The sequence below is a fragment of the Amycolatopsis sp. cmx-11-51 genome (assembly GCF_047608665.1).
Lineage (GTDB): Bacteria > Actinomycetota > Actinomycetes > Mycobacteriales > Pseudonocardiaceae > Amycolatopsis.
Genome location: NZ_JADNQO010000022.1, coordinates 1 through 57,671, shown reverse-complemented (window position 1 = coordinate 57,671; position 57,671 = coordinate 1). Strand labels below are relative to the sequence as shown.

The window sequence follows — 57,671 nt, the reverse complement described above, 5'->3', positions numbered from 1 at the left end:
CGCCAGGTGACGAGTTTCGACGCGCATCGGCTGCTGAAGCTGGCGGCCGACCACGGCCGGATGGACGCGGTGATGGACGCGATGTACCGCGCGCATTTCACCGAGCACCGGGTCATTTCCGATCCGGCCGTGCTGGCCGAACTGGGCGCCGACACCGGGTTGGACCGCGCGGAGGTCGCGCGGGTTCTGAACAGTATGGAGTACACCGACGAGGTGCTCGCGGACTTCCACCGCGCGGCGGAAGCGGGAGTGCGGATGGTGCCGTCCATCATCGCCGGTTCCGGCGGCCCGCAGCCACTGCTGCGGCCCGTGGAGGTGCTCGCCGGGGCAGCGAAGAACTGAACCGGCCCCGGGTACCGGAAGCACGCGGTTGCGGTACCCGGGGTCTTCGTCATCCCGCGGTCGGCTGCCTGGCTTCCCGTAGCAACGTCACCAGCCGGTCGACGTCCAGCGCGCCGGACACCGCCCGCCGATCGCCGAGCCGGTAGGACGGCACGGCCGTCACCCCTACCTCCCTGGCCGTCCGCTCGTCGGCGCGGACCTCGGCTGCGTATCGCGTGCTGCCGAGGACGTCGTCGACGTCCTCGGCGGGCAGGCCCACCCCGGCGGCGAGCTCTCGGAGCACGGCGTGGTCGGACAAGTCGGCGGCTTCGGCGTGATAGGCGGCGAAAAGCCGGTCCAGCAGCGCCTCTTACAACGCCTCGTTCGGCGGCCGAGTGCAGCAGCCGGTGCGCGTCGAAGCTGTTGACCGGGCTGATCTTCTCCGGCGCCATGCGCACGCTCGCCGCCGTGGCCTTGGCGCGGATATCGGTGAACACGGACTCGATCTCGGTCTCGCTCATCTGCCAGTCCCGCCGCATGATCACGGCCAGCCGGTCGCCCTTGCCCGGCGGCAGGTGCGGGCGGAGTTCGAACGACCGCCACACCGTGCGCACATCATCCGCGAAACCACACCGCGCCAGCGCCGCACGCCAATTGAGTTTGCCGAGGTAGCACCACGGGCACATCACGTCCGACCAGATTTCCACGGTCAGCATGGGGTCTCCTCCTCAGATCCCGCCTTGCCCTTGACGGAGAGGGCGAGGATCACGGACAGTGCCAGGAAGGCGCCAACGACGATGAACACCAGGTTCAGTGAGGACGCCAGCCCCTCCAGGATCGGCTGGGCGAGCCTGCCGTCGACCTGCGCCAGGAACGAGGTGTCGTCGAGGCCGACCGTCCCCGTGGCCTGGATTTCCCCGACCAGCTTGGCGTTGGCGGGGACGGCGAGTACCTGTGGGTCTCGTAGCGCGGTGCTCAGCGGGTCCTGCTCCGACGCCGCGCGGAAGCTGTCCCCGACTCGATCATCGGCGACGCCGAAGAGCAGCGAGACGAACACCGCGGTACCGGCCACCCCGCCGATCTGCCGGGTGAAGCTGTACAGACCGCTGGCCAGCCCGATGTCCGAGGCAGGCACGCTGTCCTGGATGGCGATCAGGATGACTTGGAAGAACACGCCCATGCCGTAGCCGAGCACGGTCACCAGTACGCCGAGCACGAACACCGGTGTGGCCACGCCGACCCAGCCGAGCAGCAGGTACACCAGGGTCATCAGCGTCATGCCGCCTGCCAGCACCGTCTTGTACCCGAAGCGGTTCATCAGCGGGCTGGAATTGCGTGCGCCGAGCGTGGTGGCCAGCGACTGTGGGAGCAGCAGCAACCCGGCCGCGACCGGCGAAAGCCCCTTGACGATTTGCAAGTACAGCGGGAATAAGGCGAGTCCGGCGAAGACCCCTAGACCACCGAGGAAATTCACCATGTTGACCAAGGTGAACGACAGGTTGCGGAAGAGCTTTGCCGGCAGCAGCGCGCTGTCGCCGACCCGGCGCTCCACCAGGAGAAAGGCCACCAGCCCGACGCCGCCGAGCGCGTAGAGCGCGATCGAGAGCGGCGCCCCCCAGCCCCAATGCCTGCCGTTCTCGGCCACGACCAGCAGCGGCAGCACCGTGATGGCCAGGGTGATCGCGCCGCCGTAGTCCACGCGCTGCCGCGCGCCCTTGGCAGACACTTTCAGCAACAGCACCACGAGTAGGCCGGCCACCAGTCCGATCGGGACATTGATGAAGAAGATCCAGCGCCAGCCCGCGATGCCCAGTATTTCCGGAGAACCGGCGAACAGGCCACCCAGCACCGGTCCGGCCACACTGGCCACGGCGAAGACAGCACCGAGGTTCGCCTGATACCGCGCGCGTTTGTCCGGCGGCGCGATGTCGGCGACCACCGCGAGGGCGAGCGAGGTGAGCCCGCCGGCGCCCAGACCCTGCACCGCCCGCGCGCCGGCCAGCTGATAGATCGACTGCGAGAGCCCGCACAGCACCGAACCGGCGAGGAACAGCACGATCGCGATGATGTAGAGCCGCTTGCGGCCGTAGATGTCGGACAGTTTTCCGTACAGTGGCGCGGAGATCGTCAGCGTGACCAGATAAGCCGTGCTCACCCATGCCTGCAGAGTCAGGCCCTGCAGCTGGTCGGCCACCGTACGCAGCGCGGATGCCATGATCATGGTGTCCAGCGCGCCGAGGAACATGCCGAGCATCAGCCCGGTCAGGATGGTGACCACGGCGCGTCCGCCGGTGTCCGGCTGGGCGGCGCGCACGGTGCCGGTCATCGCGGTCTCGCAGTGATAGCCGCAGACGTCATAAACCCCCTTGGAGAACGAAAGAAGCCAGGCGAGGACGACTCTGCAACCTCAAGCATGATTGAGGTCAAGTGGACTTCGCCGGGAGTCTTGGCCGCGTCGAGTGATGCTGGACCGGCGCCCCGCAGGGTGAAGGCATGCGAGTTCTCTTTGTGGCAGGCGGCAGCGGGGGCGTCATCTTCGCGGTGACCCCGTTGGCCTTGGCGATGCGCTATGCGGGGCACGAAGTATTGGTGGCCACTCCACAGAACACGGTCCCGACCGTGACGAGCACCGGTTTGCCGGCTGTGGCGTCGTCACAGAAGAACATGATGGATTTCATGTTCGCCGATCGGCGGGGAACACCCTTAACCCTGCCGAAGGGCCCGCACGAGCGCCTGATCTTCAACGGCAGGGGATTCGGCCGGTTCGCCGCGGAGAGCATGCCGGCCCTCACCGACCTGTCCGCGCACTGGCGGCCGGACGTGGTGGTGGGTGGCGCGCTGTCCTTCGCGGCCCCGATGCTGGCGGCGGAAACTCGGCGTGCCCCATGTCAGACACGCCATCGGCAGGGGAGAGCCGCGGATCATCGACCTGGCGGCGGCCGCCGAACTGGGTCCGGAGCTGGAGGCACTCAGCCTGGACGAGCTTCCCCCGCCCGATCTTTTCGTCGATATCTGCCCGCCGAGCCTGCAGCGTTCCGACGCCGCCGAGGGGCAGTTCATGCGCTACATCCCGGTGAGCAGCCCGCGTCAGGTCAAGCCTTGGATGTACCGCCGCGGCGAACGGCCGCGGGTACTGGTCACCGCGGGCAGCCGGGTCACCCGCGACTATGACTTCGACGTGCTCACCGGCTAGGTGGAGAAGGTGTCCCAGCTCGACGTCGGCCTGCTGGTCGCGGCCCCGGACGACATCGCCGAAGAACTGCGGCCATTGCCGGACAACGTGCACGCCGGGTGGCTGCCGCTCGACGTCGTCGTGCACAGCCTCGACCTTCTGGTCCATCACACCGTTGGCAACACGATGCTCACCGCGCTGGCCAACGGCGTGCCACAGGTGCTCATCCCGTACTTGCCGAACGTCACCGACTACGCGCAGCGCCTCAGTACGTTCGGCGCGGCAGTGACCGTACAGCCGGGTGAGGACACCGCGGACGCGATCCTCGCCGCCGCCGTGCGAGTTCTGGACGATCCCTCATTCTGGGAGCGAGCCACGGAAATCGCCGAGGAGAACGCCGGTCAGCCGCCCCCGCCGACATGGTTGGGGCGATCAGAATCCCGAGGTCCGCCGCACCTCTCGATGTGCGGATCCGGCGCCGACAAGGCCGGACGGCCGACTGACTGACCCTACCCGCGCCCGTTGGGGGGGCATGTTCTTGAGGCCGATGGAAGTTGGCGTCCTCGCAGCACGCGCTTCGATCCGCGGAGGAGGACACCTAGTACGGGAACGTGGGGTGCCACGTCTGGGCTCGCTGGGGGCGGAGCTTGGTGAAGGTGGGCTGCAGCGGCGTTGCCGCTCGGTCTCTCGCGGGTTTCAGGCGGTTGGTGGGTGTTCCCGGTTCATGACTTTCGCGGCTTGGAGTCGGCGTCCGGTGCTGGGGCTGACCAGTGCGGCCAAGTTGCTTTGAGGGGCGATGGTGTTCGGGTTGTAGCCGTTGAAGGTGGTGACGCGAGGCGGCTTCGCGGATGTCCATGATGTCCATTGGCCGCTCGGTTGGGTGATCAGGTCCGGTTGGTCGCGGCGTTTGCGCCAGAGTTCTGAGCAGGCGAGGAAGGTCCCGACCACTGCGTAGTTCACCGATTCGACGACGCCGGTGAGGGTGGACAGGGAGTCCTCGTGAGCAGCAGTGTGTCGATGCCGATCACGACCCCGGCAAGGGTGTCGAGGATCGACCCGGTGGCGTGGAGAACGCCGGCTTCGTGTGCGTGGATCCGGGCATCTCGCCGAGCTTCGAGGTCGGTGCGCTGGAGGAGGTTGGGGAGCCGCCCGGTCTCCTTCAGGCACTTGATCAACGCGTGATCGTCGCCGTGGCGGTTCTCGCGAAGGTCGGCCAGGTGGACTGCCGCGGAACGGAGGTTCTCTTCGACCGCAGTGACCAGACCGTAGAGGTAGTCCATGATCCCGGTGATCGTGACGTCGTCCAGCCCGTAGTCGTGCCACCAGGTGAACCCGCCGCGGTCGGTGTCGAAGTCGGCTTCAATCAGGCTGGCCAGTTCCTCCGTCGCCTGGAGAGCCTTCAGCACGGGGTGGTCATAGCCCATGACATCATCCCTCCGGCCGTTCGCAGATCTGTGGGCAAGCACTGTAAGCCCGGGGAACACGCACCTCGTAACGGATTTCCGTGGGGCGAGTCGCTCTTCGAGAAGGCGAGCACCTGGCCAGGGCCAATTTTCACCCGGTCGGGTAACGCCAGTGCGCGGGTGCCGGTCCTGGGCAGCGTCGGCTTCGGACAATCGGTCGAGGCTGGACCAGGGGTGGCCGGAACCGGAGCCGGTCGCGGGCGGCAGCCGCGCTGGGTTGGTGGCGCGGCGCGGCCTGCCCTGTCCGGAGCGAGCAGTTCGGCGATCGCCCGGTGTGGCCGCGTTGGGGGCTGGCTCGACACGATCGCGAGCAGTTCTCCGTCGAAGCGGCGGCCGCCTCTCGCTGATACGCGGCCCCGGGCCTTCGTCCCTCACCTCTCTGCGCTCGTCACGGCTCAGAGAGGTGAGGGACGAGGACCAGGCGCGCGCCGTGGCGTGACGATGGCTGTCGGGTTCGGGAGGCTTTCGGTGGTGGGGTGGGTTCGCTGGCGATGACGCGCAGTGTTGGCGGGCCGTTCTGTGTTTGGTGCCGTTCGGGTCTCGGCTCCCAGCGGGGGTCGAGTTCGTGCCACAGTTGGGGCCAGTCGATTTCTGAAAAGTGGCAGGCGAGTGCACCGCCAGTGTTCGCGTAGGGCTGGGGCACGATGTCGGGTTTGCCGAGGGCGTGTTCTGCTGTGAAGGTTGTCCACCAGTCGAGGTGGCGTGTGCAGGCCTCGCACCAGCGGCGTTGTCCGGTTGTCCAGTCGGTGAGCATGGTGCTTCGGCTTGAGCTGCGACCGCAGCGTCCTTTCCGGGGCATCGGCGCCTGGCAGGCGCGTGTAGCGGGCCTCGGTTGTTCAGCTGGGCGCTGCCCGCGGGGAGCTGGGCCCTCTGGGGGCCGTGAGACGTCCCGTCGCAACCGGTCCTGGCCGGGTCTGACCAGGTCGAACGCGCGTCGGCCTACGGGCGGCCGCGGCGGGGCCCCGCCACGAAGGCTTTCCTCCGGCGTCCGCGCGGCGGCCCCGGGTGGAGGAAGAGTTTACGGCTCGTCATCCGGTCGACACCGGTCTGCTGTAGCTGGGCGAACAGTGGTGCGATTTGTCCGTTTCGAGTCAGTGCTGTCGTGCGAGGTCTAGCTCCCTGGGGTCTCGGCCTCCAGGGTCCTGGTCGCGCACTGACGGAGGTGCTCGAGCGCGGGTCGCCGACTGAGCTGCCCGCCTGCGGTGGTGCGGCCGGGAGTGGGTCTTCACACGTGTCCACGCGGCGGTCGTGCCGGGTCGGCACGCTCCACCAATGGTAGGAATGCCTGGTGACCGAACCGAATTTGATCGAAGCAGCCGCCGAAGAGGCAGTCACGCTCACCAGTGAACTGATCCGCATCGACACGACCAACACGGGGGATCCCGACACGCTCGTCGGTGAATGCGCCGCGGCGGAGTACGTCGCCGAGAAGCTCACCGACGCGGGCTACGAGATCACCTATGTCGAGTCCGGCGGCAAGAACCGACACAACGTGATCGTCCGGTTGCCGGGTGCCGACCCGTCGCGGGGCGCGCTCCTGATCCACGGTCACCTTGACGCCGTCCCCGCCGACGCCTCGGAGTGGTCGGTCCACCCGTTCTCCGGCGCGATCCAGGACGACTACGTCTGGGGCCGCGGCGCGGTCGATATGAAGGACATGTGCGGGATGGCGCTCGCGCTCGCCCGTCACTACAAGATCAACAACGTCGTGCCTCCGCGTGACCTCGTCTTCGCGTTCCTCGCCGACGAAGAAGCGGGCGGCAAGTACGGCGCTCAGTGGCTGGTCGAGAACCGCCCCGAGCTGTTCGAGGGCGTCACCGAGGCGATCAGCGAGGTCGGCGGCTTCTCGATCACGCTGAAGGACAATGTCCGCGCGTACCTCATCGAGACGGCGGAAAAGGGCATCCGCTGGATGAAGTTGCGCGTGCGCGGAACCGCGGGGCACGGCTCGATGATCCACCGGGACAACGCCGTCACCAAGTTGTCCGAGGCCGTCGCCAGGCTCGGCAACCACCGCTTCCCGCTGGTCATGACCGACTCGGTCCGTGAGTTCCTCGACGGCGTCACCGAGATCACCGGCTGGGACTTCCCCGAGGACGACATCGAGGGTTCCGTCGCCAAGCTCGGCAACATCTCCCGGATGATCGGCGCGACCCTGCGCGACACGGCGAACCCAACGATGCTCCTGGCGGGCTACAAGTCCAACGTCATCCCCTCGGTCGCGGAAGCTTCGGTCGATTGCCGGATCCTCCCCGGCCGTCTCGAAGCCTTCAACGCCGAGCTGGAGGAGATCCTCGGCCCGGACATCGAGAAGGAATGGATGGAGCTGCCGCCGGTCGAGACGACTTTCGACGGCGCCCTCGTCGACGCGATGACCAACGCGGTCCTCGCCGAGGACCCCGGTGCCCGCACGCTCCCGTACATGCTCTCCGGTGGCACGGACGCGAAGTCGTTCCAGTCCCTCGGGATCCGCAACTTCGGGTTCGCCCCGTTGCGGCTGCCCGTGGACCTCGACTTTTCGGCGCTGTTCCACGGGGTCGACGAACGTGTCCCGGTCGACGCGTTGAAGTTCGGCGTGCGGGTGCTCGACCGATTCCTTCGCTCAGCCTGATGCCCGGTCTGCTGGTCGCCGACGGGACACCCCTGCACTTCGAGCGCTGGGGTGCGTCGTCGGCGCCGGTGACCGTGGTTCTCCTTCACGGGTACGCCCTCGACAGACGGAGCTGGCGCGCCATCGCGCCGGTGCTGGCGGAAGCCGGGGAGGAGCCTGTCGCGGTACTGGCCTACGACCAGCGCGGGCACGGCGAATCCGGCGACGTCCGGCCGTCGTCGGCGACCATGGGGCACCTCGCCGACGACCTGGCCGAGGTGCTCGACAAGGTGGTTCCCGATGGCCGGGTCGTCCTGGTCGGCCACGACATGGGCGGACTCGCGATCCTGTCGCTCGCCCAGCGTCACCCGGACGTCTTCGCGGCAAGGGTGGCGGGAATCGGGCTGCTCGCCATGTCGGCGGGCGGCGTCACGCCGGACGCGATCTGGCCGAACGCGCTCGGAAAGCTCGGCCGTGACCTGGAAATGGTCTTCGGGACGAAGCTGATCGGCCTGGTGCGCGAGCATACGAGCAAAGCGGTGACCGCCGGGCTGCGTTGGTGGCTCTTCGGGGACGACCCGGTGCCCGGCGACGTCGAGCTGACCGTGCGGATGATCCGCGGCAACTGGCCGCAGACGGTGTCCGCGTTCCGGCCCGCACTGGACGCCTACACCCGGGAATCGGCGTTGTCACAGGTCGGCGCGGTGCCGGTGACCGCGATCGTGGGGGAGCGAGACAAGCTCGTGCCCACCGCGGATGTGGAGGAACTGGCGGGCGCGGTGGCGAACGGGACGTCCGTGGTGCTGCCCGGTGTCGGGCACGTCGTCCCGCTGGAGGCCGCGCCACAGGTGGTGCCGCGCCTCCTCGCCCTGGCGAATCAGGCCCGCCGACAAACCTAGCTTCCTTGACAACTTCTCTTTTCGGTGGCACCTTCGTGCCATGTTCTCCGTAGCGGTGATCGAGGACGCGGAAGCGGCCGAAGTTTCGCTGGACCCGGTCCGGGCCCGGCTGCTCGCCGAACTCGCCGAACCGGCGTCGGCCACGATGTTGGCCGGGCGAGTGGACCTGCCGAGACAGAAGGTGAACTACCACCTGCGCGCGCTCGAGAAGCACGGGCTGGTCGAACTCGTAGAGGAGCGGCGCAAGGGCAACGTCACCGAGCGCATGATGCGCGCGACGGCGTCGTCCTACGTGATCTCGCCGACCGCGCTGTCCGCGGTGCAGCCCGACCCGGCCCAGTCGCCGGACCGGCTGTCTGCGCGCTGGCTGCTCGCGGTCGCGGGCAGGCTGGTGCGCGACGTCGGTGTGCTGATCACCGGTTCGACCAAGGCACGCAAGCGAGTCGCGACCTTCGCGATCGACGGCGAGATACGGTTCTCCTCCGCCGAGGACAGGGCGGCGTTCGCCGAGGAACTCACCGTCGCGATCACGAACCTCGTGAGCAGATACCACGACGAAGGCGCCGAGCAAGGCCGCGACCACCGGATCGTCGTCGCCGTCCACCCGAGCGTCAAAACCGAGGCCGAGGAGCACTGAATGGGCCACGAATTCGAGGTCACCGAACGCGCCGAGGTCGACGCGACCCCGGAACAGGTCTGGGACGCCATCGCCACCGGACCCGGCATCACGTCGTGGTTCATGGGCCGCAACGAGGTCGACGGCGGTGTAGGCGGAACCGTCAAGACCGCGTTCGGCGCCTATGAACCCGCGTCCGCGATCACCGCGTGGGATCCGCTGGAGCGGCTCGTCTACGGCGAGGAGCCCGGTCCGGACGGGCGGTTCGTGGCCTACGAGTTCCTCATCGAGGGCCGTGACGGCGGCAGCACCGTGCTGCGGACGGTGACGAGCGGCTTCCTTCCCGGGGACGACTGGGAAGAAGAGTTCGAAGCGATGACCGCGGGCGGCGAGCTGTTCTTCCGCACGCTGATCGAGTACCTGAACACGTTCCCAGGGCGGCGGGCCGCGCCGCTGACGGTGTTCGGCCCGATGGTCGAAGACTGGGATCGCGCGTGGCTCACGCTTGGCCGGGAACTCGGCCTGGCGGGGAGGCCGGAAACGGGGGACCGGGTCCGGCTGTCGACCGGCTCGATGTCCACTGTGGAGGGAGAGGTCTACCTCGCGAACGAGCAGACGATCGGGATCCGGACTCCGGACGCGTTCCTCCGGTTCGTCCGCGGGTTTCGGGGGCCGGTGGTCGCGATGCATCACCTTTTCGGCGACGTCGACCCCGAAAAGCAGGAGAAGATCTGGGCGGACTGGCTCGCCCGCGTGTTCAGGGGCTGAAGGGGACTTTTCCCCTCATCTCACGCGGTGAAGGGCGCTTTCCCCGCATCGCATGCGGGGAAAGCGCCCTTCAGCCCCCGCGTGTTCAGGTGATCAGGCCGGGAAGGGGGGTGGCGGTGCGCTTGCGGCGCAACCACACCCTTCGCGTGCCATCCGAGTAGAGCCGGACGGTCGAAAGTTCCCAGCCGGCGAATTCGGCGTGGATCGACAGTTGCGTCGCCGCCGCCCGCCGCGAAACACCTGGAGGCAGCTGCAGCCGCCGGTACTCCCAATCCCCTTCGACCACCGCCTCGTCCACCACTGTCATGGCGTGATCACCTGGATCCCTTCTCCGATGGCCGAGCCGACGACCACGCGGCCGCCCTGCTCGTCGACGGTGACCGAATCTGGCTGCCGCAGGGTGGGGAACCGGTGCTTCTCGATCGGCTCCCCGCCGCGGACGTCGAAGCCGACGACCTCGTTGCGTTCGGTGAGGGTGACCCAGGCGAGGCCACGGGTGCGGTCGTAGGCGATGCCGTACGCCCCGCCGGGCACGGGGTAGCGCTGGCGCAGCAACAGAGGTGTCGTGGAGAAGGCCAGCAGCGCGCCGGCTCGCGCGTCGGTGACGAAGACGCGCCCGAGGTCGTCGGTGACCGCGTTGGCCGCGCCGTCGCCCGCGCGCAGGCCTTCGCCGATCTTGCCCTCGGCGAGGTCGACTGAGAACAGAGCCGTGCGCAGCTTGTCGAGGACGACCACGCCGTCACCGGTGTTCAGGACGTCGTCGGCGCTGTAGAGCTGGCCCGTGATGGTCTTCGGGCCCGCGTTTTCGGAAAGCACCTCGACGGTCTTGCGGTCGCGGACCGAGACCAGTGTCGCGTCGCCGTCGGCGAGCCCGGCCGATGGCTGCCCCGCGACCGGAACCGTCTCCAGCGCGCCACCCGGCAGGGAGACCTTCGCCAGGACGCTCTTGCCGGGAACGCTGGCGAGCACCTGCGAACCGGAGACCGTGAGCCGCTCCGCCGGACCGGGCAGGGCCACGGTCGTCTTGGGGGTGTCGAGGGACGCGAGATCGTAGATGCGCAGGGAAGGCGGCTCCGTGACGGCGACGACGAGCGTCTTGGTCGCCTCGTCGGTGGCCAGCGCCTTCACACCCGGCCCGGCGAACACCGAGCCCGCGGGTTTGACCGACACGGCGGGCGAGACCGCCGCTGTCACCGCGACGGGGTTCTGCACGACCTGCAAGGTGTCGTTCGGAGTGTCGTCCCCACTGCAGGACGAGAGCACCAGGGCACCGGCGAGCGGGATCGCGATCCGGGAAACGGCGGACAGCCGACCCACCTTGGTGCCTCCACCTGCTACTCGTCGAACGGACCTGTCCAGCATCCCCCAGGAACCCGACCGCGTCACGTCTGCGTCACCCAACAGTCACCTGAACCAGTTCTCGGGACGGCTCAAAGGCCGCGTTCGGGATATCCGACCTCGATCGCGCTGACGTCGTCGAGCGCCGAGCGGATGGCGGGCGGGAGCGTGATCTCCTCGGCCGTGAGCGACCCGGTCAGCTGACCGGTGTCACGGGCTCCGACCACGGGCGCGACCACTCCCGGCCGGTCGCGGACCCACGCCAGCGCGACGGCCAGCGGTGAGGTCCCGAGGCCGTCGGCGGCGGTCGCGACCGCCTGCACGATCCTGGCCGCGCGATCGGTCCGGTGATGTTCGACATAGCCTGCGAAAACACTCGAAGCGCCGCGCGAATCGGCGGGCGTCCCGGTGCGGTACTTGCCGGTGAGCACGCCACGGCCGAGCGGCGCCCACGGCAGGATCCCGATGCCGTGGTGCTCGGCCGCCGGCACCACCTCGCGGTCGATCCCGCGCTCCAGCAGCGAGTACTCGACCTGCGTCGAGACCAGCGGAGCGACGGCGGAACTGCGGGCCGCGGCGGTCGCCAGCTGCCAGCCTGAGTAGTTGGAGACGCCGACGTAGCGCGCCTTGCCGGTGGTCACGGCGTAGTCGAGGGCGGCGAGCGTCTCGTCGACCGGCACGGTGGTGTCCCACGCGTGCAACTGCCAGAGGTCGATGTGGTCGGTGCCGAGGCGGCGCAGCGAACCGTCGAGCGCGGTGAGCAGGGCACCGCGCGAGGCGCCGCCGCCGAACGGGCCGTCGGCGCGGCGGGCGACGGCCTTGGTGGCGAGCACGATGTCGTCGCGGGGGACGAGGTCCCCGAGCAGGGCGCCGAGAACGCGTTCGCTCTCGCCCTCGCCGTAGATGTCGGCGGTGTCGACCAGGGTGCCCCCGGCGTCGACGAACGCGACCAGCTGGCTGGCCGCCTCCTCCGAGTCGGTGTCGGCACCCCACGTCATGGTCCCGAGGGCCATCCGCGAGACCCGCAGTCCCGACCGGCCGAGCTGTCGCTTTTCCACGACGGGCGAGCCTAGCCGGAAGGCTAGTGCGGGACACGGAGCAGGTGAGCGTGTCGTGATCGAGTACCACCGGCCGGGTCAAGGCGGTGTCAACACCCTGAACGGAGGAGTGACACTCCGATGGATACATTCACGCCGTGCGACTCGGACTGAATTTGGGCTATTGGGGCGCGGGCAACGACGCGGCCAACCTGGCATTGGCGAAGAAGGCGGACGAACTGGACTACGCGGTCGTCTGGGCCGCGGAGGCGTACGGTTCGGACGCGCCGACGGTGCTGGCGTGGGTGGCGGCGCAGACCTCGCGGATCGACGTGGGCAGCGCGGTGCTGCAGATCCCGGCGCGGACCCCGGCGATGACCGCGATGACCGCCGCGACACTGGACACGCTCTCTGGCGGGCGCTTCCGCCTCGGCCTCGGCGTTTCCGGCCCGCAGGTCTCCGAAGGCTGGCACGGCGTGAAGTTCGCGTCGCCGCTCGGCCGCACGCGCGAATACGTCGAGATCGTCCGCACGGCGCTGGCCCGCCAGCGGGTCGAGTACGACGGCGACCACTTCCAGCTGCCCCTGCCCGATGGACCCGGCAAGGCGTTGACGCTGACCGTGCACCCCGTGCGCGAAGAAATCCCCGTATACCTGGCCGCCATCGGCCCGAAGAACCTCGAACTGACCGGCGAGATCGCGAACGGCTGGCTTCCGGTGTTCTTCTCACCCGAGCACGCCGGGGAGCAGCTGAAGCTGATCCAGGCGGGGGCGGAGAAGGCCGAGCGCTCGTTGGAGGGCTTCGACGTCGTTCCCACCGTCCCGCTCGTGGCCGGTGACGACTGGAAGGCCTGCGCCGACGCCGTCCGCGGGTACGCGGCGCTGTACCTCGGCGGGATGGGCAGCCGGGAGAAGAACTTCTACAACCAGCTCGCCTGCCGGATGGGCTTCGAGCGCGAAGCGGCGGACGTCCAGCAGAAGTACCTTGACCGGGACTACGAGGGCGCAATGTCGGCCGTACCGTTGGAGTTCATCGACGCGACGTCGCTGCTGGGCCCCAAGGAACGGATCGCCGACCGGATCCAGGCCTTCGCCGGGGCGGGCGTCACGACGCTGACCGTCGCGCCGTCCATGCCGGACCCCGACAGCTCCGCACGCGCTCTCGAGGTCGCCGCCGAAGCGATTGAACTGGCCGGTGTCGCCTGATGGGATGGTTCGAAGCACTGGTCCTGGGACTCATCCAGGGCCTTACCGAGTTCCTGCCGATCTCTTCCAGCGCGCATCTGCGGGTCTTCCCCGCTCTCTTCGGCTGGGACGACCCGGGCGCCGCGTTCACCGCGGTCACCCAGATCGGCACCGAACTCGCGGTCATCCTGTACTTCTCGACCAAGATCGGGCAGATCCTCCGCGCCTGGTTCTTCTCGATCTACAAGAAGGACTGGCGGCAGGACCCGGACGCCCGGCTCGGCTGGCTGATCATCATCGGCTCGCTGCCGATCGGGATCTTGGGCCTGCTGCTGCAGGACGCCATCGACGAAACCTTCCGTGACCTGCGGATCACCGCGACCATGCTGATCGTGTTCGGCCTGATCCTCTTGGTGGCCGACCGGATCGGCAAGCAGGAACGCACGCTCGACCACCTGACCGTGCCACACGGTCTCACCTTCGGGTTCGCTCAGGCGCTGGCGCTGATCCCGGGTGTCTCTCGTTCCGGTGGCACCACCAGTGCCGGACTGCTGCTCGGGTACACCCGCGCGGAGGCGGCCGAATACTCGTTCCTGCTGGCACTGCCCGCCGTGTTCAGTTCCGGGTTGTACAAGCTGACCGACATCGGCAAGGACGGCGCCCCGGCACAGTGGGGCCCGACGATCCTGGCGACGCTGGTCGCGTTCGGCGTCGGCTACGCCGTCATCGCCTGGCTGATGTCCTACATCAAGACCAAGAGCTTCGTGCCGTTCGTGATCTACCGGCTCGTGCTCGGCGTCCTGCTGTTCGTGCTGATCTTCACCGGCGTCCTCGACCCCAGCGCGGGCCCGCACGGGTAACCCCGCGTTTCGTCCTCTGGTTGCGATTGGTGCCCCTGGCAAAACACGGCACGTAGGGTGGGCCACGTGAGTACTGTGATCCTTCTGCGCCATGGCAAGTCCACGGCGAACGGTTCGGGCGTCCTCGCCGGGCGCACGCCCAAGGTCGGCCTGGACGACACCGGCCGCGCGCAGGCGGCCGCGCTCGTCGAGCGCCTGGCGCCGGTCCCGCTCGCCGAAATCGTGGTCTCGCCGATGCTCCGTTGCCGCCAGACGGTCGCGAAGCTGGCCGAGGCACGCGGTCTCGACAAGGTCAAAGAGCCCGGTTTGTCCGAAGTGGACTACGGCGAGTGGACCGGTCGCGCACTCAAGGATCTGTTCAAGGAACCGCTGTGGCGGGTCGTGCAGGCGCATCCCTCGGCCGCGGTCTTCCCCGGTGGGGAAGGACTGGCCGAGATGCAGGCGCGTTCGGTCGCGGCCGTTCGCGCGCACGACGCGCGGATCACCGCGAAGTACGGCGAGAACGCGGTCTGGCTCCTGTGCAGCCACGGCGACGTGATCAAGTCGATCCTCGCCGACGCGCTCGGCCAGCATCTCGACGCCTTCCAGCGGATCGTGGTCGACCCGGCGTCGGTTTCGGTCGTCCGCTACACCGAGACTCGTCCGTTCGTGCTGCGCGTCAACGACAACGGCGGAGACCTGGCCGGTATCGCCCCGCCGGAACCCAAGGCCAAAGCGAAGCGCGGCAAGAGGAAGCAGAGCTCCGACGCGGTGGTGGGCGGTACCACCGGAGCGTGACCATCGCCGTCGGTGGTGTCACCGCCACGGACGGCATCCACCGGCCCTCGCTGCCCGTAAGGTGGCGAGACCAGCAGATTCGACGACCCGGGAGCAACACCGATGATTCCGCAGGACAACCCGTTCGCCGCGCCGAGTGAGCTGCCCTACGCCCTTCCGCCGTTCGACCGAATCGCCGACGAGCACTTCCTCCCCGCCTTCGAAGCGGGCCTGGCCGAGCACGTCGCGGAGATCGACGAAATCGCCGGTTCCGCCGAGCCGCCGACGTTCGAGAACACCATCGTCGCGCTCGAAAAGTCGGGCAGGTTGCTGTCCCGCGTCTCCAGCGTGTTCTTCAACCTGGCCGGATCGAACGCGAACGACGAAATCCAGCGAGTGCAGGCCGAGATGGCGCCGCGGCTGGCCGCGCACGCCGACGCCATCAACCTGAACCCGGCGTTGTTCGCCCGGATCAACTCGCTGTTCGAGCGCAAGGACGAACTCGGCCTCGACACCGAGTCCCTGCGGCTGCTGGAGCGGCACCACACCGACGTCCGTCGCGCCGGCGCCGGTCTTCCCGAAGCCGACCAGAAGCGCCTGCGCGAGCTGAACGAGCAGCTCTCGACGCTGTCGACCCGCTTCCAGCAGAACCTCCTGAAGGACACCAACGAACTCGCGGTGGTCGTCGACGACGTCGCGGAACTCGCCGGACTGAGCGAGGACGAGATCGCCACGGCCGCCGAGACCGCCGGCGAAGCAAGCAAGTACGTCCTCAAGCTGACCCTGCCGACAGCGCAGGCGGCGCTGGCATCGCTGGAGGACCGCGCGCTGCGTGAGCGGATCTTCACCGCATCGGTGTCCCGTGGCAACCGGGGCAATGGGTTCGACAACAACGACATCGTGGCCCAGCTTGTTCGGCTGCGAGCCGAGCGGGCCGCCGTGCTCGGCTTCCCCGACCACGCCTCGTACGTCATCGAAGACGAGACCGCGAAGACCGCCGAAGCCGCGGTCGGGCTGCTCGAACGCCTCGCGCCGGTCGCGGTCGCCAACGCCAAGGCGGAGGCCGAAGAACTGCGGCGCTACCTGGAAGCCGATATTCCCGGCGCGATCTTGCGACCGTGGGACTGGGCGTTCTACGCCGAGCGCGTCCGTAAGGACCGGTTCGAGGTCGACACCGCGGCGCTGCGCCCGTATTTCGAGCTGAACCGCGTCCTGACCGACGGTGTCTTCTTCGCCGCGACCAACCTCTACGGGCTGACCTTCACCGAGCGGGAAGACCTGCCGAAGTATCACCCCGAAGTCCGGATCTTCGAGGTCTTCGACGCCGACGGCGCCGAACTCGGCCTGTTCCTGCTCGACTACTACGCCCGCGACTCGAAGCGCGGCGGCGCCTGGATGAACAACTTCGTCGACCAGACCAAGCTGCTGGGCACCAAGACGGTGGTGGTGAACGTGCTCAACGTCGCCAAGCCGCCGTCGGGGGAGCCGACCCTGCTGACCTTCGACGAGGTCATCACCGCGTTCCACGAGTTCGGGCACGCGCTGCACTCGCTGCTTTCGGACGTCCAGTACCCGATGTTCTCCGGCACCAACGTCCCGCGTGACTTCGTCGAGTACCCCTCGCAGGTCAACGAGATGTGGATGCTCTGGCCCGAGGTGCTGACCAACTACGCCAAGCACCACGTGACCGGCGAACCGCTGCCGCAGGAGCAGATCGACAAGCTCCTGGCCGCGCAGCAGTACGGCGAAGGGTTCTCCACCACCGAGTACCTCGCGGCGACCCTCCTCGACCAGGCGTGGCACGCGCTCGGCACCGAGGACGTGATCGACGACGTCCAGCGGTTCGAGACTGAGGCGCTGACCAAGGCCGGTGTCGCGCTGGAAGCCGTTCCGCCGCGCTACCGCACCACCTACTTCGCGCACATCTTCAGCGGTGGCTACAGCGCCGGGTACTACTCCTACATCTGGAGTGAGGTCCTCGACGCCGACACCGTTCAGTGGTTCCGCGAGAACGGTGGGCTCACCAGGGAGAACGGTGACCACTTCCGCCGCGAACTGCTCGGGCGGGGCGGCAGCGTCGACCCGATGGCCGCGTTCCGCGCGTTCCGCGGCCGCGACCCGGAGATCGAGCCGTTGCTGAAGCGCCGTGGTCTCGCCGGGGCCTGACGTACGTTGGTGAAGGCCCCTTCGTTGCTGTAGGGGCCTTCTCTTACTGGGGAAGGTGTGAAGGTCGAGTTTCCTACTCTCAGGGCAGGGTCTCGGCAAAGTCGCGGTCTTGCAGGTCAGGCGGTTGTTCGTCGCTGCGTAAGGCTGACGATGTAGGAATTGGGACGTTGAGCCTGGATCCACCGGTGTGTTTGGGTGTTGATCTTGCTGGTTGTTGTTGATCTTGTTTTTTGTTGGTGGTCAGGGTGGTGTGCCGGTCGTCTCATCCGGTGTGTCCACTGTGGTCTGGTTGTGGGGGTGGGGGGTCAGGGTGTTCGGGTTCTGGTGGCGGTGAACAGTCCGTGCCAGCTGTCGGCCCAGGGCCAGTTCGCGGGTAGTCGCAGGGTGATGGTGCGGGCGGTGCGGGTGATGCGGGCGGGGATGGTGATGAGGTGCCGGCGGAGGGTTCCGGTGCGGGCTTTGGCGTGGAAGACGCTGGTCAGGGTGCCGGCGGCGCGGAGCAGGTTGTGGGTGAGGCAGGCCAGGACGAGCCAGGCTTGGTTGGCGGCGAAGCGGCCGGAGGGGAAGTGGGCGAGGGCGGAGTCGTTGAGGTCGGCGAAGACTTGTTCGATGATCGCGTGTTTGCGGTGATATTCGTCGGCGGTGTGCAGGTCGAAGCCGGTGTCGGTGAAGACGGCGTGGTAGTTCCAGATCCGGAACAGTTCGCCTTGGTCGTTGGTTGTGAAACGGGGTGTGCGGCGCACCAGCAGCCGGGCGGTGGTCATCTGGCCCGGGTTGGTGGTCGGGTTGGTGAACGCGGTGTGGACTGTTTCGGTGATCTCGGCATGCGTGATCCACTCGCCGGTCTCGGGGTCGGGGATCGGATGCCGGTATTCGATCTCGCTCCAGGCGTCCTCGCCGATGGTGTCGATCGTGGTCATCACCGCCGCGTTTTTCTGGGCGACGATGGAGAAGGACACGCCTTGCTCGCGCAGCGCGGTGATGACCGGGCCGGTGTAGAACGCCGAGTCCGCGCGCACCACGATCATCCCGGTCGCGCCAGCGCGGCGCGCGAGGCCAATCGCCTCCCTCAGCATCGCGACCGCCCCGTGCCGGGAATCGGTGTTCCCGGCCCGTAGCTGCGCGGTCAGGATCACCGGCGCGCAGATCGGGGACGAGAGCGTGGCGATCAGATGGTTCAGCCCGCGGACGCCGTTGTAGGCGAATCCGTTGCCTTCCTTGCCGTGCCCGTAGGTTTCTGTGATCTTGGCGTCGATGTCGATGAACGCCAGCTGCCCGGCACCGGGCAGCAGCGGCACCTGCCGTGACAAACGCACCAGCGCCTCGCCGGTGACGGAGGACAGCTGGCGGGCATGCCCGTGGGTGAACCCGCGCAGCCACGACCCGCAGGTCGAGGGCGCCCGTAACCGGTCGAACAACCGGGACATCGCCCCGTGCCGGATCGCATCCAGGTCATCAATGGAGTCCGCGCCGAGCACCATCCCGGCCACGACCGAGAGTGCTTTCGCGTCGCTGTTCGCACCGACCGGGATCCCCAGATCGACCCGATCCTCGATCAGCTCACCCAGACCGACGCTCTCGGCCAGCCGCATCACCGGCACGATCCCCGCGCATGACACGAGATTCTCTTCATCGAACCTCACCGACACCGCGCCGGCACTATGAGACAATCGCATCCAGCAGATGCCCTCTCGCTCAGTGGATCATTTTCCTTCGCAAGAACAATCATCCCAAGCCAGAGGGCATCTGCGCGCCCACGACACGACAAACCAACAACATCCGACGGTGGATCCAGGTTGAGTGTCCCAATTCCTACATCGTCGCGAGGTTACTAGCGATGTTGAGTCCGGACTACCACCAGCAGCTCTGCGACTTTGCCGGGACCCTGCTCTCAGGGTACGGAAGGAAGCCTTCACGGACCCGTGGAAGAAGTGTATAACGACCTATACTTCTGGGGTCACGTCAAAACAGTTTCCAGCAGTAGGTAAACGCCACCGCCAAGGACGACACCGGCGGTCATCCCGGCCGTGACCTCGGCCCTTGTGTGGTCGCCGAGTTCGACTCGGGACCAGCAGACCCAGCCGACGCCGAGGAGGACCAGGGCGAGCCAGGGGCCGTAGACGCGGATCAGCATGACGCCCGCGCCCGCCGCCACCATCGCGTGCATGGAGATCTTGAACTTGAAGCCGAAGGTGATCGCGAGCGCGGCGACCAGGCAGACGAGTTCGGCCGCGGCGAGCGCGATCATCTCATGCGGAGCGCCGCCGGCGATCAGGGTGACGAATCCGGCGGCCAGCGAGCCGATGCAGACCGCGAACGGGACGAGCCTGCCGGCCCGATCGGTCACGTGGTGGCTGTCCCACTTACCCTGCCGGGCGCCACGCACGATCACGGCCATCGGGATCAGCGAGCCGGTGACGCCGACAATGAGGCCCCACAGCACCGTCTCGCCGAGGTGGTAGCCGGTGACCTTCCAGGCGACGATCAGCGGCAGGCCGAGTACCCAGACCCACGGGGCGAGCACCTCGGTCGCGATCCTCGCGAGGCGGTGGCGTGTCCCGGCGGCTTCCGTGGACAGGGCAGGCATGGCGGATGGTCTCCTCGAGATCGTGGCCGGAACGGCTCCTGCCGGGCACGTGCCCGGCAGGAGCGTTGATCATCGTTCCAGACCCCGGCGTCCGGCCCGCGCGAGGATGTCGGCCCCCGCCGGATCGGCCAGGACTTCCTTGTCGAAGTTCTCCTTGGACAGCAAGGTGTTCCCGGCCAAGGTCACCGTCTCGGGCGCTTCGCCGTCCGGCTGGACGTCCCAGAAGTTGCCGAGGAAGGCGACGTTGTCCAGCGGTGGGCCGACCTGGAGCACGATCGGGGTGTCGGCGCCATGGACGATGTTGCCGACGACGGTGATCCACGAGGCGCCGTAGTCGGCGTAGAGACCGAAGTTGTACGAGGTGAGGACGTCCCGGATGACGTTGCCGCGGACCACCGCGCCGCCGGCGAAGGACGAACCCTGCGGCGCGGAAATGTAGATCCCGCCACCGTCCATCAGTTTCCCCATGCTGCGTTCGACGAGGTTCGCGATCACCTGAGTGCCCCTGGCCCGCTCGCCGCCGGTGATGACGATGCCGTTGTGCGGCACGTCGTGAATCTCGTTGTGCGCCACGGTCGTCTCTTCGGACTCGACCACGAGGACGGCGGACGAGCCGCGGTACTCGGTGCCGATGTGGTGGACGAGGTTGTCCTCGAGCGAGACCCGGGTGCTGTCATGGACGGCGATCCCGCTGCCCGAGATCTCGTCGAAGACGTTCGCCCGGATCGCGACCTCGGTGCTGTCCTCGATCAGCAGCCCACCCGCGCCCAGGCGGGTGAAGTGGTTGTCTTCCAGCGTCACCCCGCGAACCGAGGCGAAGCTGACGTTGGCGGGCAGCTGGACCGGGCTTGCCGGGACATGGACATAGCCCATGTCCGCACCCAGGTCGATCTTCTGGAATTCGCCCTGCTCGTAGCGGGCGTTCCCGTGATAGTGCAGGTAGCCGCCGGTGCGGGTGGGGCCGGACCAGGCCGCGTCGGCGAAGGTGAAGCCGCGCAGCACGAGGTCGCGTACGCCCTGTCCGCTGACGAGCGTTTCGAGCACAGGGATGACGACGGTGGTCTTGCCGATCTCCTCACCGGGGCGCGGGCGGTAACGCAGGACGTGGGCGCCCGGTTCGGTGCGGTCGACGGCGAAGACGCCCGGCTCGGTCAAGAAGGCCACGTTGTTCTCGAGTATGGAAGGCGCGGCGAGACCGTCCCAGGTTCCGTCTCCGCCGGCGCCGTACCACTTCGAGTCGTAGAGGGACTTGGCGCTGTCGAAAGCGGGTTGGGCCATGGTGATGGTGGTGGAGGAGCCGTCGCCGGAAATCGACGCGACCGCGAGCCGTGCTTCCGACCACGGGTAGACACCGGGGTAGACGAACTCCAGTCCGGACGGGTCCGGCCATGACTGGGGCTCCACGCTGTCCGTGACGTAACCGGGCCCGATTTTCGTCACGTTCCCAGGTAGGCCGCTCGTGCGGGCCGCTCGTGTGGCGGGGCGGCCGTCCACGGTGAGCCGTCGTGGCTCCAGATCGCCGATCGACGCGGCCCAGGTGCCGTCATCGCCGACCGACCAGCCGGTGATCTCCCGGCCGCCGCTCAGTTCGACCTTCGCCTGGTCAGGCGTTCCGTAGCCGTGGGCCTGGTAGACCACGCGGAAACCATTCCTGCCGGAATCCGCCAGTGTGTCGTGGAAAGCAAGGGGTTCTTCGAGGTGGTAGACACCGCTGGTGAAGGTGACGACGATGTCCCCGGTCATCCCCGCGGTGGCGGTCCGGACGGCTTGCTGCGCGGTTCTCGGGGTGGCGAAGGGACGATCGGCGGTCCCGGGCCAGTCATCTTGGCCGTCGGGGGAAACGTGCAACCTGATTTCAGGCATGCTGAAGCGCTCCGGGGTGGTGTTTATGGGATATACTGAGGTTTATCAGCTAAACACGCGCGAGCGATGAGCGTCAAGGGAGAAGTGGTGGCGGACGACGACGCACAGCCGGATCCGGAGCGTGCGATCGAGCTGTTGTGGGGAACGTCCGAGCCGGATCGGCCCGGGTTGAGCCTCGGCCGGATCGTCACGGCGGCGATCGAGGTCGCGGACGCCGAAGGCCTCGGTGCGCTGTCGATGCGCAAGGTCGCGGAGCGGTTCGGCACCACGACGATGTCGCTCTACCGATACGTTCCCGGCAAGGCGGAGCTGGTGGAACTCATGCGGGACGCCGTGTACGGCGAGTTCCCCGTGGAGTCCGCGGACGAGCTCGGCTGGCGGGACGGCCTCGAACGCTGGGCGCGGCGGGCATGGGAACTGCACCGACTGCATCTCTGGCTGGTCCACAGTGCCGGAACCCGTCGCCTGCCGGGTCCGAACATCATGGCTGGGTACGACCACGCCCTCGACGTCGCGTCACGCAGTGGTTTGGCGCCCGCGCAGGTGATCGCCGTGGTGAACCTGGTCGGCGGATTCGTCGAGTCCGTCGCGCGCCAGGCAGGCGAGAACGCGGAACTCCAGCGAAGCACGGGTGTTTCCCACGAACAGTGGTGGAGCGAACGAGAGTCGCTGTTCGAGCGCCTCGACGCGTACCCGGCGCTGGAGAGGTTGTGGAACAGCGGGGGAATGGACGCGCCGCTCGACCCCTTCGAATTCGGGCTGCAACGCACCCTCGACGGCATTCAGATGCTCGTCGAAAGCCAGGGTAGTGAGGTAATGCGTGATGAAATCGGGGGAGGGGAGTGCGTCATGTGCGGCAAGCCGCTGGACGGGGGAGGGCGAGGCAGGCCCCGGGACTACTGCTCAAGGGCCTGTCAGCAGCGCGCTTATCGTCGACGCCAGTCAGAGCATCCCTCAACTTGAAGGTATAACGCCCTATACCGTAGGGCGACGAACAAGATCAAATGCACAATACAAGATAGAAACTCGCAAAGACCACGAGAGGTGCTCTGGTCCGGACCAGAGCACCTCTCGCTGGATCACGGTAGAAGATGGTCGAATTCGCCGTTCTTCGCGCCGAGGATGAAGGCTCGTATCTCCTGCGGTTCGAAAACGAGGACGGGGCTTGTCTCGCCGAGTTTTGAATCCCGCACGCCCACGTAGCCGGGCACGGAGTCGTTGACCTCGACGCAGCCGGCCGAGCCGGCGCTGTAGCTCGACTTCCACCAGCCGGAAAGGCCGACGAGAGTGGGTCGAGACGTCTCACTGTTCATAAAGTTCCCTTGACAATTTTTGAATGAAATCCCGTGTCCGTCCAGGATTCTCTGCTTGCGCCTGCAGGCGTTCGAACGTGTTCCGAAAGCGGACCAGGTCTTCTTTTTCCTCGTAGTAGAGGCCTTCGCGCCGGTTCTCGACGTATACGGTTCCGGGGTCGCCGCCGAATTCAGGTGGGTAGTCCAAGAGTACGAACATACCGTCCGATGCGCCGTGGGCTCCGGCTGCGAAGGGGAGTACCTGGATGTCGATGTTCGGTCGTTCGGTCAGTTCCACCAGGTGTTTCAACTGATCGCGCATGACCTCCGGGCCGCCTGTCCGGCGGCGCAGAACGCCCTCGTCCAGTACTGACCAGATCTGGGGCGCGTCTTCAGGACGGTCCAGTATTTCCTGCCTTGCCATACGCAGGTCGACCATGGTGTCGAGTTCGTTCTCGCTGTTCCAACGTCGACCTGCTCGCATTACGGCGCGAGCGTAATCACGAGTCTGGAACAAGCCGGGCAGTACGACCAGGTCCACGGTCCTGATGCGGGCGGCGCCGGTTTCCAACCCCAGATACAAATTGAACCAATCGAACACCCCGTGGTCGAATTTGATCCACCAGTCCCGGCCGCGTTTCGCTCGCTTCGTCAGGTCCCGGAAGAATTGTGCTCGCTCGGGTACTCCGTAAAAGTCGAGCAGGACTTCCAGGTCGGCGGGCGCCGGCAGATTTCGCGAGGTCTCGATATGCGCGATGACCGTCGTCGCCTTGCCGATGCGCTCGGCCGCGGCTGTCCGATCGTGGCCGGCCGCCTCCCGTAGGCGCTTCATCTCGAGCGCGATCCAGCGCTTGACGGCCGTGGGGTTCAGCGAGCCCACGAGGGAATCACCTCCTCAGAGTCTTGTCACGGAAGGCGACCCCAGGATCACCCGCTTAGTCCAAAATGTGCTATAGACGGCCACAATGTGAAGCTCTACATTTGAGTCATCTACAAGTGCGCAGTCTACATTGTAGAGGTGTATCCGTCGGCAACCGGGTAGGCGAGTCGACGGGGGACACGATCGAGAGGCGTCGCTGGCAGGGGCGGCTGTCGAGCCGTGGGTACGAGAGGGAGGCGGACGCGATGGGTGCACGGACTCTGTCGGGGGAAGGGGGTGGCCGGTGATGATCGAGATTGTGATGGTGACGCGCGATGAGGCGATTCGCCACGTTTACAGCGGAGACAACGGTTGATCGAGGAGGGGTTCCGATGCGTCCACGGATCAAGAACGAGCATCGGCCGGTCCGATTCGGCGACGGCTGGATCCGGATCGGCGGGGAGGTGTTCGGCATCGCCGCCGAACTGAGGGATCCCGATGGTGTCGTGTGGGCGTTGCTGGATCTGCTCGATGGAACACGGACGATGAGCCAGGTCGTCGCGGACCTGGCTCATCGGGCTCCCGCCTTGTCCGCTGAGGAGGTCGTCGCGGCCGTCGAGACGTTGACCGAACTCGGGTATGTCGAGAACGCCGACGAGCCGACGTGTACCACGCTGACAGCGCGACAACTCGAGCGTCACTCGAGAGGCCGGTCGCTGTACCGGTGGATCGATCTGACGCGGAGGAGTTCGAGCTGGGACTTTCAGGTCCTGTTGGCCCAGGCGCGGGTGGTGCTGGTCGGCGTGGGAGGTGTCGGCTGCACGGCCGCCCTGGGCCTTGTCATGTCGGGGGTGGGGCGGTTGCACTGCGTCGAATCGGACGTGGTCGAGCTGTCCAACCTCAGCAGGCAGGTTCTCTACACCGAGGAGCATCTCGGTCTGCCGAAGGTGGACGTGGCAGTGGACAGATTGCGTGCGGCCAATTCGGATGTCGAAGTCACCGGGGAGCCGACGCGGATCGAGGACGTGGCGTCGCTGCGGAGACTGGCCGCCGACTGCGACGTCTTGATCATGACCGCCGATGAGCCCTCGGTGATCCGGACTTGGACGAACCAGGCGTGCGCGTCGACCGGCACGCCTTGGGTGTACGGGGGATATCACGGTCCGCAGGTCAATCTGGGCATCTACCGGCCGGGTGCGGGGCCGTGTTACGAGTGCGCGCGACTGGCCGAGCAGGATCGGGACGCTCGACGGCCGCCGCTGGCGACGTGGCGACCCGCGGCGAGCATCCCGGCGCACGCGGCCAACGCGGTGACGGCGGGAGTGGCCGGGAATCTGGTGGCGCACGCGGTGATGTGCTTGATCACGGACGCGCCGAAGCTCGCGCTGAACTGTCAGTACGGCTTCAGTCTCGCCACCATGGACCACAGTTTCGTCACCGGCTTGGCGGAGTCGCACGCGGAGTGCCTGACGTGCCGCACGGCGGTGTGATCGGTTTCAGGACTCGTCTGCCAAGCGTCGGGACACGCTCTGGATCAGCCGGGCCGCTTCGTCGCCACCCACGGCTTCGGCCTGTAGCCGGCTGAACATGTGCTCGTACAGGGCGATCTCGTCCGGGTCCATGATCAGGTGATCGTCGGTGAACGTCTCCACCACGACGAAGTCGGCGTCGAAGATCCTGAAGCCGTGCAGGGGTGCGATCGGCATGACGGTACCGAAGGGCACGATCCGCAGGTCGACGGTACGCAGGCCGGCGAGGGAGTGGAGTCTGTCCAGCTGGCCGAGTTGGGTCTCGAGATCGCCGATCCGGATCCACAATGCGGCCTCGCCGATGACGAGCGGCAGGATTTTGCCCGGTTCGTACAGTTGTGCTTGCCGTTCGATCCGGACGGCCACCATATGCTCGATGTCGATGTCCGAGGCGCCGCCTGTGTGTGCGGGGCCGGAGGGCAGTGCGAGCAGCTTCCGCATGAAGCCGGGCGTCTGTACGAGTCCTGGTAGTAGCGCCGGCTGGAACATGGCGACCCGCGTTGCCTGCTGCTCCAGTTCGAGGACCGATCGTTGATTGGCGGCGGCTCCGCCGGGCTTTCGGAACTCTTCGCGAAGCGACACCGTTTCCACCCGGGCCCGCTTGAGCAGCTCGGTGACGATGTGTTCTTCTTCGTCGGCGCCTGCCGCGGCGAGCCATCTCGTGACGTCGTCGCCGGTCGGGAACTGTGCCGCGGTTTCTATTTTGGACACCCGCGATTGCGGCCAGCCCAAGGTTTTGGCGAACTGGTTGCCGGACAGTCCGGTGGCGGCCCGAATCTCGCGGAGTTTCGTGGCGAGCCGGGCGCGGTCCGGGCCAGGACGGGGTGGTGACGTGGGCATGATCTTCTTTCGCAGGGTCGGCGGAGCTGTCGTTCAGTGGGTGATCATGCTACTCCTGCTCGGCAATAGAGTGCGAATAATACACGAATAGCCGCTTCAAGCGAGCATAGTTGCCGAATAGCATCGAGGTAGGCGGGTAGGGGTGCCGACCGCCTTGGACCAGCGGAATAGAGGGAGTCCGATGTTCGCCAACTGGGTACAGATCGCCGAACTCGTGTTGCTGCCAGTGGGCCTGGGTATCGGCTTCGCGGCTGGACGAACCTGCCGTCAGGACGAACGCACATCCTTCGACGGCGAACTCACCATCACCCATCCCGGTTTGGTCCAGGAGTATCAGTACCCCACTCGGGACACCTTTCTCGTGGACAGACCGGCCCGATAGCCGGGGGAGGGAGAGCGGCCGGCAGGCCTCTGGAGCACTGCTCGAGGCCTGCCGGTCAGCTGAAGCACTCGAACCGGCAAGGAGTGTCAGGCGTGCTGGTCAGGGTGGCCGGTTCTGATGCCGCCGTCGATGGTGAACCGGCTCATCGTCGAATCCGATTCGGTGTTCACCGCGGATCGGACGCCGTTGCGCGCGGAAGCCTTCTCCCCGTGCTTCGGTGTCTACGCGAGGCTGGATCTGCTGGACGTGGGAAGTCTCGGCGAGGGCTGCGCGAACGTGGACCTGTCCGAAGCGACGCGGACCGTCCTGGCCGGGGTCGTGGCGCGAGGTCCCTTGCACCTGACCGTTCGCGGGGACGGAATCCGCCTCCGCACTGTCGACGGGCAGAACGACGAGTCGCTGGTACCGCTGCCGGATCGCTGGGTGGCGGGCTTCGCCGAGGTCGCCGCTGTCACGACGGGCTCGGTCGAGAAGGCGGAGCTGGACAAGCTCGAAACGCGGGCTTTCCTGCGGAGGCTTCCCGCTGCGGTCGGCAAGTCGTGGGCAGTGGTGTCCCCGGACGCGGGCTTCGGCTGACGTCACGGTCAGGTCCGGACTCGATCCCGGCGTCCGGGCTGCACCGGCTGCGGGTCGTCGAGCCGCTGATCCGGTTCGCCCGAAGGATGACGGTCTACACGCGTCCGGGCAGTGAGGTCGCGAGCTGGGTGATCGAGCTGGACCGAGCGAGGCTCATCGTGACGTTGTCCCGGAATCGTCCCGCGGGTTTCCGGCGAGGGTGGCTGCCTGAACTCGGCCGGCGAGGAGCGCGTTCAGCTGCACGAGGTCGACTTAGTGCCCGTCGCCGACGATGTCGCCGCACTCGCGTGCTTGAAGGCGAGTCACGCCTTCAAGCATGCGAGATACGTGTCTGAGCACGCAGTGCGGAGTCAGAGCGCGGCGAGCCTGCCGAACCCGTCGGAGCCGTGCCCGGCGTCGATCGCTTGCTGTACTTGAGCCCGTGCCGCGGCGAGGACACCGTTGTCGAGGTCTTGCGCGCGGATGGCCTCGAGGATGTGGTCCATGGTCGCCGCCGTGGCATCGAGTGTGCCCGCGTCGCCGGGGTACTGCTCTGAGGCGATCTGGCCGGCGAGCAGGTCGATCATGTCGGGGAAGAAGCCGAGCATCGCCTTCGCGTGTCCGGCGATGCCGGCGGCGGCGATGTTCTCCGCCTTGGCGAGGGTGAACATGTGGACTACACCGCTCATCGAGGTCCAGAGCATGTCCTGCAGGGACGCGTCGAAGGCGGCGGCGCGGCCGGGGTCTTCGCCGAGGTGGTTCGCGTTCTCGCCCAAGGCCGAGAGTGTCGCTCGATGGGTCTCGTAGACGTCGGCCGGTCCGCTGTAGAACAGGGCGGCATCCGCGCTTCCGATGGCTTCGGTGGTCGCGACGATCACGCCGTCGAGGTAGTCGATGCCGTGGCCGGTCGCCCAGGAGGCCAGGTCGCGGGCTTGCCGCGGGGAGCCGCCGCTGACGTTCACCAGGGTGCGGCCTTGGAGCGCGTCGGTGTCGAGAATGGACTGTGCCACCGCGTAGTCCCGCACGCAGACGAGGACGAGTGGGCTGGCCGCGATCGCTTCGGCGGCGGTCGCGGCGACGGTGACGTCGAGGCCGGTTTCCTTTCCTGGGGTGCGATTCCACACGGTGGTGGGGTGGTGGGCGGCGGTGAACGCGGCGGCGAGGGCGTGTCCCATGGGGCCGAGTCCGAGGACGGTCACGGTGGTCATGGCGGCTAAGCTAAACCTTGACATCGACGTGAGAGTCAAGGCTGGAGTGCGGATGCGGATCGGGGAGCTCGCGCGGCGGACCGGCGTCAGCGAGCGCGCACTGAGGTACTACGAAGAACAAGGTCTGCTGACGCCGCAGCGGCGGCCGAGTGGGTATCGCGTGTACGCCGACGCCGATGTGGCGGTGGTGCGGCGGGTCCGGATCCTGCTCGGGGCGGGGCTGAACACCGCGCAGATCCTGGAGATTCTGCCGTGCATCGTCGACGAGGACGGCTGGTTGACGCCCGACTGCCCGGAGCTGGTGGACGGCCTGCTGCGACAGAGGAACCGGATCGACGAGGCGATCGGTGAGCTGGAGGCCACCCGCGCCAACCTCGACACGATCATCGGCGCGGAACGGCGGGCGAGCTGATGACGACGGTCACGCGGGCTTCGGTGCCGGGAGCGGTCCGGTTGGCACGGGCGCTGCTGATCGCCATCGATCTGCTCGCGCAACGCGTTCTCGTTCGCCCACATCATCAGCGGTACTCGGGGTTCGGGCAGGCGGAGGTCGTCCGGTCCGCCGAGGTCACCATCGAGTTTGGAGCGGTGTTCCACGGGATCCTGCTGGTGCTGTGCGTGGTGCCGGCTCGGGACTTCTTCGCCTGACGACGAAAAGGCGGCCGCGTCCGGGGGACACGACCGCCTTCGTGAAACGGATCAGGCTCAGATGAGGCCGAGCTTCTTCACCGCGTCGCGCTCTTCGGCGAGCTCGTTGACCGAAGCGTCGATGCGGGTACGCGAGAAGTCGTCGATCTCGAGGCCCTGGACGATCTTGTACTCGCCGTTCGCGGCGGTGACCGGGAACGAGGAGATCAGGCCTTCCGGGACAGCGTAGGAGCCGTCGGACACGACCGCCGCGGAGGTCCAGTCACCCTCGGGGGTGCCGTTGACCCAGGTGTACACGTGGTCGATCGCCGCGGAGGCGGCCGACGCCGCGGAGGACAGGCCGCGGGCCTCGATGATCGCCGCGCCGCGCTTGGCGACGGTCGGGATGAAGTCGTCGGCCAGCCACTGCTGGTCGGTGAGGACCTCGGTCGCCGGCTTGCCGGACACCTCGGCGTGCGCGATCGACGGGTACTGGGTCGCGGAGTGGTTGCCCCAGATCGCGACCTTCTTCAGCTCCGTCACCGGAACGCCCAGCTTCTTCGACAGCTGCGCGAGCGCGCGGTTGTGGTCGAGGCGGGTCATCGCGGTGAAGCGGTCGGCCGGGACGTCCGGCGCGTGCGCCTGCGCGATGAGGGCGTTGGTGTTGGCCGGGTTGCCGACCACGAGGACCTTGATGTCGCTCGCCGCGCCGGCGTTGATGGCCTCGCCCTGCGGCTTGAAGATGCCACCGTTGGCCTCGAGCAGGTCGCCGCGCTCCATGCCCTTGGCACGGGGACGGGCGCCGACGAGCAGGGCGACGTTCACGCCCTCGAAGGCCTGCTTCGGGTCGTCGAAGATGTCGATGCCCGACAGCAGCGGGAACGCGCCGTCTTCGAGTTCCATCGCGGTGCCCTCAGCCGCCTTGACCGCCTGCGGGATCTCCAGGAGCCGCAGCTTCACCGGGGTGTCCGGGCCGAGCAGCTGACCGGACGCGATGCGGAAGAGCAGCGCGTAGCCGATCTGGCCGGCCGCACCGGTGACGGTGACGTTGACAGGGGCTTGGGTCATTGCGGTTCTCCAGCTTGAGGCGACATCGACTTTGTACCGCGATGCTAGTCCTGTCCCGAGTCGCCGTTCGGGTGCGTCCAGTCACTGTTTTCTTGATCGATGCCGCCATGGCCGCGTTCGCGGCGCCAGCCGGTGGAAAACCGTTTCACCCTCGTCGGTGAGTTCGACGACATGCACCCGCCGGTGGTCCGGATCACGTCGCCGGGTGACAAGTCGCCACACCGGCCGGTGTGGCGACTTCGGGTCACGGGGCGTTGGTGGCGGTGCTCGGCGAGCCGCGAGCCTCGTCGCCGCAGGATCGCGGTTGTCTTCCCGGAATCGTCAACACCGAACCCGCGAACATATTTTCCATATCGTGCCAACCGAGTGGTGTTTTCCGGGGCCGATGGTGTTCTCAGCTGTCCCGGAAAACGGTTACAGACCATAATTCAATTTCATGAACCGATTGCCGGAACAGTTTCGTCCGATCGGCGGGCGGCACCATGAAGATCGTTTCGCTAACATGAGTCCGCCCAGTTCCCCGCCCCGTGTGGAAGTTTTGGGAAGGACCCCATGCTCAATTCAGTGGTTGTCGCCGTATCGCTTTTCTCTTCGATAATAACACCGAATAGCTGGTCGCCGCCGCCGGGACCGCCGCCGGACCGCGTCACCATCGACGTGATCACCGTCAACGGTTCCGGCTGTCCGCCGGGTTCGTCGGCGGTCGCCGTCGCCAAGGACAACAGTGCCTTCACGGTGACCTACAGCGAATACACCGCCCAGGTCGGCGTCGGCGCCAAGCCGACCGATTTCCGGAAGAACTGCCAGCTGAACCTCAACATCCACGTGCCGCAGGGATTCACCTACGGTATCGCCAGTGCCGACTACCGCGGATTCGCCTCGCTCGAATCGGGCTCCAAGGCGTTGCAGCGAGCGAATTACTACTTCCAGGGTAATTCGCCGACCGCGCAGGTGAGCCACCCTGTCAACGGACCACTGTCGGACAACTGGCAGTTCCGCGATGAGGCTGAGGGCGGCGTCATCATCTACAAGCCGTGCGGTGAGGACCGGAACCTCAATGTGAACACGGAACTGCGGGTCGGGGCCGGAAGTTCGGATCCGAAGAAGACCACCAGTTTCATCACGATGGACTCGACCGACGGCGCGTTCAAGACCACCTACCATTTCTCGTGGAAGACCTGCCCGACCTCCTGACTGTCCCTCCAGGGTGACGGCCTGCTTCCCCGCCCGGAAGAAGGCCGTCCCATCCATGCCTGGTCAGGGCCTTGGCCGCCCTGTACGAGGTCCTCACGGCTCGTCGTCGCCCCAACCGGCGGCGACGGGTCTTCTCGACGACCCCCTTTTTCGGCGGTCACCGCCATTTCCGGTGGCCGAAACCGTTTTCGCCCGATCGGCGGGCGGCCCGGAAACGATCGTCTCGCCAACGTCGAATCCGCCCAGTTCCCCGCCGGGTGGAAGTCTTGGGAAGGATCCCATGCTCAACGCGCTGGTTGCTGCCGTAACGCTTTTCCCCTCGGTCGTCACGCCGAATGGCTGGGTGCCGCCTCCGTTGCCGTCCGATAAAATAGTCATCGATGTCGTGACGGTCAACGGAACCGGATGCAAGCCGGGCACCGCGGCTGTTTCCGTGTCGCCGGACAACACCGCATTCACGGTGACCTACAGTGAATACACCGCCCAAGTCGGCGTCGGTGCGAAACCGACCGATCTGCGCAAGAACTGTCAGCTCAACCTCTATGTCCACGTTCCGCAGGGATTCACCTACGGTATCGCGGGCACCGATCACCGCGGATTCGCGTCCCTGGCCGCGGGTGCCACCGGACTGGAACGAGCCAACTATTACTTCCAGGGCAATTCCCCGACATCCTACGTGAACCACAACCTGAAAGGACCGTTCGAGGACAACTGGCAGTTCACCGACGAGATCGAGGTCGGTGCCGTCGTCTACAAGCCCTGTGGTGAGGACCGGAACTTCAACATCAACACGGAATTACGGGCCGCGGTCGGCACTTCCGATCCGAAGAAGACCACCAGCTTCGTCACCATGGACTCGACCGACGGTGCCATCAAGACCACCTATCACTTCTCCTGGAAGAACTGTCCCAAACCGAAGAACTGATCCCTGAGGCGGCGGCCTCCTCCGAACCACGACGAAGGAGGCCGTCACCCTTTCCCGGACGGCGCCGGATCGGTGGCCTCGACCCCGAACACGCGGCCCAGCGCGATCACCGTCTCGTCGAGATGGCCGAGACTGGTGAGCACCGAACGCGCTCGCGGATCGTCGATCCGGTCCGCCACCGGCGTTCCGTCGTCCCGCACCAGCGTCCCGTGCCCCGAACCGCCGGGATCACCGATCGCCTTCCCCAGCACCGCGATGTTCTCCCGGATCCGCCCGGTGTACAGCAGGAGCCGATCAGACTCGGTCACCAGCAGCCCGGCCTGCGATCGCGCCGCGACATGCCGGGCGCGGAAGGCGATCGTCTCCACCGTCGTGAGCACGTGCCAGCCGTAGTCGCGGCGGCTGCTGAGATTCACCGGATGGGTCAGCGGCTCGATCGTCTTGCGGACCTTGTCCACCGCCCGGTCCAGGTCACGTGACTTCTCGATGACGCTCACGTTCTCCGCGCCGGACAACAGGCCGGCGGCTTTGTCGACGAACTCGTCCAGATCGTCCAGCAGTGCCGCGGCGTCGTCCAGCATCACCGCCCGGGTACGCACCGGCACGATCACCACCGCCGCCAGCACCCCGGCCACCGCGCCGACCGCGGTCTCCGCGACCCGGATCCACAGCACCTCCAGGCTGAACGTCCCCAGCAGGCTGTAGAGCAGGCCGAGCATGCTGGTGACGAAGAACGCCATGATCACCTGCGACACCCGTGCCATGTAGACCATGCCGAACACGCACACCAGGATCAGCGCCAGCGTCGCCGGCACACTGCCCGACACGAGCAGCGTCAGCACGAGCCCGCCCACGATGCCGATCAGCGTGCCGCCGAGCCGCCGGACACCCTTGACGAACGTCGCCCCGGCGGTCGACGAGCCGATGAACACCACGAACACCGTCAGCACCGCCCAGTACCACCGCTGGCTCGACACCAGCTCCCCGCCGAGCACGGCGAGCCCTCCGCCCACCACGGCCTGGATGGCGCTGCGCGTCTGGTTGTCGTAGGCGAACGCCGCGGACTTCTCCTCTTCCGGATCCTCGGGATCGTCGGCGGCATCGGAGACGTCGTGCTCAGCCACCCGCTGCGCACGCACATCGGCCAGCGCGAGCTCGGCGATGGCCCGGCGGACCCCGTCGCCGGGCGCGGCGTGCTCGTCGATCCGGCTGCCTTCCACCAGCATCTTGCTGAACTCTTCGGTCTCGCTGATCAGCGGAAGGTCCCGCGGGTCGCGTTCGATCAGCGACCGGAACCGCCGCATCCGCGCGATCAGATCGTCCCGGACGTCCTCGTCGAGGTCTTCGGCGCAGGTGCGCTGCACGGTGATCGTCAGCCACTGCACGGCGAGTTCGACCTCGATCGCGCGGCGGCGGAGCCGGTTCGCCGATTCCGCGCCGGTGACCTCGGGCGCGGTGTCCTCGATGAGCAGTACCGACTCGTGCATCCGCGAGTTCGTCGTCCGGAGCCGTTTGCGGGTGCGTTCACTGCCGCCGACCGCCAGGTAGTCCTCGGCCGCCCGCACCACCGCGGCGAGCCTCGCCCGGAACGCCCGCCGGATCCGAAGGAACTCCGCGTCCGTATGCCTGCGCAGCAGGACGAACCGCACCACCGCGTTGGCCGCGATCCCGATGGTCAGCGCCAGCAGCAGCACCGGGACCTGCTTCAGCTGCGTCTGCAGGAACATCGCGAAGAAGAACAGGAAGAACGAGATCGACCCCAGCGCGATCCCGCGCGAACCGAACCGCTGCGCGTAGACCGCCACGAAGATCAGCAGGACGAACACGATGCTGTCCAGCGGCGGCGCGGCCGAACCGGCACTCGCCGCGGTGAGCGACGCGGCCCCCAGCACCAGCGCCAGTACCAGCGTCAGCGCCTGCTGGCCCGGTGTGTCGTCGTTGACGGTGAAGGCGGACGTCATCGCGGCGATCGCGGCGACGAGGGTGACCGTGAGCGGCTGGTGGAACGGCAGGATGGCCAGTACCGCGACGACGATGCTGAGTACGGCCGAGAAGCCGAGCCGGAGCCGGACCAGGCCGGGATCGGAGGCGACCAGACGGTCGGTCGTGGCCTGGGTGATGCGCGAGATCATCGGGCGAGCAGCTCTCCTTGGGCGAGGGTGACCCGCCGGGCGGTGGACGAGGTGATGCGAAGACGGTATCTCGCGTGCCTCGACGGCTCCGCGAGGGCGAACGGCCGCGTCTGACGACGCCAGCGGAACGTCTCGCCCTCACGCTGGTCCAGCAGCGCCCAGCGCTCGCCGTCGTCCGAACCCTCCAGCACCCACGAACACGGATCGCCCCGGCGGCTTCCCGAGGTCAGCGTGTACATCACGACATCACGGGAGGTGTCCACGACCGGGAAGTCGATGACCGGCTCACCGCCGGAGAAGGTGACCTCGGTCCTGGTCGTGTCGTCGAACAGGGCACCGGCGCCTGCCGTGATATCCGTGAGCGGGCGCGGATCACGCGGCTCGACGGGGGAGCGGCCCCAGTTCGACGGCTCGCTGCCCATGGCGAACTCCAGCACCGCGCCGTCGGCCAGCGCGGAATGCGGGAGTGTGCTGCTCTCGTGCGGACGTCCGTCGATCGTCAGCCCGTGGACGTACACGGTGTCCTCGGTGTTGCCGGGCGCCTTGACGACCAGGTCCTTCCCGTTCTCCAGGTGGACGGTCGCCTTCGCGAACAACGGCGAGCCGATCGCGTACTCGGGGCTGCCCATGGCCAGCGGGTAGAACCCGAGCGCGCCGAAGACGTACCAGGCGGACATCTCGCCGTTGTCCTCGTCGCCCGGATAGCCCTGGCCGAGGTCGCCGCCGACGTAGAGCCGCCGCAGGACCTCCCGCACGATCCGCTGCGTCTTCGACGGCGCGCCGGCGTAGTCGTAGATGTAGGGAATGTGGTGCGACGGCTGATTGGAATGCCCGTACTGTCCCATCCGGACATCGCGGGCCTCGGTCATCTCGTGGATCAGCCCACCGTAGGAGCCCGGTTTGCGGCCGGTCTCCGGCGTCGCGAAGAACGTGTCCAGTTTGGACTCCAGCGCTTCGGCGCCGCCGTGCAGCGCGGCGAGCCCAGGGCCGTCGTGGGGGACAGAGAAGACGGTGTTCCAGGAGTTCGTCTCGGTGAAATCGCCGCCCCACGCCTCGGGGTCGTACCCCTCGGCGGCGAAGTGACGGCTGCCGTCGCGGTTGCGGCCCTGGAAGAACCCGATCCGGGGATCGAAGTGGTTCACGTACTGCTGTGAGCGCTGCCGGAAATACGCGGCGTCGTCGTGCCGTCCTAGTGCTCCGGCGAGGTTGGCCAGGCCGAAATCGTTGATACAGCCCTCCAGCGCCCATGACAGGCCCTCGTGGACGGACGTCGGCGTGAACCCGAGGAAGATCGACTCGTGCAGGCCCTTCCGGCCGACGCGCTGCCCGGGTGGCGCCACCGTCGCGTTTTTCAGCGCCGCTTCGTAGGCGGCCTCGACGTCGAACCCCCGCACGCCCTTGAGGTAAGCGTCGGCGAAAGCGACGTCGGAGCTGGTGCCGGTCATGAGGTTGGCGTAGCCGGGGGAGGACCAGCGCGAGATCCAGCCGCTCTCGCGGTACTGCTGGACGAACCCGTCGATCATCCGCCCGCACCGGCCCGGGCTGAGCAGGGCGTACGCGGGCCACGTGGTGCGGTAGGTGTCCCAGAAGCCGTTGTTGACGTACATCTCGCCGTCCACGATCTTCGCGCCGGTCCGGGTGCGGGTGCTGGGCCGGAGACGGCGGATGACCGGGCTCGCGTGGCGGACGCCCTTCGGGGTGTCCTCATGCGCGGAGTTCGGGTAGAGGAACAGGCGGTAGAGGTTGGAGTAGAACGTGTCGCGCTGGTCCTCGGTCGCACCCTCGATCTCCACCCGGCCCAGCACCTCCGACCAGGCGTCGCGGGCGCTGTCCCGTACTTGCTCGAAGGTGGTGGTGGCGGGGATCTCCAGGTCGAGGTTCCGTTTCGCCTGCGCGAGGCTGATCAGCGACGTCGCGATCCGCATCGTCACCTCGGGGGCGGCGAACTCCAGGAACCCGGTCACCGAGCGCCACACCGGACGCCGGATCTTCCCGCCGCGTTCGGCCGGGACCTCGAACTCGGCGTGGACGAACATCCGCCGAGCCCCCGCCGACAACCTGCTGCGGACCCACGTGTGCCCCGTGACCAAGCCTTTCGCCGCGTCCAGCCGAAGACCGCCTCGGTTGCGGGCGTTGTCGAACAGCAGCCAGCCCCGATCACCCGGGAAGGTGAACCGCATGATCGCCGCGTGATCCGACGGCGCGATATCGGCGGTGACACCGTTGGCGAACCGGACACCGTAGTGATGCGGCCGGTCGGTCTCGTCGTCGTGGGAGAACGCGAGCGCGCGGCGGGACCGGTCCGCTTCGACCGGACCGGTCCCCGGCATCACCTGGAAGGTGTGCCGGTCGCCCATCCACGGGCTCGGCTGATGCGACAGCGCGAACGCCTGCAGTGCCGGGCGGTTCGCGGCGTCGTTGTGCCGGTGGTAGCTGTAGAGCCAGTTGGTGACACCCGCGTCGGTGACCGGGGTCCAGAAGTTGAAGCCGTGCGGGACGGCCGTCGCGGGGAAGTTGTTGCCCCGCGAGAACTCGTCACTGGAGTGCGTGCCGCGAGTGGTGCGGACGTGGTCGACCGGCTCACGCACCTCGATCGCGCGTTCGGTGATCCGGACGTCGTCCAGCCAGCCCGCGCTTTCGCCGTCCGGTGGCTCGCTGATCAGCACGATCCGGGCGATCCGGCGTCCGGCGAACTCGCCCAGCCTGCGGCGCACCGGATTCCACTGGCCGACGTACAGCGTCTTGTCCAGGCCTTGCTTCCCGGCGCTGAACCCGGCGGACGTCCCGTCGGCGAACTCGACATCCAGCGCCACGAACGTGCTGCGGTAACTGGGGACGGCGCCGATCTCGGCCTCGGGGAAGACCACATAGGACAGTTCGGTGTGGCCGGTGACCTCGACATCCACTTCGAACAGCGTCGCGCGCAGGGAGTTCTCATAGCGGAGAGCGCGCGTGCCGGTGAACCCGACGCCCGGCTTCGCCGTCGGCGACGACCGTGGCCCGGTGCCCACGCGCAAGGCCGGATCCACCGGCTGCGGATCACCCGTTTCGAAAGAGGAGAAGAACCCGGTGATCGTCACCAGGCCACCGTAACTCGCGCGCGTGAGCACGGCTCGGTGTGACCGAACCGTCCAGTGGCTCAGGCACCTACGGGATAGGCGTGCAGTCGATCGCAGGTCCGTGAAGGCCTCCTTGAGGGACTCTGGGTCCCTTAAGGAGGCCTTCACGGACCGCGAACCCGCCTCAGCACCAGCGACAACGACGCGCGTGAGGGCCCCTCCCTAGTGCAGGAAGGCCCCTTCCTTGTGCCTAGCCGTCAGGGTCCAGGCACAGGCGAGGTCTTGCAGGTCAGGCGGCTCTTCGTCGCTGTGGGGCTGGCGATGGAGGAATGGGGACAAGGAACCCCGGTACACGCCCGAGCGGGGAGGAGTTCGGACGTTCAACGTCCCCAAAACCTCCCCACTCGACCCTGGCAGGCACCAAAAATGTCAAACCGGACTACCCCAGCAGCTTCGCGACTTTGCCGGGACCCTGGCGCCTAGCGCAGGGGAGGGGCCTTCCTGTACTTCCGGCAGGCAACCGTCCTTACCACTCACGAGCGGGAGGTGAGGAAGTCCTCGAAGGTGCCCACGCCGGTCGCGTTCTCCGGCGTCAGGTTGCCGCCCGCCCGAAACGCCCGGGACGCTTTGCCCGGCGACCACAGTGACACGATCGGCTTCCGGCGCCCCACCGATCGCTGGTAGGCCTCCGCCAGGTCACGGGCGGTCCGGACCTCGGGGCCGCCCATATCCGGCACCCGCCCCGAGGGCTCGCCGGACGCCAACGCGACCAGCCGGTCCGCCACATCGCCGGTGCTGACCGGCTGGAACCGGAATCCGGACGGCATGAACGTCACCGGCAGCCGCCGCTGCGCCGCCGACGCCCGCGTGACGAGATCGTGGAACTGTGTCGCGCGCAGCACCGTCCACGGCAGACCGGACTCCTCGATCACTTTCTCCGAGGCCAGCTTCTCCTTGTAGTAGAAGAACCGGATCACGTCGATGCCGACGATCGAGATGTACACCAGATGCGGGCTGCCCGCCCGCCGCGCCGCCTCGGCCAGATTCCGCGTCACCTGCTCGTCCCCGCGGCCCAGTGTCGACGCGCAATGGATGATCACCGACACATCGGCGATTGCCTCGGCGAGCCCGGTGCCGGTCCGCAGATCGCACCGCGCCCACTCGCCGGGCTCGTCCGACGGGCGCGGCCGCCTGCTCATGATCCGGACCGGCAGGTCGCCGTCCCGCAGTCGCCGCACCACCTCCCGGCCCAGATCGCCGGTACCGCCGGTCACCAGAATCGGTTTCGTCACCTTGGTCCTCCGTTCACGAGAGTTTTCACCCTCAAGGACCGGACGGCGACCCGGAACGTGACAGCTGCCGCGAGACGAACGCGAGTTTGTCCGGATTCGCGACCGCGCAAAGCCCGGCGATCCGGCCGTCCACGACCTCGAACCCGAGGATGCCGTACAGCGCGCCACCGTCCGTCGCGATCACCGCGGGACCACCGTTGACCTCGCCGATCTCGATCGATACCCCCGTGGCACCGGCGAACATCCCGGCGTACAGGCGCGCGACCCTCGCGGCGCCGTGCACCGGTCGCCGCGCCGCGGTGACCTTCCCGCCACCGTCCGACCACGCCGTGACGTCCGCGGTGAGCAGGCTCTCCAGTGCGGGCAAGTCACCGTCCCGTGCGGCCGACAGGAAGCGTTCGACTAGCTTCTCCAGATGCGACGGGTTCGAAACCCGTCGCTCGTCCGATCGGTCCAGCGCCCGCCGGGCCCGGCTGTGCACCTGGCGCGAGTTGACCTCGGAGAGGTCGAGGATCGCGGCGATCTCACGATGGCTGTAGGCGAAGGCCTCTTTCAGCACGAACACCGCCCGCTCGACCGGGCTGAGTTGTTCCAGCAGCATCAGCATCGCCAACGACACCGAATCCCGCTGCTCCGCGGTCTCCAGCGGACCGAGTATCTCGTCCGAGGTCAAGACCGGTTCGGGCAGCCACGGTCCGACATAGCGCTCTCGCCGCGCCCTGGCCGAGGTCAGCCGGTTCAGGCACAGATTGGTGACCACCTTCGCCAGCCACGCCCGCGGTGACTCGATCGACTCGCGTTCGGCGCCCGCCCACTTCAGGTAGGCGTCCTGGACGGCGTCTTCCGCCTCCGCCGCCGAACCGAGGAGACGGTACGCGAGCCCGAACATCGAGGGCCTCAGCTGCTCGAATTCCGTGACGCGATCCATCAGGCCTCGCGGCGGAAATCGTCGAGGAGCTCCTCCAACCGGAGCAGCTCCGCCTCGGTCACGTCGTCGGGAGAGGGGAGCACGGCTGAGAGTCCCCACGCACGGCCTCGGGCCCACGTCGCGTCGTCGACTCCGAGCAAGGTGCGGAAGGTGTCCCGCGCCGGTCCGGACAGAAAGGACCACGCGGTGATCAGGTCGGTGGCGGGATCTCCGACGGCGACCGTGCCGAAGTCGATGACCGCGCTCACCCGGCCGTCCCGCGACAGCAGGTTCCCCACCGCCGGATCGCCGTGGATCCACACCGGACGCCCGTGCCACGCGGGCGCGGCGAGTGCGGCATCGAAGACGGCCGTCGCCGTCGCGGTGTCCACGAGCCCTTCGAGGGCCGCGATCTTCGGACGCAGGCGGCTCTCCACGATCGCCGAGTCACGTTCGTCGCCGACCGGGACACCGCGGAAGCCGTTGCTCCACTCCGGTTCCGGCCCGCCCGTCGGGTCGATCTCCCGCAAGGCCGCTAGAAACTCTGCCAGGTCCGTCGCCGCCTCGACCTCGTCCCGCAGGTTCTCCGGGCGGGCGACGTCGCCGTCGATCCAGGCGTACACCGACCACGGGAACGGATACCCCTCGCCGGGTTCACCCTTCGCCAGCGGGACCGGGACAGGCAGCGGGAGCCGCGGCGCGAGGAACGGAAGCCATCGTTGCTCGCGCGCCACCTGGCCCACCCAACGCGAGTACCTCGGCAGGCGGACACTCATCGTGTCGCCGAGCCGGAAGGTCATGTTGTCTACCCCGGGCTTGGCGACCGGCTTCACCGGCAGGTCCGCCCACTCCGGGAACTGTGCCGCCAGCAGACGGCCTACCAGCGCCTCGTCGATCTTCAGGTCGCTCCCGGATCGATCCCCATCGGACACGATCTCCCCCTACGAATCCACCACAGTCCATTGTGGACACCGTCGTGTCGGTATACCGCTCACCGGGATGGGCGTACCTGATCGGCGCCGACGTCCACTGTGACTGTATCGGTACGACCGGACAGGGCCTGCTCGCCGCAGCCCACGACGGCCGGGTGCGGCGGTGCGGGGTGCCCTGCCTCACTTACTGGGGAAGGTGTGCAGGTCGAGTTTCCTGCTCTCAGGGTCAGGGTCGGTAAAGTCGAGATCTTGCAGGTCAGGCGGCTCTTCGTCGCGGGGTCACACCGGTTGCGGAGCTTGATCACCAGAGGTTCAGGGACAGGCTTTCCCCGCGGCTTCCGGCACACGCCCGAGCGGGGAAGATTTCGGACGGTCAACGTCCCAAATCCTCCCCACTCGACCCTTGCGGGCACTAGCGACGCCATGCCCGGTATCACCAACAGCAGCGCAGACCAGCTCCGTGACTTCGCCGGGACCCTGACTCTCAGGCAGGGAAGAGGGCCTTCACGCGCCGCCGCTGTAACTGGTGGTGCTACCGCGACCGGGGTGAGGTTCCGGCGCGAGGTGAGGGGAACCTTGAGGGACTCTGGGTCCCTCAAGGAGTCCTTCACGGACCTGCGACCGCCCGAGATGCAGCCGGCGAGGTCACCACCGGGATCGGCGTCGCGCTGACAGCGGCTCAGCAGGCGGCCGACTTCCAGAAAGCGATCACCTACGCCGGTCTCGCCCTGTTGTCCGCGGTCCGCGTGGGATTCGGCATCCTCCGCAGCCGTCGTCCCGTATAGACGTGAAGGCCCCCTTCGCGAGGAAGGGGGCCTTCACGCACTTATCGGAGAACTACAGCTTCGCGCACTGCCCGACGGACGGGCCGCGGACGGTGTTCCGCAGGTCGTAGTCCGTCGGAGCGGGGGAGTTGGCCGCGCACGCCAGCGGGCCGCCGATCGTGCTGGCAGTCAGCACCGGCCCCTTGTTGCCCGTCAACGCCACCGGTCCGCCGATCTCGGTCAGTTCGATCGACACCGGCCCGGCCGCCCCGGTGATCGCCACCGGACCGTTCACCTTCGTCCGGTCGAGCACGATCTGCGCCGCGCCCGTCGCCGTCAGCGGCCCGGAAATCGACCCGCCGTGCACGATCAGGCTCGCGCCCGCCGCCACCGACACCGGACCGGACACCGTCGCACCGTCCAAACAGGTCACGCCGTCCCGAACGGACAGCGGGCCCTTCCGCTCGCCGGTGACGGTCTGCGTGCACGCCGCGTCGGGCTTGCCCAGCACCTCGAACTCCGAGAGCGACGCCTCCCCGCCCGTGGTCGCGGTGACCTCGAGCCGGTAGTAGGCGTAGTGCGCCGGGTTCGCGATCTTGAACGCCTTGGTCTGCTGCCGCCACGGGAACTTCTGGTCGGTCCGCTGATCCGCGACCGCCCACGTCTTCCCGTCGTAGGAGCCCTTCAGCACCCAGCTCTTCGCGTCGCCCGTGCCCTTGCCGGAAGTCAGCGTGTAGAACGAACCCGCTTCCTTCGTCGAGGGCACCTGGTACTGGATCGGCGCCTTGACCTTCGCCTCGGTCCGCGACGTGTTGTCGAAGAACGCCGCGTCCCCGCCGGAGACCGGCCTGGTCAGGTCGTGCACGGGAGTCGGCGCCGCGTCGCCCTTGGTGATCGACTTCGGCGCGTCGTCCGGGCCGGTACCCCACGAAGACGGATTCGGGCCCATGTCGAAGTCGAGTGTCCCGCCGTTGGCGATCGCCGAATGCGCGAGCGACGTCGAGGTTTGCGCCTTGCCGTTCACCTTCAGGCCCTGGACGTAGACGTTCTTCGCGCTGTTCTTCGGCGCGTTGACCACGATCTTCTTGCCACCGGGCAGGTTCACGGTCGCCTTGGTGAACAGCGGCGAGCCGATCGCGTAGTCCGAACTACCGACCTGCAACGGATAGAAGCCCAGCATGCCGAACAACCACCACGCCGACTGCTCGCCGTTGTCCTCGTCACCGCCGTAGCCCTGTCCGACTTCACTGCCGACGTACAACCTGGCCAGCGCCTCGCGGACCTTCGCCTGCGTCTTCGACGGCTGACCCGCGTAGTCGTACATGTAAAGCGTGTGATGCGCGGCCTGGTTGGAATGCGCGTACATGCCCATCCGGACGTCCCGAGCCTCGGTCATCTCATGGATGATCCCGCCGTAGCTGCCGTACTTCAGGCCGGTCTCCGGCGTGGCGAAGAATTCGTCCAATTTGGACGCCAGCCCCGCCTTGCCCCCATAAAGGTTCGCCAGGCCCTTGCCGTCCTGCGGAACCGAGAACCGCATGCCGTACGCGTTGGTCTCGGTGTAGTCGATACCCCACACCTCGGGATCGAAGTCCGCCTTGCTCCGGGTGAACTCGCCCGCCGCGTCACGGCCCTGGAAGAAACCGACACTCGGGTCGAACACGTTCACGTACTGCGTGGCCCGTTCGGTGAAGTACCCGTAGTTGTCCAGGTACTCCTGCTTGCGCGGGTCGCTCGCCGGAGCCTCGTCGTAGAGCTTCTTCGACATGTTCGCGATGGCGTTGTCGTTGACGTAGCCCTCGATCGCCCAGGAGAACCCGTGGTCCGCGGTGTTCGGCGCGTACCCGAGGAACGTGCCCTCGTCGATGCCCTTCCGCCCGACCGCGCCGTTGGGTGGGGTCACCGTGGCGTTCTTGATCGCGGAGTCATAGGCCGACTGGACGTCGAATCCCTTGACACCCTTGAGATAGGCGTCCGCGAACGCGGCGTCCGAACTGGTGCCGGTCATCAGATCCGCGTAACCGGGGGAGGACCAGCGCGAGATCCAGCCGCCGTCGCGGTACTGCTGCACGAACCCGTCGACCAGCTTCCCGGTCGTGTCCGGGCTGAGCAGCGAATACGCCGACCAGACCGTCCGATAGGTGTCCCAGAACCCGTTGTTGACGTAAAACTCGCCGTCGACCAGTTTCGCGCCGGTCTGCGTCGGGGTGTCCTGTCCCGTCTTCGGCGACACCGGGCTCGCGTACTTCTTCACCGGCTTCTCAGCCGTGCCGACGTTCTCGAAGCCCGAGTTCGGGTACAGGAAGAGCCGGTACAGGTTGGAGTACAGCGTGATCAGCTGATCCTTCGACGCGCCCTCGACCTCGACGATCTTGAGCTTCTCGTCCCACGCCTTCTGCGCGGATTCGCTCACCGATTCGAGGGTCGCGTCCGGGGCGAGTTCCTGCGCCAGGTTCTTCTTCGCCTGCTCGACGCTGATCAGCGAGGTCGCTATCCGCATGTTCACCGTCTTGTCGGCGCCCGCGTCGAACTTGAGGTAGCCGAGGACGTTGTCCCGTTTCTGGTCGCCGGAACCGGTCGACAGCTTCGAACCGGCGGTCACCGGCTTGTCGAAGGTCGCGTAGACGAACATCCGCGACGCGCCCGCGGACAGTCCGCTCTTCACGTCGCTGTACCCGGTGATGGCCCGGCCCGCGGGGTCGAGGGTGAGCCCGCCGTTGTTGTTGACGTTGTCGAAGATCAGGTTCGAGTCCGCGCCGGGGAACTTGAACCGGTACAGCGCCGCGTGATCGGTCGGCGCGACCTCCGTCTTGATGCCGTTCTCGAAGTCGACGCCGTAGTAGTGCGCCCGCGCCGTCTCGTTGGAATGTTTGAACGGCAGCTTCCGCGCCTCACGATCCGGGTTCGGCACGCCGGTGGCGGTCGAGGGCAGGAACTGGAAGGTCTGCCGGTCGGCCATCCACGGGCTCGGCGCGTGACTCGCGGAGAACGCCTGCAGCGCCGGGAGGTTCTGCTCGTTGTTGCGCGAGTGGTAGGAGTACATCCAGCTCAACGTGCCCGCGTCGGTTGTTGGGATCCAGAAGTTGAACCCGTGCGGAACCGCGGTCGCGGGCATGTTGTTGCCACGCGAGAACGACCCGTTCGACAGCGAACCGCGCGTGGTCAGCACGTTGTCGGACGGGCGCAGGCTCGCCGGCGGTGTCGGAGTCGCGGAGACCTTGATGTCGTCGAGCCAGCCCTGCAGTGAACCGGGGCCGTTCGCGTTGTCGTAGCCGACCAGGATCCGGTCGACCGTCTTGCCCTTCGCGACCAGGCCGATCTGCGAGCGCACCAGGTTCCACTGGTTGGTGTAGAGCACCTTGCTCGCGCCCTGGCCCTGCGGGGAGAGTCCGAAACCGTACTGGTCGACAGCGCCGAGCTGGCTCAGGTACGTGCCGTCGGTGAACGCCAGGTCCACCGCGACGTTGGTGCTCGGGTACTTCAGGTCACCGCGGATGAACTCCGGCTGCACCTTGTAGGAAAGCTCCGAGGTCGCCGCCACCGGGATGTCGACGTCGAAGATCTTGTTGTAAGACCAGCCGTGCCCCTGCGCCTTGTGGCTGCCGGAGTAGTGGAACGCGCGTGTGCCGGTGAAGCCGACGCGGTTCTTGTTGGTGTAGCCACCGGTCGGGCCGCTGTCGGCGAAGCTGCGCATGTTCGGCAGGGCAGGCGGGGCCGGGTCCTCGTTGGCCAGCAGCAGCTCCGAGAGCTGCATGATGTCGCCGCCGTTGTTCTTGATGATGGTGAGCCGGAAGAACTTGTAGGCCGCGCTCGCCGCGGGAAGCCGGTACTGCTTGGACTGGAACCGGCCGGAGAACTTCTGCCCGGTCTGCTTGTCCAGATCGGTCCAGGACTGACCGTCGGCGGAGCCTTGCAGCGTCCAGTCCTGCGGGTCGCGGTTGTCGAAGTCGTTCGCCGAGGACAGCGCGTACCGCGTGATCGACGTCGGCTCCGACAGCGCGACCTGCGCCCAGCCGGTCGGGGTCCAGGCGAGCCACTTGGTGTCGGTCGAGCCGTCGACCAGGTTCGACACCCCCTCGTTCGGGGTGTTCTCGCTGTTGGCCGACGTCTCGGTGACCTTGCCGCGGATGTCACCGGGGATGGTGGTGGCGTTCGCGCCGTCGACGCCGAACGCCTTCGGCTTGCCGGACGGGTCGACGTCGACGGTGTCGCTCCACGTCGGCTGCGGTTCGCCTTCCTCGAACGAGGAGTAGAAGTCCGGGGGAGCGTCTTCGGCCGCGGCGGTGGCCGGGAGGGCTGCCAGCCCGGACGCCACGACCGTGGCACTCAGGAGGCTGCAGACCAGTGGTCTGACGCTTCGGGGCATCGTTGCACCAATGCTTTCTCGCGGGGGCATGCTGTGCGCCGCGCGGGCGGGGACCGGTGGCGCCAAGAGAGAAGAACTCGCGTGTGACATCGATGTCAAGACACCCGGACAAACCTGACTCGAACTGGACAAGCCGGATGCCCGCTTCTCTACCCTGAAATGGGGTGGACAACCTCCAGGGGCCGAGCCAGGGTGCATGGAGCAATGTCAAGCTGATCCGGGAAACTGGGGTGGGGAAATGCGGCGGTTGTCCATGCTCGGCGTGGCAGCGCTCATCACGGCAGGCTCGATACTCACGGTACCGGCGGCCACCGCCGGCGAAACGACTTTCCGCCCGGTGCGCACCTGCGCCGATCTGGTGCGGACCTACGACGTCTCCGGGGCGGTCACCCACGTCGAAACGGCGACCGTGGTGCCCGCGACGGCGACCGAACCGGAGAACTGCGACGTCCGCGGCTACGTCGAACCGGCGGTGCAGTTCCAACTGCGGCTGCCGACCAAGACGTACGCGGGCCGCTATCTGCAGTTCGGCTGCGGCGGTTTCTGCGGCGCCGTCGCCACCCCGCCGTTCGCCGACTGCGGACTGCCGCACGGCGGCGACGTCGCGGTCGCGGCCACCGACGACGGTCACGTAGGCAAGACCCCGCTCGTCTTCGACGACGGCAAGTGGGCCGAGAACAACCAGGCCGCGCGCGACGACTTCGCCTTCCGCGCGCCACACGTCGTGTCGAAGGCGTCCAAACGCCTCATCACGGCGTTCTACGGCGCTCCGCCCACGAATTCCTACTTCAGCGGCTGCTCCGACGGCGGCCGCGAAGCACTCCTGCTGGCTCAGCGCTACCCGCACGACTTCGACGGCATCATCGCCGGCGCGCCCGCCGGATACTGGGGACCGCTCCTCGGCGTCTACCAGACCTGGCTCGCCAAGGTGAACACCGGCGCCGACGGCAAACCGATCCTGACCGCGGAGAAGCTCCCGGCGTTGCATGCCGCCGCGGTGTCCTCTTGCGACCGGTCCGACGGGCTCACCGACGGCGCCATCGACGACCCGCGCACCTGCCGCTTCGACCCGGCCACGATCATCTGCCCGCCGGGCACCGACAACGCCGGCTGCCTCACCGCGGCACAGGTCGAAGCCACCAAGAAGATCTACGCGGCGCCGACCGACGAACGCGGCCGCAAGCTCTACCCCGGCGGCCAGACCGTCGGCTCCGAACTGTCCTGGTACGGCTGGACCGTCTCGGCGCCGGAATACGGCGGCATCCCGGTCGCGTTCGGGCTCGCCGACAACTACCTGAAGTACATGGCGTACCCGATCAAGACACCGCATTCGTCGGTCGAGGAGTTCGCCTTCACCGCCCGAGATTTCAACCGGCTCACCCCGGAAGGCGTCCGCTACAACGCGATGTCGCCGGATCTCCGTGAATTCCGGCGCTCCGGCGGCAAACTCGTGATCTGGCACGGCTGGGCGGACCAGGCGATCCCCGCGGCGGGCACCGTCGACTACTACCAGCGGCTCACCCGCGCCAACGGCGGCCTCGCCGCGACGCAGAACTGGGCCCGGCTGTTCATGGTGCCCGGGCTCTACCACTGCGCGACCGGCGACAAACTGACCGAGTACGACCCGCTGAAGGAACTGGTTTCCTGGGTCGAACGCGGCACCGCGCCGGACCGGACGATCGCCACCGGCCGTGACGCCGACGGCAAGGTCTTCCGCACGCGGCCGGTGTTCCCGTACCCGCTGCAGGCCAAGTACGACGGCACCGGAAGCGTCGACGACGCCTCGAACTTCGTACCTGTTCCGCCTTCGCGGCCTTCGCAGGACATCGTGAACTGGGCCGGGAACGACCTGTACAGGAAGGCCGGCCCGGTCGCTCCCTGACACGCGGTTCCAGGTGAGCAACGTCAGTACGTGAAGGCCCCTTCATTGCGTCTAGCGCAAGGGGCCCGGCAAAGTTGCAGAGCTGCTGGTCAGCGCTGCTGTTGGTAATCCGGCTCAACATCGCTAGTGTCGCGTGATCGTGCTTGCTTGATGTTGGGTTTCGTTCGTCGGACGGCGATCTCGCGTGATCAGACGGCGGTTACGCGTGGTTGGACGGCGATCTCCGGAGATCGCCGTCTGATCACGGGTAAGACCTGCAGGATCACGCGACACTAGTGACTGCGATTGCCGGGGTTCTTGAGGGAGGCATGTCCCTCAAGAACCCCTGTTGATCAAACTCCGCAACCGGTTGTGACCGCGACGAAGAGCCGCCTGACCTACAGAACCTCGACCTTGCCGGGCCCTTGCGTCTAGCGCGATGAAGGGGGCCTTCACGTACTTGAGCAGATGTCGCCTAAGAAAGAACGCCGTCCAGTAGCCGGACCCGCCGGTCCGCGATCCGGTGCACGTCGTCGTCGTGCGTCGCCACGATGACCGCGGCACCCTCCTCCGCGCAGCGCCGCAGCAACCGCAGCACCCGCGGCGTGCTCCCGGCGTCCAGGTGCGCTGTCGGCTCGTCGGTGAGCAGGACCCGAGGCCGCCCGCTGACCGCCCTGGCGAGCGCGACCCGCTGCTGCTGCCCGAACGAGACCTCGAGCGGATAGCGGTCGCCGAGGTCACCGATCCCGAGTTCCTCCAGCAGCTCGGCGACCCGCGCGTGGATGTCCTTCGCACGGGGCTTGGGGATGTCGGACCGGAGTCGCAGGGGCAACGCCACATTCTCCGCGATCGTCAGTTCGTTCGCGAGGCCGAGTGCCTGGGGCAGGACGGCGCAGGTGTGCCATGGCGGCGCGCCCGCTATCGGGATGCCGTCCAACAGGACACTGCCGGAATCCGGCGAGTCGAAGCCGCACAGCAGGGCCAGCAGCGCGCTTTTGCCGGAACCGGATCGGCCGGAGACGGTGACCAGTTCACCCGCGGCCACACGCAGTTCGAGCCCGCGCAGGACTTCGACGTCCCCGCTGGGATGGGGGAACCGGCGGCGCAACCCGACGGCCTCGAGGGCGGGTTCCGCCATTACGGCACGACCTCCCGTTCTTCGATGCTTTCGAGGCTGCCTTTGTGCATCCGCGCGACGCGGCTGCCGAGTTCGATGAGGCGGTCGTCGTGCGAGGCGACGATGACGGCGAAATCCTGATCCGCCAGGTATTTCAGCGTGCCGAGCACCAGGTCGGCCGACCCTTCGTCCAATTGGGACGTCGGCTCGTCGGCGAGGACGACGGTCGAGCGGCGCGCGAGGGTGCAGCCGAACGCGAGCCGTTGCTGCTGCCCGCCCGACAGCGCGGAGATCCGCCAGCCACCGGTCCCGCCCAGCCCCAGCTGATCGAGGATGTCGTCCGGCAGGCATTCCGTCCCCGCCGACTCCGCCGCCGCGCGGAGATTGTCGGCGACGCTCAGGTACGCGAGCAGGTTGTCGGTCGGGTTCTGGAACACCAGACCGAGGTGGTTTCGCCGCAACACCCGTCGCTCGCGATGCCGCAGCTTGCCGGTTTCGGTTCCCTGGAAGGAAATCGTGCCCCGCACGGGCTGCTCGAACAGGCCGAGCGTCCGCAGCAGGGTGGACTTGCCGGAACCGGACGGCCCGGCCAGCACGGTGATCCCGCGTGCGGGAATGTCGATGGTGACGTCGTCGACACCGGTGACGGTGCCCGCCGGCGTCGGGTAGTCGACGCCGATACCGTCGAGCCGGAAAATCGGTTTCTCAGGCACGGATCAGCTCCGCGGTCCGGGCGGTGCGCACCGAGCGCATCGCGATCCAGCCTGCCAGCGCCACGACGAGCACGCCGACGGCCAGCACGGTCAGGGCGAACGGGGTCGGGTTCGGCAGCGCCGACCTCGGCGCGAGGAAGGTCGCCGGATCGAAGCGCGGCACCGAAAGGCCCGCGACCGAGATCCCGCAGGCGACACCGATGACCACGGCGAGTCCGCTGAGCGTGCCCAGTTCCATCAGGTGGCTCGCGAGCAGGGCACGCGGCCGCATCCCCATCCGCAGGACCAGAGCCCCGGCCAGTGCGTTCTGGCGACGGCGGACCTCGACCGCGACCAGCAGCGACAGCACCGCCACCGCACCGAGTACCGCTCCGAGCAGGGCCATGAACGAGAACGTCCAGGACACGAGGTAGAACGGGAGCGCGTCGAGGGCGGACTCACGGGTGACGCGGTTGACCGCGGTGGCCACCCCCACAGTGGTCAGCGCCTCGGTCACCTGCGTCAGCGGGGCGCTGGACAGCACACTCCACTTGGGCACGACGCGCAGTTGCGCGGGGCTGAGCGACTCTCGGGAGATCACGTACCCGGCCTTGGTGCCGATGATCGGGAACATCGGCGTTTCGCCGATCGTCCTGGCGTCCGCGAGACCGGCGCCCAGCGTGGGTTTCTGGGCGGGGTCGTTCCCGACCCGGATCGCCGGGACACCGGTGCCGGAACTCGACAACTGTCCCAGGAGCCGGTCGACCTCGGCGCCGTCGAGCGGGCCGAGTGTGGCGGCGTGCCGGAAGGTCCGCGGATCCACGACCAGCACGACACTGCCGGTACCGGTCAGCTCGCCGACGATCGTGGTGTTGCCGCCGAGCTGGGGCGGCAGCTGGACCTTGCCGGTGCCGATGACGCTTTCGGTGTCGACCCTGGTCTCGGCGCCGACGAAGATCGCCGACTTCGTGTGCAGCGCCTCCTCTTGTCCGCGCGCGATCCCGATGCCGGTCGCCAGGGTGCCGACGGCCAACGTGCCGATCACGAGTACGCCGGTGACCGGCGCGCGGGCGCTGGCCAGCCGCCGGATCGCCATTTGCAGCGCGGGCCGTGACCACAGCCGCGCGCGATGCGACGCGTGCAGGGCGAGCCAGCCCAGACGCGCGGCGAGCAGGCCGACGGTGAGCACGACGAACACCGGATAGGTGAGGGCGATCGGGTCGACCTGGGGGAGCGGATTGCCGATCCTGGACCCCTTGCCGTAGTCGACGAGCCGGTTCCAGCCGAGCAGTGCCACTCCGGCGGTGACCAGTTCCCACGGGAAGATCGCCAAGAGCTTCACGCCCTTGGCTCGGCCGGACCGGACCCGGCCGAGTTCGAACTCCCGATGTGTGCGGACGGCGATCACGCCTGCCAGCAGGGCGAGCGAAACGAGCAGGATCGCGGCCGCGGCGAGAGACCCTTGCAGCAGTGCCCCGTCGTCCAGTTCACCCGGTGGTCCGTAGACCCCGAGCAACAGGCGCGCAAGTACCGCGCCCGCCGCGCCACCGACGACGATGGTCAGTCCGAGTTCGGCGACCGCGAGCGACCCGAGCGCCCCCGGCGCGCTGCCGCGGGCGGACAGCAGCCTCAGCTGCGGGTGCCGTCGTTGATACCACTGCAACGCGACAGTGCCGATACCGGCGCAGCCGACCAAAATGCTGATGGCCGCGAGCGGCAGGATCGAGATCAGGACGTTCGACTCCGCCTGGTTGCTGATCGCCACCGAGCGCTCGAACGGCTCCGACCCGATGATCGCGTCACCGAGGCCGTGGCTGCCCAGATCCGCCTTGACGTCGGCGATGAGCGCCTTCGAACGTTCCAGCAGGTCCTCGGCCTCGCTCACGGTCTTGGGAGGAGCCTCGTAGAACGACATGTGCAGGGTGGCGATCGCCGGGATGCCCGAGGCGCGGACCGCGTCGTCGAACGTCTTCCCGTCGGGGGCGAACATGACCGAGTCGAGCGGGTCGTTGGCGAGCCTGCTCACGACGGCGTTCCGCTGCTGGGAGCACCACCAGCGAGGTGCCGGGTCGGCGAGGTCGCGGTACAGCCCGGTCACCGGAGGGAGCGGCGTGCCATTGATGCTCGGCGTGACCCCGGTTTTGATCCCTTCGGCCTTGGCCACGACGGTGCCGAGCAAGAGCCCGGCGCCCACTGATCCGTCCGCCAGCTCGAGGTGGCCGGGAACCCCCTGGTCCCGGTGGGCGATGGTGACCTTGTAATTGGGGTCGCCGTTGAACTCGGTGCCGAAGAGGTACGGCGTGTAGCGGGAGGTGACCGGCGTGCCGAAACCGTGCGCCGGAGCATGACGGCGGACGGAGTCGGCGACCTGCGGAGCGACCGCGACGGGGACGTTGTCCTTGCTGAACACGGGCCCGTAGTAATCCGGGCACGCGAGACCGGACTGGTACGCGACGGCCGCGCCCCCCGCGGCCGAAGCCTGCAGGATGGCGGCGGTACCGAGGAAACAGGCCAGCAACGCGGTCACCGCCGCGATGATCAAGGTCAGCGGGCTGCTCAAAGCCGCCCGCGGAGCCGCTCGCCACGGCATCGTCACCCTGGGCCCGCCGGTAGCCCCCCACCTCACCCGCATGAATACGCACGCTACCTGTCAAGGCGTCTGCGCGACAGAAAGAAATCACTGTTTGTTGCCGACGTGAAGTAAGGGCATGGTCCATTGTGGTGACACGGGTGCCCTGCTATTGACTGTCTGTCACCAGGCGATCGATCGGTGTCGTCGCGCCGGTCGCGACCTCCCCGGAGAAAACGGTTTCTCCGAGGGCCGCGACGAGAACGCCGGTGATCCTGTCGACGTCTTCGCGTTCGGCCTTCGGCAGGGGAGCACCCGCCGATTCCCGAGAGGCCGCCGCGGCGCCCAGCAACCGCGCGGCAAGGCGATACGAGCCGGCGGCGGATTCCGCCCCGGCCAGACCCTCGAGGCCGAGCGCGATCGCGCGCGGATCCCCGCCGAGGCGAGCGATCGCGAGGCCGTCCCGCTGGAGCCGCTTCGCCTTCACCGCGTCTCCGCGCTGCTCGGCGATGAATCCGAGCTCGGCGAGGATCAGGGTGCTGCCCGCTTCGGACTCCACCCGGCGATGCCAGTCCAGAATGGACAACAGCCGCCGTTCGGCCTCGTCGAACAACCCTTGACGCCGCGCGCCGAGCGCGAGTCCGGTCTCGGCGTAGATCTCGCCGGGTTTGAAGCTGTGCTCGACGGCCAACGACTTGGCCCGCTCGTGGAACTCCTTCGCCCCGTCGAAATCGCCGGTGAGCAACGCTGTCCGGCCGAGCCAGGACAGTTTGTAGGCGACCTCCGGCCACAGCTCCAGCTCCTCCGCACGGCGAAGGCTTTCCCGGTGGACCCGGGCGGCGTGGTCGTAGTCCCCGGCGATCGAGGCCAGCACGCCGATGACGAACGACGCCTGCAGCCAGCCCCAGCGTTCGCCAAGCCTGTCGAAGATCCCGGCGCTCTGCGCGGCGATCCGGCCGCCGCCGGTGAGGTCACCCCCGGAGATCAGGTGGCTCGCGCGGTCGCTCAGCGCGGCCGCGGCACTCCAGTCGTCGCCGATGTCACGGGCGGCTTCGAGCGCGCCGAGCGTGAGTTTCTCCGCCCGGCACAGGTCGCCGATCGTGGACCACGCGTAGCCGAGGAACCACAGCGACCGCGCCCGCGCGACGGGATCGACGATGTCCCACACGGTTTTCTCCGCCGCGCCCTCGGTGCAGGTGCCGTCGAGCACGGCGATGCCCGTGCACCAGCCGAGAGCCCGTGCGCGCTCGTCGCCGTCGTCGATCTCGGTGTCGAGCACCAGGTTCAGACAGCGCCGGGCTTCGGTGAGCCGTCCGCGGAGGAACCAGAACCAGGTCGTCGCGTTCACCAGCCGCAACGCGAGCCGGTGTTCGCCTTGCCTCAGCAGAGTTTCCAGCGCACGCCGGGTGTTGGCGCCTTCGGCGTCGAGCCTGTCGAGCCAGCGCCGTTGTTCCTTGCCACGCAGCCCCGCGTCGCCGCGTTCGGCCAGCTCGACGTGGAATCGGGCGTGCCGCAGGTACAGATCGTCGAGTTCACCCGCTTCTCCGGCGTGTTCCAGTGCGTACGCCGAAACCGACTCCAGCAGGCGGAACCGCGGTTCGCCTGTCCCTCCTGGCCTGCTGACCACCAGAGACCTGTCGACGAGCCGGGACAACAGGTCCAGGACGTCACCGGAAGCGATCTCGCCACCTGCGCAGACCGACTCGGCGGCGTCGAGCCCACAGCCTTCGGCATGGACGGCGAGCCTGCGCAGCACGATCTGCTCGGCCTCGCTCAGCAGACTCCAGCTCCAGTCGATCATCGCTCGAAGGGTCTGCTGACGGCGTGGCCCGCCCCGCCTGCCAGAGGACAGCAGGCCGAACCGGTCGTCGAGGCGGGCGAGGAGTTCGCGCACGCCGAGCGTCCGGACCCGGGTGGCGGCGAGTTCGAGCGCCAGCGGGATCCCGTCGAGCGTGCGGCAGATCCTGGCGACCACGGCCGCGGTATCCGCGTCGAGCGCGAACCCCGGGGCGGCCGCCGCGGCCCGGGCGGCGAACAGCCGGACGGCACTCGATTCCCGCACGGCGGCGAAATCGGCCTGCTCGGGCAAGTCGAGCGGCGGGACCACCCAGACGGTCTCGCCGGGCAGCCCGAGCGGCTCCTGGCTGGTGGCGAGCACACGCAGGCGCGGCGCCGCCGACAGCAGCCGCTCCACCAGCGCCGCGACCGGCTCGACGACCTGCTCACAGTTGTCCAGGACGACCAGAATCTCCTTGTCACGCAAGGCATCGGCCAACGACTGGGTCGGTGACTTCGCCGAGGTGGCCTCCTCGCGGAGGTCCAGTGCGGCCGTCAGAACGACGGCGACCAGGTCTTCCGGCGGGCAGGTCGGGCATTCGACGTTGTCCAGGCCCGCCAGTTCGACCAGCCAGGTGCCGTCGGCCATCGCGAGCTTCGACGCGGCCTCGACGGCCAGCCGGGTCTTGCCCACCCCGCCGGGCCCGGTGAGAGTGACCAGCCGCGCGTCGGTGACGAGCGAGCCGACCTCCTTGACCGCGGTCGTCCGGCCGACCAGTTCGGTCAGCGCCTCGGGCAGGTTCCCGCGTACCGGCCCGGCGGCACGGACGGGTTCGAGATCCGGGCTGCGAGTCAGGATCGCCTGGTGCAGGGCCGCGAGGGCCGGTCCCGGTTCGAGGCCGGACTCGTCCCGTAGCCGGGCCCGCAGTTCGGCGTAGGTTTCGAGCGCCTCGCTGTGCCGCCCGGCGGCGTAGAACGCCCGCATCAGCAGGCCGCGGAGCCGCTCCCGGAGCGGATGCCGCGAGACCAAGCCCGCCAGCTCCCCGGTGAGGACGCCGTGTTCGCCGAGCGCCAGCCTGGCTTCGGCTCGCTCTTCCTCGGCGAGCAGCCGTTCCTCTTCCAGCCGCTGCGCCGCGGCCACGGCGAACGGCTCGTCCTCGAACCCGGCGTACGCGGGCCCTCGCCACAACGCCAGCGCGTCCGCCAACAGTGCGGCGCGTGCACGTGGATCGACGGTGTCGCGGGCGCGGGCGGTGAGCGTGCGGAACCGGTGGACGTCCAGGTCGCCGGGCTCGACGGTGAGGGCGTATCCGGCGGGTTGGCGCGTCACGATTTCGCGGGCGCCCGGCTCGGCTCGTTCGAGCGTGCGGCGCAGCTGGGAGACCTTGGTCTGCAGGGTGTTACCCGGATTGCCCGGCGGATGCTCGCCCCACAGGTCGTCGGTCAGCGACGACACCGACGCCGCCCGGCCTTCCCTGCTCAGCAGCCCGGCGAGCATCAGGCGGACCTTCGCCTCGGGCACGACGACGGGCTCGCCCGCGGTCGTCCACACGGCGAGTGGGCCCAGCACTCCGAAACGCACGAAACCGACGTTAGCGCGGACCACCGACAATCTCGTGCGCGGACCCGCAGCGATCCGTGCGCGGGCCGCGTCACGGTGGTCCCATGACCGAACACGGCAAGACCCCGGTGACGGTACTGGGGCTGGGCGCGATGGGAACCGCGCTCGTAGAGGCACTACTGGCCGCGGGACATCCGGTCACCGCGTGGAACCGGACCGCGAGCCGCGCCGAGGGCGTGGCGGCGAAGGGAGCTTCGGTCGCTTCGACCGTGGCCGAGGCTCTCGCGGCGAACAAGATCGTGATCGCCTGCCTGCTCGACTACGACTCGGTGCACGAAGTCCTGGACCCGGCCGCGACCGGGCTCGCGGGACGACAGCTGATCAACCTGACCAACGGCACCCCTGGCCAGGCACGCGAGATGAGCGCCTGGGCCGAGGGCCTGGGCGCGGCGTACCTGGACGGCGGGATCATGGCCGTCCCGCCGATGATCGGCTCGCCCGCGGCGTTCATCTTCTACAGCGGCTCGGGCACCGTCTTCGGCCAGGCCCGCACCGCGCTCGACACCTTCGGCGGTGTCAACTACCTCGGGGCCGATCCCGGACTGGCGCCGCTCTACGACATCGCGCTGCTCAGCGGGATGTACGGGCACTTCATCGGCGTCATCCAGGCCTTCGCCCTCGTCGGCTCCGCCGGAGCCAAAGCGAGGGAGTTCGCTCCGCTGCTTCGCGGCTGGATGGACGCGATGAGCGGCTTCCTGGAGCGCGCGGCCGAGCAGATCGACGACGGCGACTACGTGACTGACGTCGTGTCGAACCTCGCGATGCAGGCCGCGGCCTTCCCGAACCTGGTGAAGACCGCGGAAGAACAGGGCGTCAGCGGCGAGTTGCTCGCGCCGCTCCAGCCCTTGATGGACAAACGGGTCGCGGCCGGGCACGGCGCCGAAGACCTGATCGGCGTAATCGAAACTCTGAAGAAGTAAGGGAAACACAATGATCACACTGATCGGGCTCGGCCCGATGGGACAGGCCATGGTCCGCGTACTCCTGGAGAACGGCCACGGAGTCACGGTCTGGAACCGCACCGCCGCCAGGGCGGACGACGTGGTGGCGGCCGGTGCCGTGCGCGCCGAGACGCCGGCGGACGCGGTGTCGGCATCGGAGCTGGTGCTGCTGAGCCTCACCGACTACGCGGCGATGTACGACATCCTCGGCAAGGCCGAGGAAACGTTGGCGGGCAAGGTGATCGTCAACCTCAGCTCGGACACCCCGGAGAAGACCCGCGAAGCAGCCGACTGGGTCAAGGCCCGCGGCGGGCAGTTCATCGCGGGCGGCTTGATGGTCCCGGCCCAGTTGGTGGGCAAGGAGGAGGCGTACGTCTTCTACAGCGGCCCCACGGCGGTGTTCGAGAAGCACCGCGAGGTCCTGGCGCTGATCGGGCGGGCGGACTTCCTCGGCGAGGACGTCCGGCTGGCGCAGCTGTTCTACCAGGCGCAGCTGGACATCTTCCTGAACTCGCTTTCGGTGTTCCTGCACGCGAGCGCGCTCGTTCGCTCGGCCGGGGTACCCGTCGAGAAGTTCCTCCCGTACGCCAAGGACAACTTCGCGACGATGGGCTTCTACCTGGACGCCGCGGCGGAGCAGGTCGAGAAGGGTGATCATCCCGGCGACGAGGCCGACGTGACGATGATGGGAGCGACCGCCGACCACATCGTGCAGGCGAGCCGGGACGCCGGGATCGACGTCGTCCTGCCGGAGGCGATCAAATCGCACTACGACCGGGCGATCGCCGCAGGGCACGGGCGTAGCTCGTGGACCAGCCTCTTCGAGGTCATCAAGGACGACCGCAAGTAGTCCTCTGTTCGCGGCGGTATCCTCCGCAGTACAGGAAGGCCCCTTTTCCTTGCGTCTAGCGCAAAGAAAAGGGGCCTTCAAAGTCGCAGAACTGCTGTTCGGCGCTGCTGCTGGTAATCCGGGCTTGGCATCGCTAGTGCCTGCCAGGGGCCGAGCGGGGAGGCATGTCCCTGAACCCCTGTTGATCAAGCTCCGCGACCGGTATGACCCCGCGACGATGTAGGAACTGGGACACTCAACGTCCCAATTCCTACATCGTCGGCTCCGCCTAGTGTCGCGTGATCCTGCAGGTCTTACCCGTGATCAGACGGCGATCTCCGGAGATCGCCGTCTGATCACGCGTAACCGCCGTCTGATCACGCGAGATCGCCGTCCGAGGAACGAAACCCAACGTCGCGCAAGCAGGATCACGCGACACTAGCGACGAGTACCGCCCGACCTGCAAACCTCGACTTTGCCGGGATCCTGACCTTGCGCCCCCTGAGTCAGGTCTGGTGAGCGGTCCGGGCGGACAGATCCTCCCCACTCACCCCTTTCCCGCGCCAGACCGCCAGGGCCACCCACGATCGCAACTAGGGCGTGTTTCAGATGTTAGAGCCATTCGTTGATCGCGGCGATGGTGACGGTGGCTTCGTAGCGGACGGCGAGTTTGTCGTATCGGGTGGCGACGGCTCGGTAGCGTTTGAGCCGGTT

Annotated in this window: 46 protein-coding genes and 1 pseudogene (1 of these 47 running past the window's edge); 22 read left to right on the top strand and 25 right to left on the bottom strand. The window is 67.7% G+C overall.

Translation table 11 applies throughout. The features are described 5' to 3' along the window. Positions 1–342, top strand: the 3' portion of a protein-coding gene (locus ACM6LU_RS36740) for a DsbA family oxidoreductase (protein ID WP_414942472.1). Its footprint begins 261 nt before the window's first position; 342 of the gene's 603 nt are visible here — the last part of the coding sequence; the start codon falls outside the window, past its left edge; it ends in the stop codon at positions 340–342. A 49-nt stretch (positions 343–391) separates the two neighbouring features. On the opposite strand, the gene ACM6LU_RS36735 is transcribed toward ACM6LU_RS36740, so the two are convergent. The 3 genes and pseudogenes from ACM6LU_RS36735 to ACM6LU_RS36725 form a co-directional block, all read right to left on the bottom strand. Then, positions 392–682 carry a DsbA family oxidoreductase gene (locus tag ACM6LU_RS36735; protein ID WP_414942485.1) on the bottom strand — a complete coding sequence of 97 codons (291 nt, stop codon included), beginning with the start codon at positions 680–682 and terminating at the stop codon, positions 392–394. 16 nt (positions 683–698) lie between these two features. Next, positions 699–1,037: pseudogene (locus tag ACM6LU_RS36730) on the bottom strand (DsbA family oxidoreductase); the annotation flags it as partial. After that, positions 1,031–2,647: an MDR family MFS transporter gene (locus tag ACM6LU_RS36725; protein ID WP_414942471.1), complete on the bottom strand. Its 1,617-nt coding sequence runs from the start codon at positions 2,645–2,647 to the stop codon at positions 1,031–1,033. The pseudogene ACM6LU_RS36730 and the gene ACM6LU_RS36725, both read right to left, overlap by 7 nt. A gap of 552 nt (positions 2,648–3,199) precedes the next feature. Between ACM6LU_RS36725 and ACM6LU_RS36720 the strand changes: the two genes are divergently transcribed. Further along, the gene (locus tag ACM6LU_RS36720; protein ID WP_414942470.1) at positions 3,200–3,514 is read left to right on the top strand and encodes a hypothetical protein; all 315 of its coding nucleotides are present in this window, start codon (positions 3,200–3,202) and stop codon (positions 3,512–3,514) included. Positions 3,515–3,523: 9 nt separating this feature from the next. Then, a complete protein-coding gene (locus ACM6LU_RS36715; RefSeq protein WP_414942469.1) occupies positions 3,524–4,000 on the top strand; it encodes a glycosyltransferase in 477 nt (158 codons plus the stop codon). 449 nt (positions 4,001–4,449) lie between these two features. On the opposite strand, the gene ACM6LU_RS36710 is transcribed toward ACM6LU_RS36715, so the two are convergent. Continuing rightward, the gene (locus ACM6LU_RS36710) at positions 4,450–4,917 is read right to left on the bottom strand and encodes a hypothetical protein (RefSeq protein WP_414942468.1); all 468 of its coding nucleotides are present in this window, start codon (positions 4,915–4,917) and stop codon (positions 4,450–4,452) included. 1,327 nt (positions 4,918–6,244) lie between these two features. Between ACM6LU_RS36710 and ACM6LU_RS36705 the strand changes: the two genes are divergently transcribed. From ACM6LU_RS36705 to ACM6LU_RS36690, 4 genes are read left to right on the top strand one after another with little or no spacing between them, the layout of a single operon-like run. Further along, on the top strand, positions 6,245–7,567 hold the full coding sequence (locus tag ACM6LU_RS36705) for a M20/M25/M40 family metallo-hydrolase (protein ID WP_414942467.1): 1,323 nt from the start codon (positions 6,245–6,247) through the stop codon (positions 7,565–7,567). Further along, positions 7,567–8,445 (top strand): alpha/beta fold hydrolase, encoded by an 879-nt coding sequence (locus ACM6LU_RS36700; protein ID WP_414942466.1) that lies wholly within the window; start codon positions 7,567–7,569, stop codon positions 8,443–8,445. Before ACM6LU_RS36705 ends, ACM6LU_RS36700 begins: the two co-directional genes overlap by 1 nt. Positions 8,446–8,485: 40 nt before the next feature. Further along, the gene (locus ACM6LU_RS36695) at positions 8,486–9,082 is read left to right on the top strand and encodes a winged helix-turn-helix domain-containing protein (protein ID WP_414942465.1); all 597 of its coding nucleotides are present in this window, start codon (positions 8,486–8,488) and stop codon (positions 9,080–9,082) included. After that, positions 9,083–9,829, top strand: a complete 747-nt coding sequence (locus tag ACM6LU_RS36690) for an SRPBCC family protein (RefSeq protein ID WP_414942464.1) — start codon at positions 9,083–9,085, stop codon at positions 9,827–9,829. It begins immediately after the preceding gene. An 85-nt stretch (positions 9,830–9,914) separates the two neighbouring features. Here ACM6LU_RS36690 and ACM6LU_RS36685 read toward each other — a convergent pair whose 3' ends face one another. The 3 genes from ACM6LU_RS36685 to ACM6LU_RS36675 form a co-directional block, all read right to left on the bottom strand. Then, complete coding sequence (locus ACM6LU_RS36685) at positions 9,915–10,136, bottom strand: DUF5703 family protein (RefSeq protein WP_016334446.1); 222 nt, start codon at positions 10,134–10,136, stop codon at positions 9,915–9,917. Beyond that, positions 10,133–11,146: a YncE family protein gene (locus ACM6LU_RS36680; protein ID WP_414942463.1), complete on the bottom strand. Its 1,014-nt coding sequence runs from the start codon at positions 11,144–11,146 to the stop codon at positions 10,133–10,135. Before ACM6LU_RS36680 ends, ACM6LU_RS36685 begins: the two co-directional genes overlap by 4 nt. Positions 11,147–11,259: 113 nt before the next feature. Further along, a complete protein-coding gene (locus ACM6LU_RS36675) occupies positions 11,260–12,225 on the bottom strand; it encodes an aldo/keto reductase (RefSeq protein WP_414942462.1) in 966 nt (321 codons plus the stop codon). 137 nt (positions 12,226–12,362) lie between these two features. Between ACM6LU_RS36675 and ACM6LU_RS36670 the strand changes: the two genes are divergently transcribed. The 4 genes from ACM6LU_RS36670 to ACM6LU_RS36655 all read left to right on the top strand — a co-directional run bounded on the left by ACM6LU_RS36670 (position 12,363) and on the right by ACM6LU_RS36655 (position 17,170). Then, the gene (locus ACM6LU_RS36670; protein ID WP_414942461.1) at positions 12,363–13,409 is read left to right on the top strand and encodes an LLM class F420-dependent oxidoreductase; all 1,047 of its coding nucleotides are present in this window, start codon (positions 12,363–12,365) and stop codon (positions 13,407–13,409) included. Further along, the gene (locus tag ACM6LU_RS36665) at positions 13,409–14,248 is read left to right on the top strand and encodes an undecaprenyl-diphosphate phosphatase (RefSeq protein WP_414942460.1); all 840 of its coding nucleotides are present in this window, start codon (positions 13,409–13,411) and stop codon (positions 14,246–14,248) included. The genes ACM6LU_RS36670 and ACM6LU_RS36665 overlap by 1 nt, the downstream gene beginning before the upstream one ends. Positions 14,249–14,314: 66 nt before the next feature. Then, entirely contained in the window at positions 14,315–15,025 is a 711-nt protein-coding gene (locus ACM6LU_RS36660) for a histidine phosphatase family protein (protein ID WP_414942459.1), read from the top strand. 102 nt (positions 15,026–15,127) lie between these two features. Then, positions 15,128–17,170 carry a M3 family metallopeptidase gene (locus ACM6LU_RS36655; RefSeq protein ID WP_414942458.1) on the top strand — a complete coding sequence of 681 codons (2,043 nt, stop codon included), beginning with the start codon at positions 15,128–15,130 and terminating at the stop codon, positions 17,168–17,170. A 305-nt stretch (positions 17,171–17,475) separates the two neighbouring features. Here ACM6LU_RS36655 and ACM6LU_RS36650 read toward each other — a convergent pair whose 3' ends face one another. The 3 genes from ACM6LU_RS36650 to ACM6LU_RS36640 form a co-directional block, all read right to left on the bottom strand. Continuing rightward, positions 17,476–18,846: an IS1380 family transposase gene (locus ACM6LU_RS36650; protein WP_414942457.1), complete on the bottom strand. Its 1,371-nt coding sequence runs from the start codon at positions 18,844–18,846 to the stop codon at positions 17,476–17,478. A 281-nt stretch (positions 18,847–19,127) separates the two neighbouring features. After that, positions 19,128–19,757: a hypothetical protein gene (locus ACM6LU_RS36645; protein ID WP_414942456.1), complete on the bottom strand. Its 630-nt coding sequence runs from the start codon at positions 19,755–19,757 to the stop codon at positions 19,128–19,130. A 69-nt stretch (positions 19,758–19,826) separates the two neighbouring features. Continuing rightward, the gene (locus ACM6LU_RS36640) at positions 19,827–21,620 is read right to left on the bottom strand and encodes a right-handed parallel beta-helix repeat-containing protein (protein WP_414942455.1); all 1,794 of its coding nucleotides are present in this window, start codon (positions 21,618–21,620) and stop codon (positions 19,827–19,829) included. Between the two features lie 66 nt (positions 21,621–21,686). Between ACM6LU_RS36640 and ACM6LU_RS36635 the strand changes: the two genes are divergently transcribed. Next, a complete protein-coding gene (locus tag ACM6LU_RS36635; protein WP_414942454.1) occupies positions 21,687–22,583 on the top strand; it encodes a TetR/AcrR family transcriptional regulator in 897 nt (298 codons plus the stop codon). Between the two features lie 116 nt (positions 22,584–22,699). Here the strand turns inward: ACM6LU_RS36635 and ACM6LU_RS36630 are convergent, their stop codons facing one another. Next, the gene (locus ACM6LU_RS36630; RefSeq protein WP_414942453.1) at positions 22,700–22,933 is read right to left on the bottom strand and encodes a DUF397 domain-containing protein; all 234 of its coding nucleotides are present in this window, start codon (positions 22,931–22,933) and stop codon (positions 22,700–22,702) included. Further along, the gene (locus ACM6LU_RS36625; protein WP_414942452.1) at positions 22,923–23,792 is read right to left on the bottom strand and encodes a helix-turn-helix domain-containing protein; all 870 of its coding nucleotides are present in this window, start codon (positions 23,790–23,792) and stop codon (positions 22,923–22,925) included. The genes ACM6LU_RS36630 and ACM6LU_RS36625 overlap by 11 nt, the downstream gene beginning before the upstream one ends. A 371-nt stretch (positions 23,793–24,163) precedes the next feature. On the opposite strand from ACM6LU_RS36625, the gene ACM6LU_RS36620 reads away from it, so the two are divergent. Then, the gene (locus tag ACM6LU_RS36620; RefSeq protein ID WP_414942451.1) at positions 24,164–25,261 is read left to right on the top strand and encodes a HesA/MoeB/ThiF family protein; all 1,098 of its coding nucleotides are present in this window, start codon (positions 24,164–24,166) and stop codon (positions 25,259–25,261) included. 6 nt (positions 25,262–25,267) lie between these two features. Here ACM6LU_RS36620 and ACM6LU_RS36615 read toward each other — a convergent pair whose 3' ends face one another. After that, a complete protein-coding gene (locus ACM6LU_RS36615; protein WP_414942450.1) occupies positions 25,268–26,140 on the bottom strand; it encodes a helix-turn-helix domain-containing protein in 873 nt (290 codons plus the stop codon). Positions 26,141–26,321: 181 nt separating this feature from the next. Here ACM6LU_RS36615 and ACM6LU_RS36610 point away from each other — a divergent pair, with 181 nt between their 5' ends. Both ACM6LU_RS36610 and ACM6LU_RS36605 read left to right on the top strand, forming a co-directional pair. Beyond that, positions 26,322–26,522 carry a hypothetical protein gene (locus ACM6LU_RS36610; RefSeq protein ID WP_414942449.1) on the top strand — a complete coding sequence of 67 codons (201 nt, stop codon included), beginning with the start codon at positions 26,322–26,324 and terminating at the stop codon, positions 26,520–26,522. Positions 26,523–26,639: 117 nt separating this feature from the next. Then, positions 26,640–27,098, top strand: a complete 459-nt coding sequence (locus ACM6LU_RS36605; RefSeq protein WP_414942448.1) for a hypothetical protein — start codon at positions 26,640–26,642, stop codon at positions 27,096–27,098. A gap of 350 nt (positions 27,099–27,448) precedes the next feature. Here ACM6LU_RS36605 and ACM6LU_RS36600 read toward each other — a convergent pair whose 3' ends face one another. Beyond that, positions 27,449–28,285, bottom strand: coding sequence for an NAD(P)-binding domain-containing protein (locus tag ACM6LU_RS36600; RefSeq protein ID WP_414942447.1), 837 nt, complete (start codon positions 28,283–28,285; stop codon positions 27,449–27,451). Positions 28,286–28,337: 52 nt separating this feature from the next. Between ACM6LU_RS36600 and ACM6LU_RS36595 the strand changes: the two genes are divergently transcribed. Both ACM6LU_RS36595 and ACM6LU_RS36590 read left to right on the top strand, forming a co-directional pair. Next, a complete protein-coding gene (locus ACM6LU_RS36595) occupies positions 28,338–28,697 on the top strand; it encodes a MerR family transcriptional regulator (RefSeq protein WP_414942446.1) in 360 nt (119 codons plus the stop codon). Then, complete coding sequence (locus ACM6LU_RS36590) at positions 28,697–28,933, top strand: hypothetical protein (RefSeq protein ID WP_414942445.1); 237 nt, start codon at positions 28,697–28,699, stop codon at positions 28,931–28,933. The genes ACM6LU_RS36595 and ACM6LU_RS36590 overlap by 1 nt, the downstream gene beginning before the upstream one ends. Positions 28,934–28,990: 57 nt before the next feature. Here ACM6LU_RS36590 and ACM6LU_RS36585 read toward each other — a convergent pair whose 3' ends face one another. After that, positions 28,991–29,980 carry a malate dehydrogenase gene (locus ACM6LU_RS36585; RefSeq protein WP_414942444.1) on the bottom strand — a complete coding sequence of 330 codons (990 nt, stop codon included), beginning with the start codon at positions 29,978–29,980 and terminating at the stop codon, positions 28,991–28,993. Positions 29,981–30,532: 552 nt separating this feature from the next. Here ACM6LU_RS36585 and ACM6LU_RS36580 point away from each other — a divergent pair. Then, complete coding sequence (locus ACM6LU_RS36580; RefSeq protein ID WP_414942443.1) at positions 30,533–31,174, top strand: DUF4360 domain-containing protein; 642 nt, start codon at positions 30,533–30,535, stop codon at positions 31,172–31,174. 280 nt (positions 31,175–31,454) lie between these two features. Next, entirely contained in the window at positions 31,455–32,099 is a 645-nt protein-coding gene (locus ACM6LU_RS36575) for a DUF4360 domain-containing protein (RefSeq protein ID WP_414942442.1), read from the top strand. A 44-nt stretch (positions 32,100–32,143) separates the two neighbouring features. Here the strand turns inward: ACM6LU_RS36575 and ACM6LU_RS36570 are convergent, their stop codons facing one another. From ACM6LU_RS36570 to ACM6LU_RS36545, 6 genes are all read right to left on the bottom strand, one after another. Next, the gene (locus ACM6LU_RS36570; RefSeq protein ID WP_414942441.1) at positions 32,144–34,231 is read right to left on the bottom strand and encodes an FUSC family protein; all 2,088 of its coding nucleotides are present in this window, start codon (positions 34,229–34,231) and stop codon (positions 32,144–32,146) included. Beyond that, positions 34,228–37,311 (bottom strand): GH92 family glycosyl hydrolase, encoded by a 3,084-nt coding sequence (locus tag ACM6LU_RS36565; protein ID WP_414942440.1) that lies wholly within the window; start codon positions 37,309–37,311, stop codon positions 34,228–34,230. The genes ACM6LU_RS36570 and ACM6LU_RS36565 overlap by 4 nt, the downstream gene beginning before the upstream one ends. A gap of 512 nt (positions 37,312–37,823) precedes the next feature. Continuing rightward, the gene (locus ACM6LU_RS36560) at positions 37,824–38,582 is read right to left on the bottom strand and encodes an SDR family oxidoreductase (RefSeq protein ID WP_414942439.1); all 759 of its coding nucleotides are present in this window, start codon (positions 38,580–38,582) and stop codon (positions 37,824–37,826) included. A gap of 31 nt (positions 38,583–38,613) precedes the next feature. Continuing rightward, positions 38,614–39,510: an RNA polymerase sigma-70 factor gene (locus ACM6LU_RS36555; protein ID WP_414942438.1), complete on the bottom strand. Its 897-nt coding sequence runs from the start codon at positions 39,508–39,510 to the stop codon at positions 38,614–38,616. Next, positions 39,510–40,421 carry an aminoglycoside phosphotransferase family protein gene (locus tag ACM6LU_RS36550; RefSeq protein ID WP_414942437.1) on the bottom strand — a complete coding sequence of 304 codons (912 nt, stop codon included), beginning with the start codon at positions 40,419–40,421 and terminating at the stop codon, positions 39,510–39,512. Before ACM6LU_RS36550 ends, ACM6LU_RS36555 begins: the two co-directional genes overlap by 1 nt. An 837-nt stretch (positions 40,422–41,258) precedes the next feature. Continuing rightward, entirely contained in the window at positions 41,259–45,551 is a 4,293-nt protein-coding gene (locus tag ACM6LU_RS36545) for a GH92 family glycosyl hydrolase (RefSeq protein ID WP_414942436.1), read from the bottom strand. Positions 45,552–45,789: 238 nt separating this feature from the next. Between ACM6LU_RS36545 and ACM6LU_RS36540 the strand changes: the two genes are divergently transcribed. Continuing rightward, positions 45,790–47,433, top strand: coding sequence for a tannase/feruloyl esterase family alpha/beta hydrolase (locus ACM6LU_RS36540; RefSeq protein ID WP_414942435.1), 1,644 nt, complete (start codon positions 45,790–45,792; stop codon positions 47,431–47,433). A gap of 454 nt (positions 47,434–47,887) precedes the next feature. On the opposite strand, the gene ACM6LU_RS36535 is transcribed toward ACM6LU_RS36540, so the two are convergent. From ACM6LU_RS36535 to ACM6LU_RS36520, 4 genes are all read right to left on the bottom strand, one after another. After that, the gene (locus ACM6LU_RS36535) at positions 47,888–48,550 is read right to left on the bottom strand and encodes an ABC transporter ATP-binding protein (RefSeq protein ID WP_414942434.1); all 663 of its coding nucleotides are present in this window, start codon (positions 48,548–48,550) and stop codon (positions 47,888–47,890) included. After that, complete coding sequence (locus ACM6LU_RS36530; protein ID WP_414942433.1) at positions 48,550–49,242, bottom strand: ABC transporter ATP-binding protein; 693 nt, start codon at positions 49,240–49,242, stop codon at positions 48,550–48,552. The genes ACM6LU_RS36535 and ACM6LU_RS36530 overlap by 1 nt, the downstream gene beginning before the upstream one ends. Further along, the gene (locus ACM6LU_RS36525; RefSeq protein ID WP_414942484.1) at positions 49,235–51,811 is read right to left on the bottom strand and encodes an ABC transporter permease; all 2,577 of its coding nucleotides are present in this window, start codon (positions 51,809–51,811) and stop codon (positions 49,235–49,237) included. Before ACM6LU_RS36525 ends, ACM6LU_RS36530 begins: the two co-directional genes overlap by 8 nt. 148 nt (positions 51,812–51,959) lie before the next feature. Further along, a complete protein-coding gene (locus tag ACM6LU_RS36520) occupies positions 51,960–55,148 on the bottom strand; it encodes a BTAD domain-containing putative transcriptional regulator (RefSeq protein ID WP_414942432.1) in 3,189 nt (1,062 codons plus the stop codon). Positions 55,149–55,231: 83 nt separating this feature from the next. Between ACM6LU_RS36520 and ACM6LU_RS36515 the strand changes: the two genes are divergently transcribed. Together ACM6LU_RS36515 and ACM6LU_RS36510 are read left to right on the top strand one after the other, a co-directional pair. After that, positions 55,232–56,107 carry an NAD(P)-dependent oxidoreductase gene (locus tag ACM6LU_RS36515; protein ID WP_414942431.1) on the top strand — a complete coding sequence of 292 codons (876 nt, stop codon included), beginning with the start codon at positions 55,232–55,234 and terminating at the stop codon, positions 56,105–56,107. A gap of 10 nt (positions 56,108–56,117) precedes the next feature. Next, the gene (locus ACM6LU_RS36510; protein ID WP_414942430.1) at positions 56,118–56,978 is read left to right on the top strand and encodes an NAD(P)-dependent oxidoreductase; all 861 of its coding nucleotides are present in this window, start codon (positions 56,118–56,120) and stop codon (positions 56,976–56,978) included. Positions 56,979–57,671: the final 693 nt, after the last annotated feature.

Excerpts from the sequence above, each read along its gene's own strand:
- ACM6LU_RS36725 (WP_414942471.1), bottom strand. The coding sequence starts at position 2,647 with ATGACCGGCACCGTGCGCGCCGCCCAGCCGGACACCGGCGGACGCGCC.
- ACM6LU_RS36710 (WP_414942468.1), bottom strand. The coding sequence starts at position 4,917 with ATGGGCTATGACCACCCCGTGCTGAAGGCTCTCCAGGCGACGGAGGAA.
- ACM6LU_RS36700 (WP_414942466.1), top strand. The coding sequence starts at position 7,567 with ATGCCCGGTCTGCTGGTCGCCGACGGGACACCCCTGCACTTCGAGCGC.
- ACM6LU_RS36695 (WP_414942465.1), top strand. The coding sequence starts at position 8,486 with ATGTTCTCCGTAGCGGTGATCGAGGACGCGGAAGCGGCCGAAGTTTCG.
- ACM6LU_RS36690 (WP_414942464.1), top strand. The coding sequence starts at position 9,083 with ATGGGCCACGAATTCGAGGTCACCGAACGCGCCGAGGTCGACGCGACC.
- ACM6LU_RS36685 (WP_016334446.1), bottom strand. The coding sequence starts at position 10,136 with ATGACAGTGGTGGACGAGGCGGTGGTCGAAGGGGATTGGGAGTACCGG.
- ACM6LU_RS36665 (WP_414942460.1), top strand. The coding sequence starts at position 13,409 with ATGGGATGGTTCGAAGCACTGGTCCTGGGACTCATCCAGGGCCTTACC.
- ACM6LU_RS36655 (WP_414942458.1), top strand. The coding sequence starts at position 15,128 with ATGATTCCGCAGGACAACCCGTTCGCCGCGCCGAGTGAGCTGCCCTAC.
- ACM6LU_RS36650 (WP_414942457.1), bottom strand. The coding sequence starts at position 18,846 with ATGCGATTGTCTCATAGTGCCGGCGCGGTGTCGGTGAGGTTCGATGAA.
- ACM6LU_RS36645 (WP_414942456.1), bottom strand. The coding sequence starts at position 19,757 with ATGCCTGCCCTGTCCACGGAAGCCGCCGGGACACGCCACCGCCTCGCG.
- ACM6LU_RS36640 (WP_414942455.1), bottom strand. The coding sequence starts at position 21,620 with ATGCCTGAAATCAGGTTGCACGTTTCCCCCGACGGCCAAGATGACTGG.
- ACM6LU_RS36635 (WP_414942454.1), top strand. The coding sequence starts at position 21,687 with ATGAGCGTCAAGGGAGAAGTGGTGGCGGACGACGACGCACAGCCGGAT.
- ACM6LU_RS36630 (WP_414942453.1), bottom strand. The coding sequence starts at position 22,933 with ATGAACAGTGAGACGTCTCGACCCACTCTCGTCGGCCTTTCCGGCTGG.
- ACM6LU_RS36620 (WP_414942451.1), top strand. The coding sequence starts at position 24,164 with ATGCGTCCACGGATCAAGAACGAGCATCGGCCGGTCCGATTCGGCGAC.
- ACM6LU_RS36615 (WP_414942450.1), bottom strand. The coding sequence starts at position 26,140 with ATGCCCACGTCACCACCCCGTCCTGGCCCGGACCGCGCCCGGCTCGCC.
- ACM6LU_RS36610 (WP_414942449.1), top strand. The coding sequence starts at position 26,322 with ATGTTCGCCAACTGGGTACAGATCGCCGAACTCGTGTTGCTGCCAGTG.
- ACM6LU_RS36605 (WP_414942448.1), top strand. The coding sequence starts at position 26,640 with ATGCCGCCGTCGATGGTGAACCGGCTCATCGTCGAATCCGATTCGGTG.
- ACM6LU_RS36600 (WP_414942447.1), bottom strand. The coding sequence starts at position 28,285 with ATGACCACCGTGACCGTCCTCGGACTCGGCCCCATGGGACACGCCCTC.
- ACM6LU_RS36595 (WP_414942446.1), top strand. The coding sequence starts at position 28,338 with ATGCGGATCGGGGAGCTCGCGCGGCGGACCGGCGTCAGCGAGCGCGCA.
- ACM6LU_RS36590 (WP_414942445.1), top strand. The coding sequence starts at position 28,697 with ATGACGACGGTCACGCGGGCTTCGGTGCCGGGAGCGGTCCGGTTGGCA.
- ACM6LU_RS36585 (WP_414942444.1), bottom strand. The coding sequence starts at position 29,980 with ATGACCCAAGCCCCTGTCAACGTCACCGTCACCGGTGCGGCCGGCCAG.
- ACM6LU_RS36580 (WP_414942443.1), top strand. The coding sequence starts at position 30,533 with ATGCTCAATTCAGTGGTTGTCGCCGTATCGCTTTTCTCTTCGATAATA.
- ACM6LU_RS36575 (WP_414942442.1), top strand. The coding sequence starts at position 31,455 with ATGCTCAACGCGCTGGTTGCTGCCGTAACGCTTTTCCCCTCGGTCGTC.
- ACM6LU_RS36570 (WP_414942441.1), bottom strand. The coding sequence starts at position 34,231 with ATGATCTCGCGCATCACCCAGGCCACGACCGACCGTCTGGTCGCCTCC.
- ACM6LU_RS36555 (WP_414942438.1), bottom strand. The coding sequence starts at position 39,510 with ATGGATCGCGTCACGGAATTCGAGCAGCTGAGGCCCTCGATGTTCGGG.
- ACM6LU_RS36545 (WP_414942436.1), bottom strand. The coding sequence starts at position 45,551 with ATGCCCCGAAGCGTCAGACCACTGGTCTGCAGCCTCCTGAGTGCCACG.
- ACM6LU_RS36540 (WP_414942435.1), top strand. The coding sequence starts at position 45,790 with ATGCGGCGGTTGTCCATGCTCGGCGTGGCAGCGCTCATCACGGCAGGC.
- ACM6LU_RS36535 (WP_414942434.1), bottom strand. The coding sequence starts at position 48,550 with ATGGCGGAACCCGCCCTCGAGGCCGTCGGGTTGCGCCGCCGGTTCCCC.
- ACM6LU_RS36525 (WP_414942484.1), bottom strand. The coding sequence starts at position 51,811 with ATGCCGTGGCGAGCGGCTCCGCGGGCGGCTTTGAGCAGCCCGCTGACC.
- ACM6LU_RS36515 (WP_414942431.1), top strand. The coding sequence starts at position 55,232 with ATGACCGAACACGGCAAGACCCCGGTGACGGTACTGGGGCTGGGCGCG.
- ACM6LU_RS36510 (WP_414942430.1), top strand. The coding sequence starts at position 56,118 with ATGATCACACTGATCGGGCTCGGCCCGATGGGACAGGCCATGGTCCGC.